Here is a 57,145-nt window from a genome sequence, read left to right on the forward strand (position 1 = left end):
TCGAACGTCATGCCGCCCAGGTGCTCGCGCGCCCCGAGCGCGAGGTTCTCGTAGTCGATGAAGACGGCCAGGCGCTCCTCGGTGTCCATGTCCGCCAGCCTAGGCGCAGACCACGGCGCCGCGCCCTCGAGCGCCGGCGTCGTGCGTCACGGGCCTGCGCACGTGACGCACGACGCCGGCCGGAAGAGCTCCTCCGTTCAGCGGACGGACCGGATGAGCAGGATGAGGACCGCACCGACGAGGGCCAGCACAGCCGCGACGGGGAACATCGCGTGGTAGCCCAGCGCCGTGATCGCGGCAGCCGCGAGGACCGGTCCGAGGATCTGCCCACCCGTGTTGGCGAGGTTGAGGATGCCCAGGTCCTTCGCGGCCGTCTCCGGATTGGGCAGCACCTCGACGTTGAGCGCCTGGTCGACGGCGTTGAAGGCGCCCATGCCGATGCCGGCGACGAGCCCGTAGACGAGCATCGTCCAGGGCTCGGCGGACACGAACGGCACGAACGCGCCGATCGCGACGAGCACGGCCGCCACGACCACAGGCAGCCGCCGTCGCCGCAGGCGGTCCGAGACCGGGCCCGCCACGGCCGACATCACGAGCGCCGTGATCATGAGGAACAGGGACACCAGCGAGACGTACCGCGAGGTCTCGTCCTCGCCGAGGCGCATGTAGTCCGTGAGGATGTAGAGCTGGTAGCCGGAGATCGCGAACGTCGCGGCGATGATGAGGAACTTCCCGAACAGCGCGAGGTAGTAGTCGCGCGCACCGCGCCGCGGGAACGAGAAGTTGTCCAGCAGCATCCGCTTGTCGAGACGGCGCCGGGCCATGCCCAGGCTCGAGCCCTCGCGCATGAGCAGGGCGGCGACCGGGCCCGAGAGCAGGGTCAGGGCGGCCAGGACCGTGAAACCGCCGGTGAGCGAGCCGAGGAACTGCGCGCCCACGATCTGCCCGCCGTAGAGGCCCGCGGAGTACCCGAGGGCGTAGACGGACGAGATCGTGCCGCGGTGACGCGGGGCGACACGGTCGGAGATCACGGCGATGAGCGGCGCGACGATCGCGTTGAGGAAGAACTGGTAGACGCACCACGCGACGACCAGCAGCCCGACGCTGCGCACCGAGCCCACGACGAGCAGCATCGCCGCGGACGCGACCGACCCGACGACGATCCACGGCGTGCGCCGCCCCCAGCGCGAGCGTGTGAGGTCGGAGAGCGCGCCGAACAGGATGTTCGCGATCGTGGCGACCACCATCGCGCTCGTGGCGAGGAGCGCGACGACCGCCTCCTTGTTCGCCGGAGCGATCTCTGCGACGCGCGCGGGGAGCAGGACGGCGTTGACGCCCAGGTAGGGGCCGAGCCACAGCACCACGCCCAGCGCGAGGGCGACGCCGACGCGCAGCGGCCGGCGCGGCTGCTGACCGTCCTCGACGGTGCCGGACCACTCGCTGACGACCTCGGGCGCGACGGCGCCGGGTCCGGTCGCGGTCACAGCTCGGCCTCCGCCCGTGCCGCGCCCGCGTCGCCCCAGCACGACGCCGCCTCGAGCACGACCGGCCCCGCCGCGACGACGACCCCTCGGGTGCGCTCGTCCCAGCGCCCGAAGGGCGTGAGGTCGAGCGCCACCGGGACCGTGACGCTCGACCCCGCCGGGACGTCCACCACGGCGAAGCCCAGCAGCTCGCGCTCGCCCGCACGGTCGCCGTCGGCCCGCGAGCCGTACACCTGGACGACGTGGCGGCCGTCGCGGTCGCCCGTGTTGCGCACGGTCGCGCGCACCTCGGCGTGGCCCGCGGCGCGGTCGACCGTGCCGACGTCGATCCGCGTCACCTCGTACGTCGTGTACGCCAGCCCGTGGCCCAGGGGGAAGAGGGCGTCGACGCCGTCGCGCTGCAGCAGCCGCTGCCCGTACCAGCGGTCGTACGTGATCGCGGTCGCGTCGATGTCGAGGGGCGGCAGGTGGTCCGCGGACGCCGGGATCGGGTAGGGCAGACGCCCGGACGGGTTGTGAGCGCCGAGCAGCACGTCGGCGAGCGCGTTGCCGCCCTCCATGCCGGCGTACCAGCCGAGCAGGACGGCCGGGACGTCGTCGACCCATTCCTCCATGAGAACCGCGCCGGCGCTGACCACGACGACGACGGTGCGCGGGTTGGCCGCCGCGACCGCACGGATGGTCTCGACGTCCTCGGGCCGCAGGTGCAGGTCGCGGCGGTCGCCGCCCGCGGTCCCGCTGCCCACGACGCTCAACCCCTGGCCCATCGCGGCCATGACGGCGTCGCGGTCGGCGCGCTGGGCGTCGTCCACCGGGTCCGGGTAGAGGCGCAGGAGGTCCTCGCGCGTCGCGACGGAGCCGTCGACGAACTCACCCTCGTCGGCCGCGGTGTACCCGACGACGACGACGGCCGCGTCGGCACCGCGGGCCGCTTCCGCAGCCGCCGGGGCACCCCGCTGCGGGTCCGCCGTGACGATCTCGGCCCCGGGGATCGCGGCGCGCAGGCCCTCGACCGCGGTGACGACGTACGGCGCCCGCACGTCGGACGACCCGTGGTCCCCGGTGTTGGCGACATCCGCGAGACGGCCGACGACGGCCAGGCGACGCAGGGAGTCCGTATCCAGCGGGAGCGCGGGCGCACCGGACGCCTCGTCGTTCTTGAGGAGCACGACGGCGCGGCGCGCCGCCTCGCGCGCCAGGTCGACGTGCTCGGCGCTCACGACGGTGCCGCGAGGCTCGTCGGCGTCGCGCCCGGCGTGGTGGCGCAGCTGCGTCGCGAGGATGCGCACGCCCGCGCGCTCGACGTCCGCCCAGGTGGCACGGCCGTCCTCGAGGGCATCACGCAGCCATGCACCACGCTGCTGGCGGAACGGCGCCTCGACGTCGAGCCCGGCGGCGAGCGCCTTCGCCCCGTCGCGCATGCCCCAGATGAAGTCCGTGACGACGGTGCCCTCGAAGCCCCAGTCCTCGCGCAGGACCGTGGTGAGGGTGTACGGGTTCTGACCGCCCCACTCGCCGTTCACCGAGTTGTAGGAGCTCATGACGGCCGCTACGCCCGCGTCCGACACCTGCTTGAAGTGCGGGAGGTAGACCTCGTGGAGGGTGGCCTCGTCGACGGTGACGTCGACCGAGAAGCGCGCGTTCTCCATCGAGTTGAGCGCGTAGTGCTTCATGCACGCCATCGCGTGGTGCTGCACGCCGCGCGTGAGCGCGGCCCCGAGCGCGCCGAGCAGCAGGGGCTGGTCGGAGTACGTCTCCTGCGAGCGGCCCCACGCCGGGTGGCGCGGCAGGTTGATGCACACGCCACCGAAGAAGTTGCCGCCCTGCTCGCGGATCTCCGCGCCGATCGCGCGCCCCACTCGCTCCTCGAGCTCGACGTCCCACGTGGCGCCGCGCGCCATGGAGACCGGAAACGCCGTCGAACGGCCGACGACGCACCCGCGTGGTCCGTCGACGAACCGGATCCCCGGGATGCCGAGCCGGTCCACGGCGCCCATCACGTAGGGGAAGACGTTGTAGCCGTCCTCCACGAACGAGCGCATCCCCTTCCAGAACTCGAGGTCGCCGTCGAGGAGCCAGAGCCGCTCGTCGTCGGTGAGCCGGTCGTACAGGCCCGTGGCCTGCGCGACGGGGTCTGCGCCTGCGCGCACCTCGTCGGTCGCGAGGCCGAAGGCCCCGGTGTCGGTCGGGACGGTCGTCGTCCCGGCGGCGTCGTCGCTCGTCATCCTGCACACCTCGTCCATGAGTCGTGAGTGGTACTGAGTACCTAGTAGGTGTTCAGTAAGATAGGTCGTCGCAGCCGCCCGAGCAAGGGGCCCTTCGTCCCGGGCCCCGCTCCTGCCCGCCGGAGCGGGGACTGGCACGCGCCTGACCAGCCGCGACGCCCCGGCGTAGAGTGGCGAACGACGACCCGACGAGGAGCGATGACCACAGCCCCCTGGAGCGCACGACCCCGCACGCGCATGGCCGCGGCAGACCGGCGCGCGCAGATCCTGGCATCCGCGAGCCGGCTCATCGCCGAGCGCGGGTTCTGGGGCCTCACCCTGCGCGACGTGGCGCTCGACTGCGGCATCACCGAGGCCGGGGTCCTGCACCACGCGGGGTCGAAGGACGGCCTGCTGGTCGCGGTGCTCGAGCACCGCGACGCGGTCGACATGGCCGCGCTCGCCGAACGCCTCGCAGTCCCCGTGACCGCCATCGACGACGACCCGCTCCCCGTCGGGCTCCGCGACCTGTGCGCCGCGCTCGTCGCCCGCAACGCCACCCAGCCGGAGATCGTGCGCCTGTACACGGTGCTCCAGGGGGAGTCCCTCGACGAGTCGCACCCGGCCTACACCTACTTCCAGCAGCGCGAAGAATGGGTCATGGACCTGTTCTCCCGGGCGGCCCGAACCGACGGCCTCCTGGGGGCGGCCGTCGTCACGACGGCCCGCGAGACGCTCGCCGCCATGGACGGCCTGCAGCTGCGCTGGCTGCGCTCCCCCGCGACCGTGGACCTGGTCACCGAATGGGACGCCTTCGCTGACAGGCTGCTGACCGGGCGCTGACCCGGGATATGTACGACCGTACGCACGATGTGTACGATCGTCCGCATGTCGTCTCCCACCCTCGCGGGCCCGGCGCCGGACGTCCGGCGTGCGCGGGTCGCCGTCGCCGCGCTGTTCCTCACCAACGGCGCGCTGTTCGCGAACCTCGTGCCGCGGTACCCCGAGATCAAGGCCGGGCTCGACCTGGGCAACGCCACGTACGGGCTCGCCGTCGCGGCGTTCCCCGCGGGGGCCATCACCGCCGGGCTCGCCGCCGCGGCGCTCGTCCGCCGGTTCGGGTCGGCGCGCGTCGCCGTCGCCGGCACCGTGCTCACGGCGGGCGGGCTGCTGCTCGCGGGCCTGGCGCCCGCCCTGCCGCTGCTCGTCGTCGCGCTGTTCGCGGCGGGGGCGATGGACGCGTTCACCGACGTCGCGCAGAACGCGCACGGCCTGCGCGTGCAGCGCCGGTACGGCCGCTCGATCATCAACGGCTTCCACGCGCTGTGGTCGGTCGGCGCCGTCGTGGGCGGCGGCATGGCGGCCGCCGCCATCGCGCTCGGCCTGCCCCTCGGCGTCCACCTCGCGATCACGGGCGCGCTCTTCGCGGTGGTCGCGCTCGTCGCGCTGCGCTGGTGCCTGCCTGGGCTCGACGGCGAGGCGCCCGACGCCGTCGCCCCGGAGACCGCCGCGACCCCCGCCGGTGCCCCGGCAGGCGCGGAACCCGCAGGGGCCGGCGCAGCACTCGCGCGCACGTCCCGCGCCCGCACGGCCGCCGTCCTCGCCGCGCTCGTGCTCGTCGCCGTCGCAGGCACCCTCGTCGAGGACGCGGGCAGCACCTGGGCCGCGGTCTACCTGTCCGGGTCCCTCGGCGCCCCCGCGACGCTCGCCGCCGCCGGCTTCGTCGCGCTCGTCGGCGCCCAGTTCGTCGGGCGCCTCGTCGGGGACCGCCTCGTGGACCGCTTCGGCCAGCGCGCCGTCGCCCGGACCGGGGGCGCGCTCGTCGCGCTCGGCACAGGCCTCGCGCTCGCGTTCCCCTCCGTGCCCGGCACGATCGCCGGGTTCGCCGCCGCCGGGTTCGGCGTCGCGACCCTCGTCCCGGCCGCGATGCAGCAGGCGGACGAGCTCCCCGGGCTGCGCGCGGGCACGGGCCTCACGCTCGTCTCGTGGCTCATGCGGCTCGGGTTCCTCCTGTCGCCGCCGATCGTCGGGCTCGTCGCCGACGCCACGAGCCTGCGGACCGGCCTGCTCGTGCTCCCGCTCGCGGGCGTCGTCGTCGTGCTGCTCGCCGGCGTCCTCGCACCGCGCCGCGCCACCACCTCGCCGCACCACCCCGCCCTGCACGGCAGCACCCTCGAGTCCCAGGAGACCAGCGCATGACCACCGACTACTTCGCCGGCGACGACCGCACCAGCTACGAGCGCATGGCCGCGGGCGACCTCTACGTCGCCGACGACCCGGAGATCGCGCGCGGCGTCCAGCGCGGCCTGCGCCTCGTCGACGCCTACCATCGGGCGGTGCTCGACGGCGACGACGACGGCGCCCGCGCGATCCTCACCGACCTGCTCGGCTCGCTCGGCGAGGGCGCGTCCGTGAAGCCCCCGCTCGCGGTGGACTTCGGCAGCAACGTGCACCTCGGCGACCGGACGTTCGTCAACTCCGGGCTCACCGCGCTCGACGTCGCGGCGATCACCGTCGGCGACGACTGCCTCCTCGGGCCGAACGTCCAGCTCCTCACCCCCACGCACCCCGTCGACCCCCAGCCGCGGCGCGACAAGCTCGAGGCCGCCGAGCCCATCACGCTCGGCGACAACGTCTGGCTCGGCGGCGGGGTCATCGTGTGCCCGGGCGTGACGATCGGCGACAACACCGTCGTGGGCGCGGGGTCCGTCGTGACGCGCGACCTGCCCGCGAACGTCGTGGCCGTCGGCAACCCGGCGCGCGTGATCCGCGAGAACATCTGACCCGTGACCGAGACCCCCACGCCTCCCGGCCCGACGGGCCGCGCGCGCCGCCACGACCCGGAGCGCCGCGACCGCATCATCGACGCGTGCCTCGACGTGATCGCGGAGCACGGGGTCGAAGGGACCTCGCACCGGCGCGTCGCGGCGGCGGCCGACGTCCCGCTCGGCTCCATGACGTACCACTTCGCCGGGATGGACGACCTGCTGCGCGAGGCGTTCGGCCGGTTCACGCGCGAGGCCGCCGCGCAGTTCGAGCGCCGCATGGGCGACGCGCGCACGCCCGAGGAGGCCGTCCAGGCTGTCACGACGCTCATCACGCACGACGTCTTCGCGACGCAGCGCGACCTCGTCCTGTCGCACGAGCTCTACACGCTCGCGGCGCGGGACCCGGCCTACCGGACGCTCACCAACGACTGGATGCGTCGCAGCCGCGCCGCGCTGGGCCGCCACTTCGACCCCGCGACGTGCCGCGTGCTCGACGCGTTCATCGAGGGCATGACGATCCATCGCGCCCTCGACACCGAGCCGCACGACGACGTCGATGTCCTCGGTGCGGTCCGCCGCCTCACGCGGGTCCGGCCGCCCGCGCCCCCTCCGCCGCGGTGACGTCGAACAGCTCGCACGTCACGCCGTAGTAGGCGTCGGTCGTGCCGCGGGGGGTCATGCCGATCCGTCGGCACACCGCCTGGGACGCCGCGTTGTCGGGGTGCGTCACGGCGACGACCCGGTCGAGGCCCCGCGCGAACGCGTGCGCGAGGACGGCCGAGGCCGCCTCCGACGCGTACCCGCGGCCCCACGCGGCGGGGTGGAAGTGCCACCCGATCTCCGTGTCGCCGGACGGCTGCAGCGGCTCGCCCGTGCCCGACGCCGGGATCGACTTGAGCAGGATGGTCCCCACGGGTGCGCCGTCCGGCAGACCGGCACCGTCGTCCTCGCGCGGGACGACCGCCCAGACGCCGTGCGTGCCGTCGTCGACCTCGGCCCACGCGGCGACGCGCGCGAGCGCCTCGTCCCGGTGCTCCAGGACGCGCGGCGTCGTCCCGACGTACCGCATCACGTCCCAGCGGGAGTAGATGTCGAGGACGGCGTCGGCGTCGTCGGGCTGCCAGGGGCGGAGGGTCAGTCGGGGCGTCGTCAGCGTCTGCACCGCCCCAGGCTACGAGCCGGCGCGGGCCCTGGCCGAGGGGTCAGACGATCTTGGGGAAGGTGAGGAGGAAACCCACGCCCACGACGAGCACCACGCACGCGAGCCCGACCATCGCCCACGAGGCGCGCTCCGAGCGGAACCGGCCGGCGAACGCCCCGAAGAACAGCACGAGCGCGAAGAGTACGGTCGTGAGGGTGTAGTTGTCGCCGCGCTGGTTGTTCACGAGCGCCTGCGCGAAGAGGGCGTCTGCCCGCTCGTCCGCCGCGGCGGCCTCGACCTCTCCCGGCGGGACGTACGCGTCGAGCGCGAACGGGCTCGGCGCCGCCGCGGGGTCCTGCAGCGGGCGGGACGCGAGCCACTCGTCGAACGCGGGCCGGAAGTGGTCGGTGAACCGCGCGCGCGTGAACTCCTCCAGCTCCGTGTCCCCGGTCGCGTACGCCTCCAGCCACAGGCTGAAGACCTGCAGGTCGATCGACCGGGCGGTGTCGGCGTGCGCGCGCTGCGTCGACGCCTCGATGCGCTGGGTCGACGCGCGCGAGAACGCGATCGACATCTCGCCGCCCCACTTGCTCGCCTCGAACCCGCTCCACGCGGTGAGCACGGCCGTCACGGCGAGCAGCACGACCGTCACGGTCTCCCGCAACGACCTGCCGCCCTTGCCCTCCGCGCCGTCGTCGGCCACGGCAGGACACTAGCCCTCCGCTCAGGGGTCCGCGCGGCGACGCCGCACGCCCGGCGGCACTTGCCCAGGACAGCGCGACGAGCGCCACCACGCGCGACGAACGCGCCGTTCGTCGCACACCGACCACCGTTCGTCGCACACCTCGACCGCCTGCCGCCGTGACGTGGATCACGGTCCGCCGCGGTTCCTAGCCTTCCGTGGTCGGACCGCAACGACGCGACCCTGGAGAGGCTCGATGACGACAGACACCCGCGCGGCGCGGAACGCCGCGGACGACGACCCGGAGATCGTGCCGGACCCGTCCCTGCCCCCCACCGCGGTGCCCGAGGAGCTTCCCGGGGCACAGGCGCGCACCCGCTGGACGCCGCAGAAGATCGCCCTGTGGGCCGCGATCTCCCTGCTCGGCGGCATCGCGTGGGTCATGCTCGCGGTCGTCCGCGGCGAGACCGTGAACGCGATCTGGTTCGTGTTCGCCGCCGTGTGCACGTACCTCATCGGGTACCGCTTCTACTCCAAGGTCATCGAGCGCTACATCACGCGCCCCGACGACCGCCGCGCCACGCCCGCCGAGGCCCGCGAGGACGGCAAGGACTACGTCCCGACCGACCGGCACGTGCTGTTCGGCCACCACTTCGCCGCGATCGCCGGCGCGGGCCCGCTCGTCGGCCCGGTGCTCGCCGCCCAGATGGGCTACCTGCCCGGCACGATCTGGATCATCGTCGGCGTCGTGCTCGCCGGCGCGGTCCAGGACTACCTCGTCCTGTTCTTCTCCATGCGCCGCGGCGGGCGGACCATCGGCCAGATGGCGCGCCAGGAGCTCGGCCGCGTGGGCGGCACCGCCGCGATCGTCGCGTCGCTGCTCATCATGATCATCATCGTCGCGATCCTCGCGCTCGTCGTCGTCAACGCGCTCGGCGAGAGCCCGTGGGGCGTGTTCTCCGTGTCGATGACGATCCCCATCGCGCTGTTCATGGGCGTGTACCTCCGGTACATCCGGCCCGGGAAGATCACCGAGGTCTCGGTCATCGGCTTCGTGCTGCTGCTCGCCGCGATCGTCGGCGGCGGCTGGATCGCGGACACCGCCTGGGGCGCCGAGCTCTTCCACCTCGACCGCACGACCATCGCGGTCGGCGTCATCGTGTACGGCTTCGTCGCCGCCGTCCTGCCCGTGTGGCTCCTGCTCGCCCCCCGCGACTACCTCTCGACGTTCATGAAGGTCGGCGTCATCGTCGTCCTCGCGGTCGCGGTGATCGTCGTGCGGCCCGAGATCACGGTGCCCGCGATCAGCGAGTTCGCGAGCGGCGAGACGGGCCCGGTCGTGTCCGGGGCGTTGTTCCCGTTCCTCTTCGTCACCATCGCGTGCGGCGCGCTGTCCGGCTTCCACGCGCTCATCGCGTCGGGCACGACGCCGAAGCTCGTCGAGAAGGAGCGCCAGACGCGCTTCATCGGCTACGGCGGCATGCTCATGGAGTCGTTCGTCGCGATCATGGCGCTCGTCGCCGCGATCTCCATCGACCGCGGCATCTACTTCGCGATGAACTCGTCCGCCGCCGCCACGGGCGGCACGGTCGAGGGCGCGGTCGCGTTCGTCAACGGGCTCGGCCTCATGGGCGTCAACCTCACGCCGGACATGCTCACGTCGACCGCGGAGGCCGTCGGGGAGCCGTCGATCGTGTCCCGCACGGGCGGCGCCCCGACGCTCGCGCTCGGCCTCGCGCACATCATGCAGCAGCTCGTGGGCGGCACCGCGATGATGGGCTTCTGGTACCACTTCGCCATCATGTTCGAGGCGCTGTTCATCCTCACCGCCGTCGACGCCGGCACGCGCGTCGCGCGGTTCATGCTCCAGGACACCCTCGGCAACGTGTCGCCGAAGTTCCGCGACGTCACGTGGCGGCCGGGCGTGTGGTTGTGCACCGCGATCATGGTCGCCGGGTGGGGCAGCATCCTCTACCTCGGCGTCACCGACCCCCTCGGCGGGATCAACACGTTCTTCCCGCTGTTCGGCATCGCGAACCAGCTCCTCGCGGCCATCGCGCTCGCCGTCGTGCTGGCGATCGTCGCCAAGCGCGGGCGCAGCTACCAGCGCTGGCTGTGGATCGTCGCGGCGCCGCTCGCGTTCACCGCGGTCATCACCATCTGGGCGTCGATCGAGAAGATCTTCTCCCCCGTCCCCGCGGTCGGGTACTGGGCCAACCACAACGCGTTCAAGGACGCGCTCGCCGCCGGCGAGACGTCGTTCGGCACCGCCGGCTCGGTCGAGGCGATGGAGGCGGTCGTCCGCAACACGTTCGTCCAGGGCACGCTCTCGATCGTGTTCGTCGTCCTCGCGATCGTCGTCATCGTCGCGTCGGTCCTCGTGACCGCGAAGGCGCTGCGCGACGGCGGCGGCGCCAACCACGAGGACCCGCCCGTCGCGTCGCGCCGGTTCGCCCCGGCCGACCTGTTCGCGACGAAGGCCGAGAAGGCGATCCAGAAGGAGTGGGCGGCGCTGCCGCCCGAGAAGCGCCCTGCCGCGACGGGGCACCGGTGACGGTGCGGCAGGGGACGCAGGGTCCCGCCACGACGGTCCGCGCGACCGTCGTGGCGGGGCTCCGCACCGCCGCGACCCGCGTGCACGACGGCGCGGCCCGCGTCCGCTGGTACGTGCGGCAGGTGATGGGCGACGACGCGTACGCGACCTACGCCGCGCACCAGCGCGCGGTGCACCCGGGCGGCGTCGTCATGACCGAGCGCGAGTTCTGGCGCATGCGGCACGCCGAGCAGGACGCCAACCCGGGGTCGCGCTGCTGCTGACGGCCTAGGCTCGGCGCCGTGCTCCGCATCCCCCTCGACCTGCTCCTGCCGCGGGTCTCCGTCGCCGACGTCCGGCAGCGCGCCGCGGAGCTGCCCCGCCGCGGGCAGGAGGTCCGGGTCCGCGTGCGCGACGACGTGCTCGTCGCCCGCCGCTGGGCCCGGGGCGCGCACGCGAGCGGGCACAGCGTGCTGCGCGCCCGGCTCACCGAGGAGCCCGACGGCGTCCGCGTGCGCGGGACGGTCGCCCCGAGCGGGCTGGACCTCGTGCTGGTGGCGATCTGGCTCGCCGCGGCCGCCGGGATCGCGACCCTGGGCGCCGTCTACCAGAACGGGGTCGCGTGGCTCGTCGCGCTCCTCCCGCTCGCGTTCGGCGTGGTCTTCGCCGCCTGGCTGCCCGGGGCCGCACGGTCCGGTCACGACGTGCTGCTGCGGGCGCTCGCCGCCCTCGGCGAGGGGCCCGACCACCACGGGCTACGGTGACGGGCGTGGCCCGCCCTCCCGTCCGCATCACCTCCGACCCGCCGCGGGGGACGTTCTCCGCGTGCACCCTCGTGCTCGCGACCGACCCCGAGACGGCGGCCGGGTGGGTCGCCGCCGCGTTCGGCGCGCTGCGCTGGAAGCGCCGGGCGTCCGACACCGCGCACCGCGAGGGCGCGTCGTTGTGGGAGGTCGGAGGCGCGGCCCGCGCGTTCTTCCTCGACGACCTCGACGTGCTCCGCCTCGTCACCCCGCGTGCGGCGGCGTTCTTCTCCCACGGGCGGGCCGTCGCGACGGTCCAGCCCGACGGCGCCGCGCACCGCACCGTCGTCACGCTCTCCCTCGTCGAGGGCCAGCTCTCGTGCCGCGAGAGCTTCGGCGCCGTCGCGCGGCACCTGCACGAGGCCGCGGTCCGCGCCCGGGCGCTCCCGCCCGAGGACATCCCGGTGTGGACGAGCGCCTACGACCTGCCCGCCGGCTCCCCCGGCGACCCGCGGTCGCGCAAGCGCCTCTTCCGCGGCCCCTGAGCACCCGCACCGACTAGATGGACGCCGGCGAAGCGCCTCATCTTCAGACTAGAATTCGAGTCTGAATAGAGACTAGAATCATGGTGTGCACACCTATCCCATGAGCGAAGCGAAGACCAACCTGTCCGCCCTGGTCGACGAGGTGGAGAGCACCCACCAACCGGTGACGATCACCCGTCACGGGAAGGCGGCGGCGGTGCTGATCGCGCCGGAAGACCTGGCGACGCTCATGGAGACGCTGGCATGGCTGTCCGACCCTGACCACGGGGCCGAGATGGCCGAGGCCGAGGAGGCGGTGGCGCAGGGCCGCACCCTGAGCCTCGCCGAGGTGCGCGAGCAGCTGGCCTCGCGACGGTGACCGACGTCGACGGTGGGTGGGAGGTGCGCCTGAGCCCACCGGCCGCACGCACGCTCTACCAGCTCCCCCCACGCCTGACCGACGCCGTGATCCGCTTCTGCGACGAACCACTCGCGTCGAACCCCTACCGGGTGACGAAGGCGCTCGGGGCCGAGCTCGCCGGCCAGCGTGCCGGGTACGTCGGGATCGGGTTCCGCGTCCTGGTCCGCATCGACGACGACCAGCGTCTGGTCACCGTGATGCGGATGGCCTACCGCGCCGACGCCTACCGGTAGCCCAGGACGGGCGCTACGAGAGTCAGCCCCGTTCCAGCCGCGCGAGCTCGACGCCGTCGTGGTCGACGAGCACGAGCACGGCACCGTCGAGCCCGGCGCGGGAGGAGCGGGCCAGGAGATCCGGCACCGGCTCGCCCTCGCAGCCGATCTCGGTGTGCCCGCCCGAGGTGACGACCAGGCGGCCCTCGGCCTCGACGAGCCAGCTCCCGGCCGCGGCGTTGCACCCGTCGGTGCCGGTCCACGAGCCGTCCTCCGCGAGGACGACGTGCGGGTCGGTCGCATAGTCGGCGCCGGGCTGCCAGCGGCCGACCAGGTCGCCCGCGGTGGCGGGCGCCGTGCCGTCGGGCAAGGGTGCGGCCGTCGTCGGCGCCGGCCCGGCCGTCTCCCCCGGGCGGAGGGGCGCGTCGGCGCCCGGCCCGACGCACGAGGCGAGGAGCGCCACGGCGAGCACCGGGAGGGCCGTCGTCCTGGGCAGGGGACGTCGTCGGGTCATGTCTCGGTCGTGTCTCCGGGTGGGCGAACCTTGCACCGCCCGGGCGGGCCGCCCGACGCGAGGGCCGGGCGCCGTGGGACGATGCCGCCCGTGACGGAGCTGACCTTGCACGACGACGCCAAGCGCCGCGTGGTGCGCGCCAACCTCACGTTCGCCGCGATCCTCGTGCCGATCCTCGGGCTCACGGCGGTCTCCCTGGGGATCAGCACGCGCAACCTCGCCCTCGCGCTCGGCTACGCGTGCGTCGTGCTCGCGATGATCCCGCTGACGTACGTGCTCGCGCGCCGGTTCACCGACCGCTCCCGCGTCACGTTCGGCGACGGGTCCGTGACGGTCCAGGGGTGGGGCCGGCCGCGGCGGTTCACGGTGGCCGAGATCGAGCGCGTCGTCACGGTCGACAGCATGGGGTTCGGGGGCATGACGCCGACGCACCACCTCATCGTCGTGGGGCCGACGAAGCGCCTCGCCCTGCTCGTCGGGCAGATGTGGGACCGCGACCAGCTCTCGGCCGTCGCGCTCGACCTCGCGCACCGCGGCGTCCCGCTCAACCCGGTCCACCAGCCGGTCACGCCCGCGCAGCTGCGGGCGATGGACCCCCGGCTCGTGCCGTGGCGTCAGGCGCACCCGGTCGCGCTGGGCCTGTTCGTCGGGCTCGGCGTGCTGCTGTTCTTCCTGGTCGCGTTCGTCGTCATGGTCGCGTTCCTCGTCTGACCGCCGCGTCCGGCCGGGCGCGGTCGTGCCAGTAGCCCTGGGCGTGCACGCGCGAGCGGGCGACGCCCGCCGCCACGAGCTCGGCCCGGACGCGCGCGACCGTGGCGCTCTCCGTCGCGCACCACGCGTAGAAGCCGTCGCCCGCGGAGGCCGCGGACCGGCCGTGCTCCGCCAACCAGTCGCGGACGGCGCCCAGCACCGCCCGCTCGGCGCCGCGGCGTCGCAGGCGAGGCACGTGCTCGACGCGCACGGTCGCGGGCACGTCCCCGAGCGGGGCGTCCGCCGGGTCGTCGGCCTCGACGAGCACGTGCGCCCGGACGTCGGGGCCGAGGCTCGCGAGGATCGCGCGCACCGCGGGCGCGGAGGTCTCGTCCGCGACGAGGAGCACATGCCCGACGGCGGGCCCCGGGTCCCACTGCGTGCCGTGGTCGGTCACGCCGAACCGCGCGTGCGGCGCGGACAGCAGGACGCGGTCCCCGACCGCCGCCCGCCGCGCCCAGGCGCTCGCCGGGCCCGCGGGCTCGTGCAGGTACAGGTCGAGGTCGACCTCGGCGACCTCCGGCCGGACGGCCACGGGCGTGTACGAGCGCATGACGGGGCGCACGTCGTCGTCGAGCGCGGACCATTCACGGCGCCACGTGCTCTCGTCCGCGAGGCGCGCCCGGCGCGCGAGGCGGTCCGCGCCCGGCCCCGGGAGCAGGATCTTCACGCGCTGGTCGAGCCCGACGTCGGCGCACCCGGCGAGGTCCGGCCCGGCGAGCGTCACGCGCACGAGGCGCGGGCCGACGTCGTGCACGCGCGCGACCGTCGTCGGGAAGAGCACGTTGGGCGACCGGTGGAACCGCACCCGGCCGGGCTCCCGGCGCTCGCCGGGGGCCCGGCCGCCGCGTCAGGAGCCGGCACGGTCCTGCAGGAAGCGCTCGACGTCGTCGAGCACGGCCTGCCCGCCGAGCGGCCCGACGCCGCTGATCCAGAAGGACTGGTCCACGACGCGCACGTCGGGGAACGACGCGGCGTTGAGCGGGATCTCCGCGGGGACCGCGGACGCGTCGTCGGGGTCGGCGGCCGAGACCAGCACGAGGTCGGCGGCGGCCTCGGTCACGCGCTCCGGGGACAGGTCCACGGAGATGTCCTCGCCCCACTCCTGCTCCGGCGTCGTGAACCCGACGCACTCGAGCGTGCTGCCCGCGAACGACCGCGGCCCGTACGCGGACACGATGCCGTCGCGCGGGCGCAGGAGCTGCGCCGTCCCGGAGACGTCGTAGTCCTCCTGGAGCTGGGCGCACCGCGCGTCGTAGGCGTCGAGCAGCGCCTGGGCGTCCGCCTCCCGGCCGAGCGCGCGCCCGACGAGCAGCACGTTCTCCTGCCACGGGTCGGTCTGGGTCGCCATGAAGACGGTCGGCGCGACGCTCGCGAGCTGGTCGTACAGGTCGGAGTGGCGCGACTCCGTGCCGAGGATGAGGTCCGGCTCGAGCGCCGCGATGGCCTCCAGGTTCGGCTCGGGCACGGTCCCGACGACCTCGATCGCCTGCGCCCCCTCGCCGAGGTACGCGGGCACGCCCGCCTCGACGCTCAGCACGGCGGCGCCCACGGGGACGACCCCGAGCGCGACGGCGGTGTCCGTCTCGACGGGCTCGAGCGTCACGACGCGCTGCGGCGCCGCGTCGAGCTCGGCGGTCCCCCGCGCGTGCTCGACGGCGTACCCCGCCGCGGTGTCGTCCGGCGCCGGCGCGCCGGTCGCCGCGGGCTCGGGGTCGGACGAGCACGCCGCGAGGAGGGTCGCGGCGAGCACGAGGGCGGTGGTGGTGACGCTGCGGCGCACGCGCGGGCTCGACGTGGTCCGGGAGATCGGCACTGGAGGTTCCTTCGTCATGGGATAGGACTGCCTAACCTTATCTGCCCCACCGGAGTGGGTGACGCCGCGCTGGATACGATCACTGCATGTCCGGGCCCGTGTTCGCCGGCGCCGCCGCCGGTCTCGTCGTGGGCGTCCTGCTCACCCTCGGGCTCGTGCTCGCCTGGCGGCTCGCGCGCGGGTCGCGCGAGCTCGGGAGCGACTCCGACCGGGCGACGTTCCGCACCCTCCACCTCGCGTCGCGCGCCGCGACGCACCTGCGCGACGGGCTCGACGGCGACGACGTCGGCCGCGCGGCCCGCTCCCTGCGCCAGCTCCTCGGCGCCGACGCGCTCGCCGTCGTCACGGCGGACGGGGCGGTCGCCCTCGACGGGAGCTCGACCCTCGAGCCCGACGCGCGGCGCGTCGCCGAGCGCGTCCTCGCGACGGGACGGCGCCACGTCGAGAGCGGCGACGTCGAGGACGCCGTCGGGGCGCCCGTCGTCGCGGGCGGCCGCGTCGCCGGCGTAGTCGTCGCGTTCGCCGACACCGTGCGGCCGCCGCTCGTGCGCGCGACGGGCGAGGTGGCGCAGTGGTGCGCGGCGCAGCTCGAGCTCGCCGAGCTGGAGGCGTCGCGCACCGCGCTCGCCCAGGCCGAGCTCCGCGCGCTGCGCGCCCAGATCAGCCCGCACTTCGTCTACAACGCGCTCGGCGCCATCGCGTCGTTCATCAGCACCGACCCCGAGCGGGCGCGCGACCTCGTGCTCGACTTCGCCGACTTCACGCGCTACTCGTTCCGCGGGCGCGGCGACTTCACGACCCTCGCCGACGAGCTGCGCTCGATCCACTCCTACGTCGAGCTCGAGCGCGCCCGGTTTGGCGAGCGCCTCGCCGTCACCCTGCAGATCGCGCCGGAGTCGCTGACGGCCGTCATCCCCTTCCTCTCCGTGCAGCCCCTCGTCGAGAACGCGGTGCGCCACGGCCTGGAGCCGCGCGAGCACGGCGGGACGATCGTCATCACCGCGCGCGACGAGGGCACCCAGACGGAGATCACGGTCGAGGACGACGGCGTCGGCATGGACCCGGCCGTCGTGCGCGAGCTCCTCACGTCGCGCGACACGACGCACGTGGGCCTGCGCAACGTCGACACCCGCGTGCGCCAGCTCTACGGCGACGACCACGCGCTCGACATCGAGACCGCGCCCGGCTCGGGCACGCTCGTGCGGCTGCGCGTCCCGCGGTCGCAGCCGCTGCACGAGACGGAGGTGAGCGTGCCGTGACCACCCCGGACCCGGCTCCGGCCGGCGGTCTCCCCGGCGGGGCGGGGGACGCCGTCGGGCTGGACGTGCTCGTCGCCGACGACGAGCGGCCCGTGCTCGACGAGCTCGTGGCCCTGCTCCGCCGCGACCCGCGCGTGCGCACCGTGCGCGGGGTCGCGAGCGGCTCCGAGGCGCTGCGCGAGCTCTCGTCGCGCACGGTGGACGCGGCGTTCCTCGACATCCACATGCCGGGGCTGACCGGCCTCGATCTCGCCCGCGCGCTCTCGCGGTTCGCCGACCGCCCGGCGGTCGTGTTCGTCACCGCCGACGAGGCGCGCGCGCTGGAGGCGTTCGACGTCGAGGCCGTCGACTACGTGCTCAAGCCCGTGCGGCGCGAGCGGCTCACGCGCGCGGTCGACCGCGTCGTCGAACGGGTCGCGGAGCGCACCGCGGCGGGGCGCGCCCCCGCGACCGACGCGGCAGCACCGTCCGCGAGCGCCGCCGCTCCCCCACCGGCGGCCGGCAGCCCGGCGGGAGGTGCGGCCCCGGCCGAGGAGACGCTCGTCGTGACGGTCGGCACGACCACGCGGCTCGTCCGGCGCAGCGCGGTGCGGTGGGTGCAGGCGCAGGGCGACTACTCCCGGCTCGTGACGGACACCGAACAGTTCCTCGTGCGCGAGCCGCTCTCCGACCTCGAGGAGCGGTGGGCGCCCGCGGGGTTCCTGCGCGTGCACCGGTCGTACCTCGTGGACCGCGCGGCCGTGACCGCGGCACGGTTCGGCGGGGCGCAGCCCGCGCTCGTCGTCGCCGGGCACGAGGTCCCGGTGAGCCGGCGCATGGTGCCCGCCGTGCGCGAGGCGCTCCTCGGGCCGCACCGGGGCGCGCCGTGACGGGCACCGACCCGCGTCGTGACGCGCGCGTGCGCGTCCGGTCCACCGACCTCCCCGCGACGCGCCCCGGCCCTCGCCCCGGCCCCGGTGAGGGCGCCGTCCCGGAGGGCGGGGCGCCGTCGGGCACGGCGCGGACCGGCGAGCCGGACGACGCCGCGACCGCCTACACGCGCGGGCTCGTGCGGGCCCAGCTCCGGCTCGGGCTGGCGTGCGTGGCGTCGTTCCTCGCGGTCGTCACGCTGCTCACGGTGACGATGAGCGGCGTGCCCGCGCTGGACGGCGTCGTGCTGCTCGGCGTGCCGCTGCCGTGGCTCGTGCACGCGTACGGCTTCTACCCCGTGATCGTCGCGTTCGCGGTCGTCTTCGCGGTCGCGGCGGCGCGCAACGAGCGCCGGTACCGCGCGCTCGCCGAGGGCACGGGCGCGCCCGACGAGCCCGGCCCCGACGACGGCGGTGCGCCGTGACCAGCGCGCTGCCCCTCGTCGCAATCGCGCTGCTCCTCCTCGCGACCGGCCTCATCGGGTTCTACGGCCTGCGGATCTCGCGCACCACGAGCGACTTCTTCGTCGCGTCGCGCACCGTGCGGCCGGTCTGGAACGCGTCGGCGATCAGCGGCGAGTACCTGTCCGCGGGCACGTTCCTCGGGCTCTCGGGTCTCGTGCTGCTGTCCGGCGCGGAGGCGTTCTGGTTCCCCGTGGGGTACGCGGCGGGCTACCTGCTCGTCCTGCTGTTCGTCGCGGGCCCCCTGCGGCGCAGCGGCGCGTACACGATCCCCGACTTCGTGCACGCCCGGCTCGACTCCGTGGTCGCGCGCCGCGTGACGAGCGTGCTCGTGCTCGTCATCGGGTGGCTCTACGTGGTGCCGCAGCTCCACGGGGCGGCGCTCGTCATCACGAGCGTGGCCGCGGTGCCGCCGTGGGTCGGCTCGGTGGGGATCGCGGTCGTGGTGAGCGCCGTCGTCGCCGCGGGCGGGATGCGCTCCATCACGTTCGTCCAGGCGTTCCAGTTCTGGGTCAAGCTCACCGCGCTCGCGGTGCCGCTCGTCTTCGTGCTCATGGCGCTCGGCGGGGCGTTCGAGCCCGGCGGCGCCGTCGTCACGTTCGACCCCGCCGCCGTGTTCCCCCACGAGGCCGGGCCGGGCGGCCTCGACGCGTACGCCACGGTCTCGCTCCTGCTCGCCCTCCTGCTCGGCACGACCGGGCTGCCGCACGTCCTCGTGCGCTTCTACACCTCGCCCGACGGCGGCTCGGCCCGCCGCACGACCGTGGTCGTGCTCGTCATGATCAGCGTGTTCTACATGGTGTCGAGCACGCTCGGGCTCGTGGCGCGGGTCGTCGCGCCCGACCTCGCGGCGCCCGGGGTGGCGGACACGGTCGTCCTCACGCTACCGACCCGCCTCGTGCCCGGGCTCGGCGGCGAGCTCCTCGCCGCGCTCGTCGTCGCCGGGGCGTTCGCCGCGTTCCTCGGGACGTCGTCGGGGCTCGTGGTCGCGCTGGCGGGCGTCGTGAGCCAGGACCTGTTCGGCGGCACCGTGCGGTCCTTCCGCTGGTCGGCGGTCGCGTGCACGCTCATCCCCCTCGCCTTCGCGCTCGTCACCATCCCGCAGGGCCTCGTGACGAGCGTCGGGACGGTGTTCGTCTTCGCCGCGTCGGCCCTGTCCCCCGTGATCCTGCTCGGCGTGTGGTGGCGCGGCCTCACCGCGCGCGGCGCGGTGGCGGGCATGGTCGTGGGCGCCGTCCTGTGCGCGACGGCGCTGCTCGCGTCGTCCGCGCTCGTCGCCGCGGGGTACGGGAGCCCGTCCGGCAGCACGGCCGACGGCGTCCCCGGCGTCGTGCGCGCCCTGCTCGCCCAGCCCGCCGCCTGGACCATCCCGCTCGCGACGGCGACCGTCGTCGTCGTGTCGCTCCTCGACCGGCGCGGCCCGCCGCTGCGCACCGACCGGTTCCTCCGCCGTCTGCACGTGCCCGAGCGCCGTCGAGCCTGAGACTCGTCGCACCGGGAGCTCCGACGACCCTCCGCATCTCACCTGGCGGGCGCTCTCGACCGCATGTCGGATGGGTCGTAGGATCGTGGCAACCATCCAGAGCGGTCGAGAGTCCTGGCTCGACGACACCGCAGCAACCCGCCGACGGAAGCCTCCCGAGGACAAAGGTGCTAACGCCAGGGTCGATGGAGTGACGCATGACCTCAGAGGCATCCTTCGCGCACCGTCCGGGCCGTCCGCGGCCGACGGTGTCGTTCGAGCTCATGCCCCCGCGCCGACCGGACGCGGCCCCGAAGTTCTGGGAGACGGCACGCCGTCTCGTCGCGACGCACCCCGACTTCGTGTCCGTGACGTACGGCGCCGCGGGCACCGACCGCGCGACCGCGCGCCAGGTCGTCGGACGCCTGCTCCAGGGCACGCCCGTGCTGCCGATCGCGCACCTCACCTGCGTCGGGGCGTCGCGCGAGGACGTGGAGTCGGTCATCACCGACTTCCTCGACGAGGGCGTGCGGAGCTTCCTCGCACTGCGGGGCGACCCGCCGCGCGACCAGCCGGACTGGCAGCCCGCGCCGGACGGCGTCCGGTCGTCGACCGAGCTCGTCGCCCTGCTGCGCGAGGTCGAGGCGTCGCGCTGCGCGTCCGACCCGGCCGTCGCGCTGCGCGGCGCGGCCCGGCCGCTGACGATCGCCGTCGCGACGTTCTGCGACGGCAACCCCGCCGCCGGCACGACGCGCACCCAGGAGGTGCGACGCCTCTGGCAGAAGCAGCAGGCCGGCGCGAGCTTCGCGATCACGCAGCTCTTCTACGACGCGTCGTCGTACACCGACTTCGTCGCCGAGGCCCGCGCGGCCGGCGTGACGATCCCCATCCTCGCCGGGCTGCTGCCCACGACGGAGCCCGCGCGGCTCCGTCGCGTCGAGGAGCTCACGGGCGTGCGCGCGCCCCAGCACCTGCTGGACGCGCTCGACGCCCTGCCCGACCCGGAGGCGCAGCACGCCTACGGGATCGCGTACTCGGTCGACCTCGCGCAGCGCGTCCTCGACGCGGGCACGCCCGGTCTGCACGTGTACACGTTCAACAAGCACCGCGCCGCTCTTGACCTGCTCGAGGGTGTCCACCTCGGCGGCGGGTCGGTCGGGACCGGGGGCGGCGCCAGCGCCGCCGCCGCCCCGCTCGTCCCGGACCTGGCCAGCGGGCCGTGGGTCACCGGCACCTCCCTGCCCACGACGAGCGCCGCCACGCACGGCGCGCCCGTCTGACCGGTCCTCCGGACCAGCAAGAGGTTTCGATCATGGCCACTTCCGTACCCTCCCCTACCCAGAACCTGGTCGGCTTCCCCGCCGGCACCGTGCTCGGCTACCCGCGCATCGGCCGCCGCCGCGAGCTGAAGAAGGCCGTCGAGGAGTTCTGGGCCGGCAAGACCTCGGCCGAGGAGCTCGAGGCCACGGCCCGCGAGCTGCGCCTCGCGACCGTCCGCCGGCTCGTCGACCTCGGCCTCGGCGCCGACGACGCGTCCGTCCCCGGCTCGTTCTCCTTCTACGACCAGGTGCTCGACGCCGCCGCCTCCCTCGGGGCGGTCCCGTCGCGGTTCGCGTCGCTGACCGACGACGCGGGCCGCCTCGACCTCGCGGGCTACTTCACCGTGGCGCGCGGCCAGGGGGACGACGCCCCGCTCGAGATGACCAAGTGGTTCGACACCAACTACCACTACCTGGTCCCCGAGATCGGCCCGGACACCCCGATCCGGTTCGTCGACGACCGCGTCGTGCGCGAGTTCGTCGAGGCGAAGGAGGCCAGCGTCGTGACGCGGCCCGTCGTCGTCGGGCCGGTCACGTTCCTCGCGCTGTCCAAGGCCGCCGACGACGCGCCCGCCGGGTACTCGCCGCTCGTCCGCCTCGACGACGTCGTGGCCGCCTACGCCGACCTGCTCCGCGCGCTCGCCGCCGCGGGGGCGCCGTGGGTCCAGCTCGACGAGCCGATCCTCGTCACCGACTCGGTCGACGTGCCGTTCGCCGACCTCGCCGCCGCCGTGGAGTCCGCGTACCGCAAGCTCGCGACGGAGCTCTCCGTCGGTGCCGAGGACGCCGCGCAGGCGCGTCCCGCGATCCTCGTCGCCGCGCCGTTCGGCGGCCTCCAGGCCGCCGCCGAGCACGACGGCGCCGCGGCCCGCGACGGTCTCGCGCTGCTCGCCGGCACGGACGTGGACGCCATCGCGATCGACCTCGTCAAGGGCGCCGTCCCGGCGGCGGCCGACGGCGCCGTCCCCGGCCTCGCGGGCAAGACGCTCGTCGCGGGCGTGATCGACGGGCACAACGTGTGGCGCGCCGACCTCGCGGCGAAGCTCGACGTCGTCGACACCGTCCGGGACCTGGGCGCGGGCGCGGTCACCGTCGGCACGTCGACGTCGCTGCTGCACGTGCCGCACGACGTCGAGGACGAGGCGTTCGCCGAGCCCGGCACGGCGTCGGGCACGACGCTCGACCCGCGCCTGCGCGACTGGCTCGCGTTCGCGGACCAGAAGGTCGGCGAGGTCGCGACGCTCGCCCGCGCGCTCACGGAGGGTCGCGACGCCGTCGCGCCGGAGATCGAGGCGTCCCACGCGGCGGTGGCCTCGCGCGCCGCGGCGAGCGGCGTCGTCGTGCCGGCGGTGCGCGAGCGCGCAGCCGCGCTGACCGACGCGGACTTCGCACGCGGCGACTACGCCGAGCGTGCGGCCGCGCAGCAGGAGCGTCTGAACCTGCCGCCGCTGCCCACGACGACGATCGGCTCGTTCCCGCAGACGCCGGAGATCCGCCGCGCCCGCGCGCTGTGGACGAAGGGCGAGCTGTCGGACGCGGACTACACGACCGCGATGCGCGAGGAGATCGCGCGCGTCGTCGCGCTCCAGGAGGAGCTGGGCCTCGACGTGCTCGTGCACGGCGAGCCCGAGCGCAACGACATGGTGCAGTACTTCGCGGAGCACCTCGACGGGTTCGCGGTCACCGCGAACGGCTGGGTCCAGTCGTACGGGTCGCGCTGCGTGCGCCCGCCGATCCTGTGGGGCGACGTCACGCGCCCGGCGCCGATCACCGTCGAGTGGTCCACGTACACGGCGTCGCTCACCGAGAAGCCCGTCAAGGGCATGCTCACCGGGCCCGTGACGATCCTCGCGTGGTCGTTCGTGCGCGACGACCAGCCGCTCGGCGACACGGCGAACCAGGTGGGCCTCGCGCTGCGCGACGAGATCGCGGACCTCGAGGCCGCCGGCATCGGGATCGTCCAGGTCGACGAGCCCGCGCTGCGCGAGCTCCTGCCGCTGCGCCGCGCGGACCAGCCGGCGTACCTCGACTGGTCCGTCGGGTCGTTCCGGCTCGCGACCTCGGGCGTGGCGGCGGCGACGCAGATCCACACGCACCTGTGCTACTCGGAGTTCGGCGAGGTCATCGGCGCGATCGACGGCCTCGACGCCGACGTGACGTCGGTCGAGGCGGCGCGCTCGCGCATGGAGATCGTGCCGGAGCTGCGCGACGCCGGGTACTCGCGCGGCATCGGGCCGGGCGTCTACGACATCCACAGCCCGCGCGTGCCCTCGACGGAGGAGGTCACCGAGCTGCTGGAGCTCGCCGTGAAGTCGATCGACCCGCGCGTCGTCTGGGTCAACCCCGACTGCGGCCTGAAGACCCGCCGCTACGAGGAGACCGTGCCGTCGCTCGAGCACCTCGTCACCGCGGCGAAGGCCGTCCGGGCGACGCTCGGTTGACCCCGGAGACGCCGGAGGCCGGGTCCCGTCGGGACCCGGCCTCCGTGTCGAGGGTGTCAGCGCTCGGTCGTTCCCGTGCCCGCCATCGGGAGGGCGAAGGCGAGCGTCGCCGCGGCGAGGCCGCCCACGAAGAGCCACACACCGCCGTCGACGCCGGACATGCCCGACCCCATGAGCACGAGCCCGCCGACGAACAGCGCGAACGCCACGACGAACCGTGCGACCGCGCCCGCGTGACCGGGGATGTCGCGCCCTTCGGTCCCGGTGGGGAGGGGGCTGTGCGCCGCCTGCTCGCTGGACGTGGTCATGGGGTTCTCCTTCTGAGGTCGGAACGGGAGCCGGACGTCGCCGTCGGCGATCAGTCCAGGTAGTTCTCCACCGTACCGGGGTCTCGCGCCGTCGCCGCATCCGGGTCGCCGCCGAACTCGCGCGCAGCGCCGCGCTGGCGCAGCAGGTCCCAGCACTGGTCGAGCTCGACCTCGATCGCGCGGAGCCGCTCCTGCTCCTGCGGGCCCGAGATCTCGCCCCGGGCGAGCTGCTCCCGGAGCCGGTGCTCCTGCGCCACGAGCTCGCTGATCGTGCTGCGGATGCCGCCGTCGGTCGTCATGCCGTCCACGGTATGCCCGACGGCGCGGGCGCGCCCCGGGAGGCCGGGCCCCACGCGGGCGCGGCGTCGGCGGTGCGCCCTAGGCTCGTCGCATGACGACGACGATCGGGCGCACGGTCCTGCTCTGCCGCGACCTCGACGCGAGCGCCGCGTTCTGGGCCGACGGGTTCGGCTTCCGCACGTTGTTCCAGGGGGAGACGGAGGGGTTCCCGCTGCTCCACGTCGGCCCCGGACGCGTCGACGAGCCCGGCCTGTGGCTCGTGCCGCTCCCCGAGGGCGGCGCCCCGCTCGTGCGGCACGGCCTGCCCAACCTCGTGCTCTACGTCGACGACCTCGACGCGACCCTCGCACGCCTCGCCGCGGCCGGGGTCGAGCCGTTCGTCGGGCCCGACGCCGACACCGAGACCGGCGACCGGTTCGCGCACGTCCACGACCCCGACGGGCACCGGGTCGTCGTCGTGCAGCTCGGGACGACGACCGACCCCGCGTAGCGGGCTAGCGAGCCCGCACCCACGTCGCGTCGTCGGCGAGGATCGTCACCTCGTCCTGGTCGACGACGACGAACCCGCCCCCGATCCGCAGCTCGGCCGTCGGGCGGTCCGGGGTGCGCAGACGCACCCGGCCCGCCGTGAGCGACGCCGCGACCGGCTGGTGCCGCGGCAGGATGCCCAGCGTGCCCGACGCCGCGGGGACCGTCACGCTCCGCGCCTCCCCCGCCCAGAACACCCCGGACGGCACCACCACCTCCACGGACACCAGCCGCTCCCCGGCGGGTGCGGCGGTCTCGGACGGGGACGGCAGGGCGACGGGCACGGAGTTCCTCCCGGACGGTGGACGGCGGAACCTCCGAGTCTGGCCGGGCGACCCGCTCGCCGGGCCCGGCACTTCGTCACCCGGGTGGGGCCGAAGGTCACCGGGGAAGCGCCCGCCGCGGTGGTTCCGGTGGGTGCCCGCGCGTCGACCGTGGGTGGCCCACGTCACGATGGGCACATGAGCACCCACGCGCACGGCATCCACCACTCGATCGACTACGTCGAGCTCCCCGTGACCGACCTCGCCGCCGCGCAGGCGTTCTACGGCGCGGCCTTCGGCTGGGAGTTCGTCCCCTACGGCCCCGGGTACGCCGGGATCCGCACGGCGGCAGAGTCCGGCGCGGACGAGGCCGGCGGTCTGCGTCTGGCCGAGTCCGGCGACGTGACCCGCGGCGGTCCGTTCGTCCTGCTGTTCTCCGAAGACCTCGACGCGACGCTCGCCGCCGTCCGGGGCGCGGGCGGCGAGGTGGTCGAGGGTCCGTACGAGTTCCCCGGCGGCCGCCGGTTCCACTTCCTCGACCCGAGCGGCAACGAGCTGGGCGTCTGGGCCACGTCCTGAGGGACGGCGTCGGCCGTCGAGCGGGGGTGCGCGGCGACCCGGTCGGCAATCACGTTGACGACGGCGGGTGCCGAGGCCCACCATCGAGGGTGACGGTTGCCGTGGGCAGCCGTCCGTCGTGCCGGACGGGCACGACCACGGTTCAGGATCGCGCCGACGGCGCGCCGCACGGGACGAGGAGACGCGGATGCACGGCACCGCAGGCTGCGAGGTGGCCATGGCGGCCTGCTCGGGCGCCCCCTCTCCCCGCACCGTCACCCGCTGAGACCACCGGGCCGCGAGCCGTCGTCCCCGACGCCCGCCGCGCTCCGGGGCGCGCCGCCGTCCGACGACCCCGTCGTCGCGCGGCCGCGCCGGTCATGACGCGACGGCTGCGGGCACGCCGTCCTCCCCGCCCCCGGCGGCGCCGTCGTGCGCCCGGGCGAGCACGCGTCGTCGTGCACGCCCGCCGGGCCGCGGACCGTCCTGACACGGAAGCAGCGAACCCATGAACCCCCTGACCGAGAAGCAGATCCGCGCGTCGTTCGTCAACGCGTCCAAGCGTGAGGCCGCGCAGGCGACCCTCCCCGACCTCGACACGCTCGACTGGGACCGCCTCGACTACCTCGGGTGGCGCGACCGCAAGGCCCCGCTCCTCGCCTACGCCGTCGTGGAGGTCGACGACGAGCCGCGCGGCGTCCTGCTGCGCTCGACCGACGCCAAGACGGGCGGACGGCGCAAGCGCGCGGTGTGCGCGTGGTGCGAGGACGTCGTCGTGACGGACGACGTCAGCCTCTACGTGGCGCGCCGCGCCGGAGCCGCCGGGCGGCGCGGCAACACCGTCGGCACCCTCATCTGCACGCAGTTCCTCTGCTCGCAGAACGTCCGCCGGGCGCCCACCCGCACCGAGATGGGCGACGACGAGTCGATGCGCGAGCTGTTCGTCGAGCTCCGCGTCGACGGCCTCCGCGAGCGCTCCGCGCGCTTCGTCACCGAGGTCATGCGCGACGTGTGACCGACCGCGGCTCTACCTCGGCGGACCCAGGCTCTCCCTCGGCCGAACCGGGCTCTCCCTCGGTGGGCCCGGGCTCTCCCCCGCGCCAGGAGGGCCACCAGTTCCACCGGCCCAGGAGCGTCATCGTCGCGGGCAGCAGCAGCCCGCGCACGACGGTGACGTCGAGGAGCACGGCGACGGCCATGCCGACGCCGACCTCCTTCATCGCGACGAGCTTGCCCGCCGCGAAGCCGAGGAACACGATGCCGATGGCGACGGCCGCCGTCGTGACGACCGGGCCGGACGCGGTGATGCCGCGGAGCACGGCCCGGTCGTTCGCGACGCGCGGATCCTCGCCGGGCGTGCGGGCCCGCCACTCCTCCGCGGTACGGGAAAGCAGGAAGACCTCGTAGTCGGTCGACAGGCCGAACACGAGCATGCCGACGAGCAGGGGCGTGGTGACGTCGAGCGCGCCCCACGGCTCGAACCCGAGGAGCGAGGCGCCGACGCCGTGCTGGAACACGGAGACGAGGAGGCCGAGCGTCGCCGCGAGCGTGAGGAGGTTGAGCACGAGGGCCTTGAGCGGCACGACGAGCGAGCCGGTGAGCAGGAAGAGCAGCACGAAGGTCGCGAGGACCACGACCCCGGCGGCGAGCGGGAGCCGCTGCGCGAGGTGCTCCTGGGTGTCGACGACCTCGGCGGCCGGTCCGGCGACCCGCACCTCGAGGTCGGTGTCGAGGGCGCGCACGGCGTGCACGAGGTCCTGCGCCTCCTGGGCCGTCGCGTCACCGCCCGGGCCGACGTCGGGCGTGAGGTCGACGACGGTGACCTCGGGCGGGTAGCCGGTGTCCTGCATGGCGTCCTCGACGCCGGGCAGGGCGGCGGCCCGGTCGAGGAGGTCGGGCACCGCCGGGTCGTCGACCGGGCCCTCCACGAGGACGGTGACGGGCGCGACGCCGAGGTCCGCGAAGCGGGAGGTGGTGGCATCGGCGGCGAGGCGCGCCTCGGCGTCGGCGGGCAGCGAGCGGACCTCCGAGCTGCCGAGCGTGAGCGAGCCGAGGGGCACGGCGAGCGCGAGCAGGAGCGACGTCGCGCCGAGCGTGACGAGCACGGCGTGGCGCTGCGCGGCGCGCGCGAGCCGGCCCAGCGTGCCGGCGCCGCCGCGGCCCGTCCACGGGTGGGACCACGTGCGCGCGCCCGGCGCGGGGATCGCGCGGTGCCACGTCGCGACGAGCGCGGGGACGAGCGTGAGCCCGGCGGCGGTCGCGACGAGCACGACGATCGCGCCGCCCACCGCCATGCCGGAGAGCAGGGAGTCGCCGAGCAGGAGGAGCCCGGCGAGCGAGATGGCGACGGCGAGGCCGGAGGCGAGCACGGCCCGGCCTGCGGTCGCGAGGGTGCGCCCGACGAGCTCGTCGAGCGGGAGGCCCGGGGACGCGGCGCGCTCCTCGCGGAAGCGCGCGAGCACGAGCAGGGAGTAGTCGACCGTGAGGCCGAGGCCGAGCAGCGTCACGACGTTCACGGCGAACTCGTTGACGGGCACCACGCCGAGCAGCCCGCTGAGCACGAGCAGCGCGACCGCGATCGCGGCGAGCGCGGAGAGCAGCGGGACCAGACCGGCCCGCAGGCCGCCGAGGACGACGACGAGCACGACGAGGAGCACCGCGATCGCGATCCCCTCGCCGACCGCGGCGTCGGTGATCGCCTGCTCGACGAACGCCTCCTCCGCGAGCAGCGCGCCGCCCACGAGCACCTCGGGGGTGTCGACGGTGTGCAGCGCGTCGGCGACGCGGTGCGCGAGGGCGAGGGCCTCGTCGTCGGACAGCGCGGGGTCGAGCTCGACGACGACGAGCGAGCCCTGCGCGTCGTCGGCGATGAGCCCACCGCCGGTGAAGGCGTCGGAGAGCTCCACGACGCCGGGCATCGCGCGGATGCCGTGCATGACCTCGCTCGCCTGAGCGATGAGGTCGGCGGAGAAGTGGTCGCGCCCGGACAGCACCGCGACGACGGTCTCCCCCTCGGGGGCGAGCTCCTCGAGGCGTTCCGCCGCGAGGGCGGACGCGCTGCCCGGCGGGGCGGGGTCGACGTCGGAGGTCTTGTCGAAGACCGCCCCGCCGAGCACGGCGCCCGCGACGAGGAGGACGGCCCAGACGACGAGGACCACGCCCCGGCGGCGGGCGGCGAACCGTCCGGTCCGGTGCAGGAGGCGTCCGAGCGTCATGGGGGCTCCCCTCGTCGGGAACTCGTCGGGGAGTCGTGGGGTCGGCCTCGGCCGGCTCGCCCACGACGTTCGTGCGGTGCGTCCGTGCGGCAGCGCGCGGACGTGAGCACCCTACGCGAGGGTGGGAGCGCCGTCGGACCGCGCTCCGCCCTGCGGGGACGCCCTGCCGGGCGCCGGACGAGACGGGTCGGGCGGGGGCGGCTCGTGCCGCCGCCCCCGCCCGGTGCGACCCGGGGCGGACGGCTCACGCCGCCCGCCCCGGGTCATCGGCTCAGCCGCAGCTGACGGCCTCGTAGGCGGCGTCCGCCTCGAACGTCCGGCCGTCACCGGTCGCGGAGACCTGCGCGACGCCGGCCTCGACCGACGTGGCACGCGTCGCGAACGACTGGTACGCGGAGGCACCCGGCTGGACGCCGGTCACCGTCTTCGTCCCGAACGGCGTCGTGAGCGTGACGTCCGCCGGCACCGTGTCGTCGTTCGTGGCACGGACCGCGACGTAGACCTTGCCCGCGAGGCAGCGGGTCTGGACCGTCGTCGAGATCGCGAGCTCCTCGACGGGCTCGTCGGTCAGCTCCTTGAACCGGATGTTCCGGTAGTTGACCATCTCGCCGTTGCCGTGGTTCTGGATCCCCACGAAGCTGTTGACCAGGCGGGCCGGGTCGGTGCTCGTGAAGTCGTTGACCAGCACGTCGTTGAGGTAGACCCGGATGCGGTCACCCTCCACCCGGATGTCGTACGCGTTCCACTGGCCGACCGGCTTGAGCGAGGCCTCGACGGCCGCGGCGTCGGCACCCTGGAACGTGTAGATGGCACCCGTGGTGCGGTCGGCGGCGTCCGTCGCGTCGATCTGGATCTCGTAGCCCTTGTTGACGGCCACCCACGGGTCGTCGCCCGGGTTCGGGAACCCGACGAACACGCCGCCGTTGTCGTCCTTGAGGAGCTTCCAGTCGAGCTTCAGGCTGTAGCTGTCCCCGAGCTCCTGGTTGAACCAGAGCAGGCCCATGCCGCCCGCGCCCTGGATCGAGCAGTCCTCCTGGCGGCCGAAGCCACCCGGACCGGCCATGCGCCAGCCCGCCTGGAGGCTCGCGAGGGTGCCGTCGAAGAGGGCGGTGTAGCCGTCCTCGACCTCGCCCGGGGTGCAGATGTCCGGGTTCTCGCCGATCGAGAGCACGTCGATGTTGATGTTGCCCTGGTCGCCCGTCTCGTACGCGAGCGTGATGGTGTTCGTGCCCGCCTGGAGCTCGAGGTCGCGCGTCTGCACGCCCCAGTCCTTCCAGCTCCCCGTGGTCGGGAAGTTCCACTGGCCGAGGTCCTGGCCGTTCACGTGGAGCGAGACGTTCTTGGACCGCAGCTCGGTGTACGGGTGGATGCCGTTGGCGTAGCGCACGTTCACCGGGTAGGTGCCCGCCTCGGGGACGGTCACGGAGAACGTGCGGCCGGAGCCGACGCTCGTCATGCCCGCGGCGAAGCCGGAGCCGGAGTAGTTGCTGTGGTCCGAGCCGATGCTCGAGCCGCCGAGGGGCTGGGCCAGCTCCGCCTCGTACCAGCCGCGGTCGGCCGGGGCGACGTAGCCGGGCAGCGAGTTGAGCGTGTACCAGGCCTCGGTGCTGAGGAGCTCCGCGCCGTCGGCCGAGGCGAACGGGCGCGGGGACCGGACGTAGACGACGTGGCCGGGCTTGAGACCGTCGATCTTCAGCGTGACGGTCGTGCGGTCCTCAGACACCTGGGCGTCCGTGACGAAGAGCGGCTGCTCGTCGACCTTCGGGCCGCCGTACTGCTGCGTCGGCACGTAGCGCCACTGCTTGATCTGGTACGCGTCGGCGAGGTTCTCGACGACCTCGTCGGAGACCGGGTCGGTGTACTCGATCTCGAAGCCGCCCTCGACCACGCGCATCTCCTTCATGTCGAAGGAGTCCTCGTTGACGGGGACGAGCTTCTGGAGGCCGAACCGGAGCTTGCCGGACTCGCCCCAGTTGCCGCCCTCACCGGTGCCGCCGGCGTAGAGCGCGCCGTCGGGGCCGTAGATGACGCGGTTCACGCCGACCTCGAGACCCGCGGTGTGGCGGAAGACCGCACCCTGGAACTCGCCGTCGACCTTCTCGAGGAACGCGCGCTGGATGCCGCCGTACGTGACGTCGCCGAGCAGCATCTGGCCCGCGAACTCGCCGTCCTCGACGAGGATCGGGTTGCCCGGGGAGTTGGCGATCTCGTTCTGCGGCAGCCACACGGCCGGCGGGGCGACGGGGTTCGAGTCGAACGGCCCGGCCGGGTTCGTGTAGTGGTTGTAGAACTTGTCCTGCTGGATGTGGATGAGCTTGTTCGACGGCAGCCAGGCACCCTGGTTGTCCGTCGCGAAGATCTCGCCCTCGGGGCCGAAGCCGATGCCGTTCGGCGTGCGGAGGCCGCCCGCGACGTAGCTCACCTCGCCCGTCTCGCGGTCGATCTTGATCGACGTGCCGCGGTTGGCCGCGGGCTGCGGGTTCGTCGTCGCGCCGCCGTTGTTGATGGCCACGGAGAGGTTGACGTAGAAGTAGTCCTCGTCGTGGATCAGGCCGAACGCGAACTCGTGGAAGTTGCCGCCGTCGGGCCACTCCGCGATCTTCGTGTGGGTGTCGTAGAAGCCGTCGCCGTCGGGGTCGGTGAGCTGCGTGAGCTGGTACCGCTCCGAGACGAAGATCGAGTCCTCGACGACCTCGATGCCCATGGGGTTGAGCAGCTCGTCCGCGACGAGCGTCGCGGTGACGTCCTCGGGGCCGTCGGCCGTGGTGACGCCGTCGAGGAAGTACACCTCGCCGGACACCGGGTCGGGGCGCCAGCCGCCGGAGCTGACCTCGCCCGTCGTCACGACGGCGAGCTGCTCGTCCGGCGTGAACGCCAGGCCGGAGACCTTGGGCTCGAAGCCCGCGGGGCGCAGGTCGACGAGCTCGTAGTTGGGGTTGACGGAGTCGAGCCGCAGGCCGTCGCCGGCCGTGTCGGTCGCGCCCTCGCAGTACTTGTAGCCGGGCGCGGTCACGCGCACGACGCCGGCCTCGGTGCTGAGCGCCGAGGTCGGGATCACCTGGAAGGAGGAGCTGCCCGGCGTCTTCCACGCGAGCGTGAGGCGCTGCTTGTCGCTGCCCTCGTAGTAGTCGACCCGCAGGTCGTGCACGCCTGCGGTGAGCGTCGCGCTGCCCTCGACGGAGGTCGAGTCGTTGGGGCCGTCGTTCTCGAGGACGAGCTGGCCGTCGATGTAGACGAGCGCGCCGTCGTCGTTGGTCACGCGGAACTGGTACTGGCCGTCCGCCGGGACGTGCAGGTTTGCGCTCACCTGCGAGATGAAGTTGTCCTCGGCGCCGAACTGCTCGGCCGTGGACCAGTCGATGGTCGGCATGAGCTTGTCGACGTTGGGCGTCTGCCCGGACTTCAGGGTGCAGACCCCGCCGGGGTTCTGCGCGAGCTGGAAGGTCCGCAGCGTGACGCCGGGCTCCTGCTCGGGGAGATCGGCCGCGGCGGGGACGGCCCAGCCCGCGACGACCAGCGCGCCGAGGGAGAGGGCGGCCGCGCCGCGTCGGTACCTGATCCGGCGGGACACCGGCAGGCTGGTGCGTTCGAGCATCGTTGCTCCTTACTCGGTCGGACTACGAGTCCACGGAGCGTAACCCCTGCCTGGCCCCGTCGATGACAACGCTGGACAGGCTAGCCCCCGTTCTATCGATGTGTCTACAACTTCCGTCGCACCGTCGACAAAAGTGCTCCCATCAGCGGGGACGTACGCTCACGGCATGACCGCACGCCACGGAGACATCGCCGACCGGACCGCGTCCCGCCCGTTCGCCCAGGTCGACGTCTTCACCCGCACGCCGACCCTCGGGAACCCCGTCGCGGTCGTGCTCGACGCCGTCGGCCTCACGGACGAGCAGATGGCCGCCTTCGCGCGCTGGACCAACCTCTCCGAGACGACGTTCCTCCTGCCGCCCACGCCCGACGGCGCCGCAGGCGGCGCCGACTACCGCCTGCGGATCTTCACCCCGGCGGGCGAGCTGCCGTTCGCGGGCCACCCGACGCTCGGGTCGTGCCACGCGTGGCTCGAGGCGGGCGGCAGCCCGCGCGCGGGGGACGTCGTCGTGCAGGAGTGCGGCGTCGGGCTCGTGACGATCCGGCGCGAGGAGGGCACGGAGCGGCTCGCGTTCGCCGCGCCCGCGCTGCTCGCCGACGAGCCGGTCCCGGCCGACGACCTCGCGGCGATCGTCGCCGCGCTCGGCGTCCCCGACGAGGCCGTGCTCGACCACCGCGTGCTCGACAACGGGCCGGGCTGGCGCGTCGTCCTGCTCGACTCCGCCGCGCGCGTCGCGGGGCTGACGCCCGACTGGACCCGGCTGCGCGCGGAGCACCCCGACCTCTCGGTGGGCGTCGCCGGCCTGCACGGGGACGACGGCGGCCCCGACGGCACCGCCGTCGAGGTGCGCGGGTTCGCGCTCGCCATGGGCATCCCCGAGGACCCGGTCACCGGGAGCCTCAACGCCGTCGTCGGGCAGTGGCTCACGCGCGACGGCCGCCTCCCCGGGCGCTACGTCGCCGCCCAGGGCGCCGCGCTCGGCCGGGCGGGGCGCGTGCACGTCGAGCGCGACGGCGCCGGGACCGTCTGGGTCGGCGGGTCGAGCGTCACGTGCGTCGCGGGGACCGTCCGCCTCTGACGGGTCGCCGCCGCGGAAAACGGAGGCCCGGAGGCCCGCCCGCTCCGTAGACTCGGGCAAGTGTCAACAAACCCTCCGGTTTCCGGACCGGCGCGCGCCCTGACGGACCGCGCCGTGGTCTCGCGCGCGCGGTGGGCGCTCATGGTGCAGTTCGCGCTGTTCGGCGTCATCGGCACGTCGTGGATGAGCCGCCTGCCGTCGGTGCGCGAGGCGCTCGGGCTGAGCTCGGGCCAGCTCGGCGCGCTGCTCGTCGTGGGCGGGGTCGGCACCCTCACGGCCGTCGTCGTGACGGGCGCGGTCGTCGCGCGCTTCGGCAGCCGCACGACGCTCGTCGTCGCGACGTCCGCGAACGTGGTCGGGTTCGGCCTCGTCGCGCTCGGCACGGCGACCGGCAGCGTCGGCGTGTTCGCGGCGGGCGCGTTCCTCAACGGCATGTGCGGCGCGCTGACCAACGTCCCCATCAACATCTGCGCGGCGTCGGTGGAGCAGCACGTCGGGCGCGCGATCCTCCCCCACTTCCACGCGGCCTTCTCCATCGGGGCGGCGTGCGGGGCGCTCGTCGCCGCCGCGTTCTCGTGGGCGCACGTGGGCATCGCCACGCAGGTCGTCGTCGTTACACTCGTCGTCACGGCGGCCCGCGCGCTCCTCATCGCGCCCGCGACGGCGATCGCGCCCGAGCGTGCCGCGGCGCGCACGGCGGCGGCCCACGGCGCCCCCGCACCCCGGCGCGGCGCGGGCGTCCGCGCGGCGCTCGCCGCGTGGCGCGAGCCGCGCACCCTCCTCATCGGGCTCGTGCTGCTCGCGTCGTCGCTCTCCGAGGGCTCGGCGGGCAACTGGCTGTCCATCGCCGTGGTCGACGGGTTCGACGTGCGCGAGGCGCTCGGCGCGGTGGCGTACGGGACGTTCGTCGGCGCGATGACGGTGTTCCGGTTCGCCGGCACCGGGCTCATCGACCGGTTCGGTCGCGTCGCGGTGCTCCGGGCGTCGGGCGCCTCCGCGCTCGTCGGGCTCCTCGTGTTCGGCCTCGCGCCCACGCTCCCGCTCGCCTGGGTCGGCATCGTCCTGTGGGGCTGCGGTGCGGCGCTCGCGAACCCCGTCGCGATCGCCGCGGCGTCCGACGATCCCGCGCACGCCGCACCCCGCGTCGCGGTCGCGACGTCGTTCTCCACGGTCGCGATGCTGAGCGCTCCCCCACTGCTCGGCCTGCTGGTCGACGGCGTCGGGGCCCGCCACGCGCTCCTCGTGATCTGCGCCGCCACGGTGCTGTCCCTCGCGGTCGCGGGCCAGGTCCGGCCCCTGCCGCGTCCGGCGGCGCCCGCCCCGGCCGACGACCTGCCGGAGCCCGGCCGGGAGCGCCCGGTCGGGTCCCGCTAGGGGGACGCGTCGCGCGCCCGCCGCGGCCCCGGCGCACACTGGCGGGTGTGAGCCTGGCAGCCCGTGCCCCGCGCCGAGCGCCCGCTGCCGCGCGGTGGGGGTGGGTCGTGGCCGCCGTCGTGGCGGGCCTGGCGTTCCTCGTGCGGTGGCACCTCGTCGGTGGCTCGGCCGGGATCGGCGGGTACCGCGGGTACGACGACGGCGTGTACTTCTCGGCCGCGGTGGCGCTCGTGCACGGCCGCGTGCCCTACCGCGACTTCCTGCTCCTGCACCCGCCCGGCTCGACGCTCGCCCTGACGCCCTTCGCCACGCTCACCACGTGGACGAGCGACGACCACGCCCTGGTCGCCGCGCGCGTCGGCATCATGCTCGTGGGCGCGGCCAACGCCGTGCTCGTGACGCGCGTGGCGCGCCGGTGGGGCACGACGGCGGCCGTCGTGGGCGGCGTCCTCTACGCGCTGTCGTACGCCGCGGCGTGGGCCGAGCGGCTCACGCTCCTCGAACCGCTCGGCTCCCTGTGCCTGCTCGGCGGGGTCGTGCTGCTGCTCCGCGGCCTCGACCGGCGCCAGGAGGGCACCGGCCGCGAGCGCCCGTGGCTCTGGGCGGGCGGGGCCGTCCTCGGGCTCGGTGCGACGGTCAAGATCTGGGGCGTGGTGCCGCTGCTCGTCGTGCTCCTCTGGCTGCTGCTCGCCGCCGGGTGGCGCACCGCGGCCCGTGCGGCCACGGGCGCTGTCGTCGCGCTGGTGGCGGTCCTCGGCCCGTTCCTCCTCGCCGCGGGGTCGGACATGGTCCGCATGGTCGTGCTCGACCAGCTCACCCGGCCCCCGGCGACGACGGACCTCGAGCAGCGGCTCGTGTGGCTCACGGGGACCGGCGGCCTGCGCGACCTCGTGCCGGAGCAGGAGCAGCTCGTGGTGGCGTGGACCGTGCTGGCGCTCGGGACGGTCGCCGCGGTCGCGGCGTGGGTCGGGCGGCGCGGGCGGCTGTGGGTCGTGCTGCTCGCGGTGCAGGTCGGCGTCCTGCTGCTCTCGCCGTCCGCGTACCCGCAGTACGCGGCGTTCTCGGCACCGGCGCTGGTCCTCGTCCTGGCCGCCGCGTGCTCGCTCCTGCCCCGCCCGAGCCGGGTCGCGGCGGGGACGCTCCTGAGCATCGGCGCCACAGCCCTCCTCGTGGCCGCGGTGCAGACCGCACCGCGCCTCGCCCCGTTCCCGACGGCCGAGGTGGCGGCGGCGCTCCCCGACGACGGCTGCGTCCGCGCCGACTCCCCCGGGGTCCTCGCCGTCCTCGACGTGCTGAGCCGCGACCTCGAGCGCGGCTGCGAGCTCCCCGTGGACCTGTCGGGGTACTCGTACGACCACGGCGCGCGGGACGCCGCCGGCGAGCCGGTGCCGCGCCGTCGGAACCTCGCGTGGCAGGAGGAGGCGCTGCGCTACCTGACGTCGGGGTCGTCCGCCGTGCTCGTGCGGTCGACCGGCAACGGGTTCAGCGACGAGACCTGGCGCGCGCTCGACGCCGCGACGACGACCGTCGTCGACCGGCCGGGGGTGCGGGTGCTCGTCCCGCACGACGACGTCACGCGGCCGGGAGGCTGAGCCTGCGCCCCGCGACGGGGACGCTCAGGCGCGGGCCCGGTACCGCTCCACGGACTCGTGCCGAGGTTCCCCGGCGTCAGTCCGGCTCCCGGGCGGCGGCGATGCGCATCGTCACGTGGCTCGCGTACTCCGCGGGCTCTCGGTCGACCTGCACACGCAGCGACCCTGGGGGGACGTCGACGATGCGCTCGTTCTCGGCGTCCCCGATCGCGAGTCGCCCGGACGGGCAGCTGAGCTGTCCGTCGAACTCCGCAACTCCCGTGGGCAAGGGCTCACCGACGACGACGGTCACGGTGACCGTCGCGGACGGAGGATCCACGCCCTCGGGCCAGTCGTCCGAGACGTCGATGTCGGCGGCATGGAGCACCGGCACGGCCAGGCAGGACGGTGACGACGTGATCGCCTCGTCGCCGAGGTCCGGGGGAAGGTCGAAGGACTCCTGCTCGTCGAAAGCAAGGAGGAGGCCCCACCGGAACGGTTGTGTCCACTCGAGCTGCACCCCCGCACCGTATCGAAGGCGCCGCGCCGCTCAGGTGCGCCAGGTGACGGCGTCTCCACCACCGTCGCTCCGGCCCGGACACCTCACGGCGCAGGTCTCGCCCAGGGGTCCCGGTCCGCTGCCGGGCTGCCGACGGGCACGCTCGGGGACTCCTCGGTCGTCGGCTCGTCCGCACCGCCCGCGGCACGCTCGGCGAGCGCGGCGGCGACGGCGGCGTCGACCGCGCGCTGCTGGGCGGTCCGCGCCCGGCGCCGCGCGCGGACGCGCCAGACGACGACCAGCGCCACGAGGGCGAGGAGGCCGAGCGCGACCCACGGCACGGCCCAGGTGGTGGCGGTCGCGACGACGCCCGGCACGACGACCTCCGGGTCGGGCACCGTCCCGGGCAGCGGCACGACCTCGCCGCCGACCGTCAGCGTCGCGACCTCGCGCCCGAGCGGCCAGACGCCGTCGACCTCGACGGTCCGCTCGACGGACGAGCCGGGGAGCAGCTCGGGCACGTCGACGTCGGTCGCGGACGTCGCGCCGAGCCCGAACGGCCCGGAGATGCGGACGGCGGTCGCCGGGGCGACGCGCGCGTTGCCCTCGTTCGTCACGGTGAACGTGACGGTCGCGCTGCCGGGCGCGAACGGGTTGAGCGTGCCGTCGTAGGCGAGCCGCACGTCGTCGACCGCGAGCGCCGGGGCGAGCTCGCCCTGGACCCGCAGGTGCACGCGCGAGCCGAGCCGCCGGTCGGTCGTGACGCCGTCCTCGGCGACCACGACGAGGGACGACACGACTCCGGCGGCGTAGTCTCCCGGCGTCGCGTCGTCGGGCACGGTGACGGTGAAGGGGACCTCGACGCGCTCCTGCGGAGGGATCTCGACCTCGGCCTGGTCGAGGGCGATCCACGACCCGAGCGCGGTCGACTCCTCGCCCGCGGGCAGGAGGTCGAGCGTGCCGTCGTCGGTGAGGAAGCCGTCGGCGGCGTACACGGCGAGCGCGAGCGGGGTGTCGCCGTGGTTCGAGACGACGAGGCTGTCGCGCAGGGAGCCGCCGGGCGCGAGCGAGTACGCGAAGTTGGGCCGGTCCACGCCCTGGGCGGTGTCTCCCGGACGCACGCCCCACTGCACGGTCTGCTCCGGGTCGGGCGCGGGGGCGTCGTCGGTCGCGACGGCAGTCCGCGCGGCGGGCGCGACGTGGCCGGGGGCCGCGGCGTCCCCGGGGAGCGCGGCGGCGGCGGGCGCGGCGGTCAGCGCGAGCGCGAGCAGGGGCCCGGCGAGCGCGCGCAGGGCGCGGGACGCCGGGGCGGGAGAGGTGCGGCGGTGGGTCATGCGCTCGGTCCTTCGTCGGTGCAGGTGGGGCGGCTCGGACGAGAGCCGCCGGACCGGCCGGCCACCACGGCGTGCGTGGCGGCCGACCGGTCGCCCGACCCGTGCCGGGCCGGGCTGCGGTGTCCCGCGGGATCAGCCCAGTGCGGTGAGCGTGATCGTCGCGGTGTAGGTGCCGCGCGGGGTGTCGAGCGGCATCTTGAGGTCGAGCTCGGCGCCGACCACGGACGCGCCGCGCGCGTGGCCCTCGTCGGCCCGCGCGAGGGTGCGTGCCTGCTTGAGGCCCTCGCCCTCGTCGAACCCGGACGCGACCGGGGCACCGGCGACCGCGTCGCCGCCGTTCTCGATGACGCCCGGCGTCCAGCCGAGGTGCTTGCCGTCGACCGTCTGGCCGCCCGCCGTGAAGTCGGACACCTGGCCGGTGACCGACCACGCCGGGTCGCCCGCGCGCGTGTCCTGCACGCGCACGGGGACGAGCTGGCCCTGGGCCTGGTAGTAGCTGAGCTCCTCGTCGGCGACGCCGAGGTCGACGAGGCGCGACGAGCCCTCGAGCGACCACGTGAGCTCGCCCCCGGACTGCTGCGGCACGGTGACGGCCACGGCCTGGTCGCCCTCGGGCGCGGCCCCCGGCTCCTCGCCGGTGTGGTCGCCCTCGACGCCGCCCGCGGTGTTCCCGGGCCCGAAGACGGCGGCCGGGTCGTTGCCCGTCGCGCGGATCGTGCCCTGGACCGTCGTGCCCGCGACCCGCAGGTTGCCGGCGTTGCCGCTGAGCACGAGGTCGCCCGCGACCGCGTTGCCCCACTCGTCGGCCTCTCCGGACGCCGTCGCGCCGACGAGCAGGTCGCGCGCACCGTTGCTCACGGTGAGCGTGCCCCCGACCACGGCGCCCGCGACCGTCACGCCGAACGCGGAGCCGTCGAGCGTCGCGTCGCCGCGCACGGACGTGCGCAGCAGGTCGACGTAGCTCGCCTCCTGCGTGAGCAGCCCGCCGGAGACGGTCGAGTCGCTGATCTCGACGTCCACGCCCCCGGCCGCGACGTCGCCCCCGACGGTGAGGTCGTTGAGGTACAGGAACCCGTTCCGGGTGCCCGCCGAGTAGACGCTGACGTCCCCGGCGACGCTCGTGCCGTCGAGCAGCACGCCGTACGCGTCGGTCGCGACGACGTCGCCCCCCACGGTCACGGACGTCGCGTCGAGCCAGCCGCCCGGCTGGACCACGACGTCGCCCTCGACGGTCGCGCCGCCGAGGACGCAGTCCGCGCCCCCGGGGACGACGAGGTCGCCGCTGACGGTCCGGTCGCCGAGGTCGGTCGTGCACTCGACGTCGGCGGCCTGCGCCGCGGGCGCGACCGCCGTGGCCGTGGCCACCGCGAGCAGCGCGGCGGCCGGGACCTTCCACTTCCACTTCATGTGATGCTCCTTGTCAGGTGTGGTCGGTCCGCGTCAGCCGCGGAGCGAGGAGATCTCGCCGTAGCTGCGGCGGGCGTTGCCCAGGGAGTTGAGGGCGTTGCCGGGCTCGGCCACGGTCGCCGCGTTGTCCTGCTCGTACAGCCCGAACCGCTGCCCTCGGTCGCGGAGCTGGGAGAGGAACGCCTGGTAGGGGATGTCGCCGGCGCCGAACTCGATGATGTCGTAGCCGTTGCCGCTGGACTCGTTCGTCTTGCCGTCCTTGAGGTGCAGGATCGGGAAGCGGCGCGGGTCGCGCGTGACGTAGTCGATCGGCTCGAACCCGGGGTACAGGTGGCGGCCCACGTACGCCCAGTAGACGTCCATCTCGAAGAACACGAGCTCGGGGTCGAGGTTGTCCCACAGCAGGTCGTAGACGCGCTGGTTCGTGTCGTCGCTGGTGAACGCCCACTCCTGGGCGTGGTTGTGCGAGTAGAGCTTGAGCCCCGCCGCGCGGGCCTTCTCGCCCATCTGGTTCCAGGTCTCGCAGGCCTGGAGCCACTGCGCCTTGGGGATGGGTCCGCCGTAGCCGCCCGCGATGGGTCCGCCCTGGCCGAGGTGCGGCATGCCGAGCGCGAGCGCCTTCTCGATCTCGGTGTCGATGTTCGCCGGGGTGAGGTTGACGTGCGCACCGACGGCCCGCAGGCCGTTGTCGTCGAGCAGCTGCCGGATCTCCGGCACGGTGATCGCGCCGACGCTCCCCTGCGTGTAGCCCGCGAACTCGATCTCGGAGTAGCCGATGTCGGCGAGCTCCTCGAACACGGCCCGGAACCCGAGCGAGCTGACCTTGTCCCGCACGGTGTAGAGCTGGATGCCGATGCGGTTCACCGGCACGAGCCGGTTGCGCCCGCCGGACGGCGCGACCGCCGTCGGGAGGGCGCCGCCGAGCGCGTTCGCCGCCGACGGACCGAGGGCGGCCCCCACGCCCACGGCGACCGACGACGCCGCGAGCGCCTTGAGCAGGTTGCGACGGGTCATCGGCTTGGCCGAGACCGTCGGGTGGTGATGTGAACTCATGTCTCTCCTTCGAGGTGAGCCGCCCCGGGACCGCACCCGGGGACGCCTGGGGGCCGGTGGCCCGGGCGGGTCGCCCGGGCCACCGGTGGGACGGTCAGCTGCGGACCGTGAGGGTGAGGTTCACCGTGCTGGGCGCGACCCCGGCGGACCCCTGGTAGCGGGCCTGCACCTGGTAGGTGCCGGTCGCCGCGAGCTTGGGGAGCGTCACGACGACGTCCCCCGCCTCGTCGAGCGTCCCGGTGAGCGACGCGACGGTGCCGTTGTTCTTGCGCACCGTCACCTGCACGTCGCCCGTGGGCACGACGCCGGTCGACGACTCCACGTGGAGCGTCGCCTTCGCCGCGACGGCGGGCTTCACCGGGTTCGGCGCCACGCTGCCCGTCGTGGTCGACCGGGCCTGGGCCACCGTGAGGCGCACCGTCCCCGCCGACGCCGTGTAGACGCCGTCGGCGCCGTACGTCGCGGTGAGGGTGTGCGTCCCGACGGCGAGCGACGGGTCGATCGCGATCGTCGCCGTGCCGTCCGCGAGCGTCCCGCGCCCGACCTCGGTCTCGCCCGTGGTGAGCACGACCTCGCCCGTGGGCGTGCCGCCCTCGCCCGTGACCGTGACGACGGCCTCGCCCGGCGCGCCGTAGGAGACGCGCGCGGCGCCGACGGAGACCGTCGTGGCCGAGGCGACCGTCGGCTCGTCCGGGGCGTCGAGGTCGATCGTGAACGACACCGCGCCGGCCTCGGAGACGTTGCCGCCCGTGTCGGTCGCGCGGTAGAGCAGGTCGTACGCGCCGTCCTGCGAGAACGTCACGCCGTACTGCTGGTTCGCCGTGAGGTTCGTCCACGTCGCGCCCGCGTCGCGCGAGTACTGCACGCTCGCGACCGCGCCGTCGTCGGTGGCCTGCACGGAGAACCGCACCGGCTCGTTGAACACGCCGCCGACGCCCGTGGGCGTCTCCGGCGCGAGCGTGTGCGCGACGGTCGGGGCGGTGACGTCCGCCGCGCCCGCGCCCACCATGGTGATCGCGTCCACCGCGAGCTCGTCGGACGACGTCACGAACAGCGTGCCCGAGCCCTCGGGGGCGTCGAACGTGATCTCGACGTCCTGCCAGCCCTCGCCCGCGGGGACGACGGCGGTCGCGAACGGCTCGGCGTCGGCCGCGCCCCAGCGGAGCTCGAGCTCGCCGCCGCCGCTCGCGCGGACCACGGCGCCGTCGATCCCGGCGAAGCTCACCGGGTCGTACCGCAGGAAGTCGCCCGCGCCGAGCCCGCGGACGGCGTTGCCGCCCCGCGCGGTCGCGTCGGTGAACACCTCGACGCCCTCGCGGCCGATCGCGTGCTCGCCCTGCTGCTCCTTCGGGTTGAGGCGCAGCGTCGCCTCGCCCGTGGCCGGCGGGAGGCCGTTGTGGCCCGCGTCGGTGTACGTGACGACGACCGCCCCGTACAGGAGCGCGCCCGGGCCGTGCTCGGGCGAGTTGGGGTCGGTGCGCCACGCGCCCGTGCAGCCCGTGCCCGTGGACTCGGGGTGCGCGTGCTCGTCGTGCCCGAGGCCGTACGTCCACGCGACGCGCGAGCACACGGTGCCCGAGCCCGCCTGCGGGTCCTCGAAAGCGGCGGCGTACGCCTCGAGCACGTCCGCCACCATCTGCGCGGTGACGGCGCCGCCGGAGATCGCGACGAGCTCGTCGAGGGTGAAGCCGGAGGCCTCGCCCAGCGTCTCGGCGTCGACCCCTAACGTCTCGACGAGGACGTCGTGCCCGATGGCGTCCGCGAGCCACTCGCCGATCTGGTCGCCCGACGTGAGGTGCGGCGTCGGCGCCTCGCCGCCGCCGAGGTCGTCCTCGGCGTCGGTCGTGGTCACCTTGTACGGGACGGCCTGGCCCCAGTCGAAGAACGCGCCGTCGGCCGGGTACTCGATCGTGACCTCGGGCGCCTGGTTCCCGACGGAGATGACGCGCGACGTGAGGGAGAACTTGCCCGACGCGTCGGTGACGCGCAGGCGCGCGGTGTACGCGCCGATCTCCGTGTACGTGTGCGTCGCCCGGACGCCCTCGGCGTCGAACGTGCCGTCCCCGTCCACGTCCCACGCGTAGGTGAGGTCGTCGCCCTCGGGGTCGGACGACGTCGACGCGTCGAACGTCACCTCGAGCGGCGCCTGCGACGACGACGTGGGCGTCGCGGTGAAGCGCGCCTGGGGCGCCTTGTTGCCCTCGGCGTAGTCGATCCGGTACAGGCCCGCGTCGGGGTTGGCGCGGAAGAAGCCGTCGCCGTAGTCGAGCACGTAGAGCGAGCCGTCGGGACCGAACTCGAGGTCCATCGGGTTGTCGTGCGGCGGCTGGCCCGCCGCGGCGAGCGCGGCGTTCGGCAGGAAGTCCTCGATGTGCGTGACGTCGAAGGTCTCCCAGTCGACCGTGAACGCGGCGAGGTAGTCCTGCGAGAACTCGCCGAAGAACGCCTTGCGGTCCCAGTACGCGGGGAGCTTCGTGGTCGACGGGTTGTCGGCGTCGTAGTGGTAGACGGGACCACCCATCGGCGCCTGGCCGGAGCCGGAGCCGAAGTTCACGAGCTCGTCCCACGGCTGGTCGCCCGGGTTGTCGCCGTACCAGAGCGTCGCGGCGCGGGCCGGCGGCAGCTCGCGCAGGCCCGTGTTCCAGCGGGAGTCGTTGACGAGGTTCTCGGGGTCGAAGAACTCCCCCGGCGTGCCCGTCGCGAAGTCCCAGTCGTTGTAGGCGAAGTTGTCGCCCTGGACGTAGGGCCAGCCGGCGTTGTGCGGGTCGTCGAGCGAGACGACGTTCCACTCCACGAGGCCCATGGGCCCGCGGCCCGCGGTCTCCGCGACCGCCTTCGTCGCGTCGGGGCCGTAGTCGCCCCAGGAGAGCGAGTTCGTCTCCGGGTCGACCTCGAACCGGAACGGGTTGCGCACGCCCATGACGAAGATCTCGGGGCGCGTGCCCTCGGTGCCCGGCGCGAACAGGTTGCCCTCGGGGATCGAGTACGAGCCGTCGTCCTCGACGTGGATCCGCAGGATCTTGCCGCGCAGGTCGTTCGTGCTCCCCGCGCCACGGCGCGAGTCGAAGCCGGGGTTCATGCCGGGGGCGTCGTTGTTCGGCGCGAAGCCGTTCGCGCCCGGGGTGCTCGCGGGCGTGTTGTCGCCCGTCGTGAGGTAGAGGTTGCCGTCGCCGTCGAAGTCGATGTCCGCCCCGACGTGGCAGCACTGGCCGCGCTGCACCTCGACGTCGAGGATCACCTGCTCGCTCGCGAGGTCGATCGTGTCGCCCGTCCACTGGAACCGCGCGAGGCGGTTCACGCCCACCCAGCGGTCCCAGTAGCTCTCGTCCTCGCCCGCCGGGAGCGAGTTGGGCGCGTTGCCCGTCGGGGTGTCCGCGACACCGTCGCCGTCCGCGTCGCGCGGCGCGTAGACGAGGTAGACCCACCCGTTGTCCTCGAACTCCGGGTCGAGCGCGACGCCCTGGAGGCCGTCCTCGGAGTTCGCGTAGACGTCGAGCGTCGTGACCACGCGCGTGACGCCCGTCGCCGGGTCGGTGAGCCGCACGTCGCCGTTGCGGGCCGTGTGCAGGACGCGCGAGTCCGGGAGGATCGCGAGGTCGATGGGCTCGCCCACGTCCTTCGTCAGCAGCACGCGCTCGTAGTTGGACCAGTCGAGCGCCGCCTCGGCACCCGGTTCCGCGCCGTGGTCGACGCCGTCGTGCGCGACGGCAGGTGCCGTCGCCGCGCCCAGGCCCGTGAGCGCGAGGGCGCCGGCGGCCAGAGCCGCGGTCACCCGCCGGTTCCGGCGCGTACGCCGGTCGATATCCTTCATCTGATGCCGCTCCTGTGAGGTTCAGTCGCCTGTGAGGGGTCATCCGGACCGGGTCGCCCCCGTCGCGCCAACGACGGAATCAGGGCGGCTCGGTCTGTCTGTGCTGGTGGGAGGGCTGCGCGCCCCCTGCCCGGTGGTCCTCCTCGTCTCGTCGTCGAGCGCGATCCCCCCGCACGTCGTCGTGCGGACGGAGAGTGCCACCACGTGCACCGGGGCACGCGCGGAGGCGGTCGGGCCGTAGCGGTCGGGTGAAATTCACCTACCACTCGGTCGTCATCCTACGAGGCTTCTGTCGGGTGTCAATCAAAAGTCGAAAGTCCGCCGATGCACGGACTAGAGGCAGGAACGCAGCCGAATCCTGACTGCGCTGTCGGGTTCGGGAGCTGACCTCGAGCGCGCAGAGATCCCGCCAACGATCCGCCGTCGAGCACGTCGAGGCCGACGGCCTGCACGCCCGCTGCGCGGGCCTCCCGGCGTCCCGTGGGCCGAGAAGGCCGCGAGCACGGGAAGAAGGGGGTGCCTCTTTGGCAAGAATGAGGCTATTCACAGGCTCGTAGTCCGGACAGTATGAGCGCATGAAGTCGGTAGCTCTGAGCGAGGCGAGGGACAGGCTGTCGGCCCTGGTGGACGAGGCCGAGCGAGAGCTCCAGATCATGCGGATCACCCGGCAGGGGCGCGGTGCCGCGGTGCTGATGGCCGGGGACTACCTCGAGTCGCTGCGCGAGACGCTGTTCTGGCTGTCCGAGCCCTGCGTGCTCGACGACGTCGACGGGGCCCGTCGCGCCGCCGCCGAGGGCGCGACGACGTCCGGTGACGACCTGCGAGCACGGTCGGGGCTGCCGGCCCGGTGACCGCCGACCAGACCCCCAGCGTGGCGGCTCGAGGTCGCGACCGCGGCCGAGCGGTTGTTGCGACGCCTACCGCACAAGGTCGCGACCGCGGTGGTCAGGACCGGTACACCCAGTGCCACGGTTCGCGCGGGGTGTCCTCGACGAAGCCGAAGCGGCCGCCGTTGGTGCGCATCCACGCCTGGGCCCGGTCGTCCAGGTCGAGGTCGACCGCGATGCCCCAGCCGTGCGGGCTGGTCCCCGGCTCGGCGGCGAGCCCGCCCTGGGAGTACAGGCCCTTGCGCGCGGCGACGTCGACCTGCGCGTCGTAGGACCGGTAGGAGTCCGTGATGCCGATGCGGACGCCGTCCCGCGCCGCCTCGGCGAGCAGGCCCTCGAGCGCCTGGCCCGCGGGCGCCCAGAGGCGGTGGCCGGTCGTCCCGACCTCTTGCAAGGCGGTCCGGGGGATCTTCCCGTTGCCGTAGGCCGCGAGGTCGCCGGGGACACCGTCGACCGTGCGCGTCCGGTCGGGACCGGTCGCTCCCGCCACCGGGGTGCTGCCGGTGCCGGTCGAGCCCGCCAGCACCGTGCTGAGGAGCTCGTCGAAGCGCGCGCCGGAGCCGGTCGCGACCGCCTGCGCCGCACCGGGATCGACAGCACGGACGTCGACGGCGCGGGCGGGACTGAGGGTCGCCTCGATGGCAGCCACGCGCTGCGCGATCGCGGTGATGCCGTCCATCCGGTCGTCCTCCTGGGGGGCGCGCCGGCGGTGGCGTCCACCGGTCGGCACTCCCTATGCACCGCGACGAGCGGTCTGCCGCCTCCCCGCGTCGCAGCGACCGCGCCGAGCGCCCGCTCCCGGCTCGACCGCGCGCGACTCAGACGGTAGCGCCGGGGCGCGTGGCCGCCTCGAGGAGCTCGAGCACGTGGACGTAGTCCTCGCCCGTGGCGCGCGACATGCCCATCTCGCACGTCCGGTTGCTCGACACGTACGCGTCGAAGCGCCCCTCGGGGAGCGTGCCGGCGCGGTGCGCGACCTCGTCCGCCTCGGCGCGCGTCGCGCCCGCGGTGAGCTCGGGGTGCAGCATCCCCCGGTCGCCCGCGAACCCGCAGCAGCCCCAGGCCGTCGGCACGGTGGCGCGCTCGGCGACGGCCTCCGCCACGGCCCGCAGGTCGTCCACGGCGCCCAGGTGCACGGTCGCGCACGTCGGGTGCACGACGACGTCCCCCGCCCGCGCGACGTCGACCCCGCGCGCCGCGAGGCCGGGCAGCACGTCGGTGCGCACGAACGTCACGGCGTCGACGACCCGCAGCCGGGCGAACCGGTCGCGCGCCCGCTCGTCACGCGGGTCCGTCCCGGTGAGGTGGCGCGCCGTCTCGGCGAGGCCGTGGGTGCAGCTCGACGCGTCGCACACGACCGGCAGCTCGCCCTCGCGCGTGGCGACCCACAGCGCGTCCACGACCTTGCGGGCCATGGCGGCCGCGCCGTCGGGCAGGCCCTTGGACGACCACGGGGTGCCGCAGCACAGCCCGCCGATCCCGTCGGGGACCACGAGCCCGACGCCCGCCCTCTCGCACAGCGCCCGGAACGCGGCCTCGGCCCCGACAGGGCGGCTCGCGCCGTCCCCGCCGCACGCGCCCGCGGGCAGGCCGGCACCGGCGGGCGCGAAGAGCTCGCCCATGCACGACGCGAACAGCACCGCGCGCGCGGAGGTGGCGCCGCCGTCGGGCACGACGGCCGTGGTCCCGCGGCGCGGCCCCGGGCCGGGCAGGTCGGCGTCGACGCGCGGCACGACGTCCGTCCCGACCACCCCGCGGGCGACGTCGGACGCGACGCGCACGAGCGGTGTCGGGAGGCCCTGGACGACGCCGAGCGCGGCGCGCAGGCCCGTGACCACCGGCCCCCAGTGCTCGGCGGCGGCCGCTCCCCCGCGCTGCACGAGCCGCGGCTGCGACCGCGCGCGGTGGCCCTTCATGACGACGCCCGTGTCGATGCCCACGGGGCACGCCTCGACGCACAGCGAGTCCGCGGCGCACGTCGCGACGCCCTGGTAGGCGTACTGCCGCTCGAGCTCGCGCCGCTCGGCGGGCGGCGCGGCGGCCATCTCCTTGAGCAGCGCGATCCGCTGGCGCGGCGTGGTCGTCACGGTGCGCGACGGGCAGCCCGGCTCGCAGTACCCGCACTCGACGCAGCGGTCGACGAGCGCCGCGTCGTCCCCGCCCGCCGACGACTCGACCTTGAGGTTGCGCAGGTGCTCGTGGTCGTCGTCGGTGAGCACGACGCCCGGGTTGAGCAGGCCGTGCGGGTCGAGCAGCCGCTTGACCTCGCGCATGACGGCGTAGAGCTCGTCGCCGTACTGGCGCCGCACGAACGGCGCCATGATGCGGCCGGTGCCGTGCTCGGCCTTGAGCGTGCCGCCGTGGCCGAGCACGAGGTCGACGAGGTCGTCGCTGAACGCTGCGTACCGGTCGAGCTCGGCGCGGTCGCCGAGGCGCGGCGTGATCATGAAGTGCAGGTTGCCGTCCTTGGCGTGCCCGAACGTCACCGCGTCGCCGTAGCCCCGGCGCTCGAAGAGCGCGCCGAGGTCGCGCACCGTCGCGGTGAGGTCGGCGACGGGGACGGCCACGTCCTCGAGCAGCGCGGTGCTGCCCGCGGGCCGCGCGCCCGCGACGGCGGTGTACAGGCCCTTGCGCACGCGCCACAGGCGCTCGCGCGTCGCGGCGTCGGTCGTCACCGCGGCGGGGACGGCGAGGGATCCGGCGAGCGAGCCGACGACGTCGCGCGCCGCTTCCTGGAAGGGCGCGAGACCCTCGGGGGTCGCGGCCCGGTACTCGACGAGGAGCGCGGTCTGCCGGCGGATCCCCGCCCCGGAGGCGAGCGAGCGCATCGAGGGGTCGGCGGCCGGGTCCGCCGCGGCCACGCGGAGCGACGCCGCGTCGAGCAGCTCGATCGCCTCCGCGCCCGACGCGACGAGCGGCACGAGCGCGTCCGTGGCGTGCTCCAGCGAGTCGAGCACGAGGAGGGTCGTCGCCGCGTGCGCGAGGAGCGGCACCGTCCGGAACGTCACGTCGGCGACCCACCCGAGCGTGCCCTCGCTCCCGACGAGCAGGTGCTCGAGGATCTTCACGGGCTCGTCGTGGTCGAGGAACGCGTTGACGGAGTAGCCCATCGTGTTCTTCATCGAGAACTGGCGCTCGATCTCCGCGCGCGCCGCCGCGCTGCCCCGCACGCGGTCGCGCAGCTCCGCGAGACCGCGGTGGATCGCGGGCTCGGCGGCGCGCAGGCGCGCGTCGGCGTCGGGCGCGCCCGTGTCGACGACCGTCCCGCTCGCGAGCACGACCGTCATCGCCTCGACCGTCCGGTACGCGGTCCGCGCCGTCCCCGACGACATGCCCGACGAGTTGTTCGCCACGACCCCGCCGATCGTGCACCCGATCTCGCTCGCCGGGTCCGGGCCGAGCCGGCGCCCGTGCCGCAGCAGGTGCGCGTTGACGAGCCGCAGCGTCGCGCCGGGCTCGCAGCGCACGCGCTCGCCGCCGTCGAGCACCTCGACCCGGGTGAAGCGCGTGCGCGTGTCGACGAGCACGCCCGCGCCCGACGCCTGGCCGGACAGGCTCGTGCCGCCGGAGCGGAACGTCACCGGCAGCCCGCGGCGGGTCGCCTCGCGCATCGCGGCGACGACCCCGTCGCGGTCGTGCGCGCGGACGACGACCTCGGGCCGCAGGAGGTAGTGCGACGCGTCGTGCGCTTGCGCGACCCGCGTGAGGAGGTCCGTGCGCAGCTCGAGGCCGGGCGTCTCGACGGTGGTCACGGGCGCGTCCGGCGGTCGTAGCCGAGGCGGTGGGGCTGCACGGCCTCGTACGTCGCGCGCAGGTTCGCGGTCGTGCGGTCGTACAGGCGCTGCGCGACGCGCACGAACAGGAAGTCGACGAGCGCGAGCTGCGCGATGCGGCTCGACAGGGCGCCGGACCGGAACTGCGTCTCGCGCGCCGTCGTCGTGAGCACGAGGTCCGCGTGCTCGACGAGCGGCGACTCGGGGAAGTTCGTCACGGCGACGGTCGTCGCGCCGCGGTCGCGCGCGATGCGCAGGGCGTCGTTCGTCTCGACCGTGAGCCCGCTGTGCGAGACGCCGACGGCGACGGCGCCCTCGGCCAGGAGCGCCGCGGACTGGAGCTGGACGTGCGGGTCCGGCGACGCGAAGCACAGCAGCCCGATGCGCTGGAGCTTCTGCGCGAGGTCCTGCGCCGTGAGCCCGCTCGACCCGACGCCGAACAGGTCGATCCGCGTCGCCTGCGCGACCGCGGCGGTGACCTGCTCCAGCGCGTCGAGGTCGAGCATGCGCGCCGTCTCCTCGATGGTGCGCGCCTCGTGGAACGCGATCTTCGTGACGACGTCGTGCAGCGTGTCGTCGGGGTCGATCTCGCCGTGCGCGACGTTCGCGCGCTCCTGCTCGACGGCGCGGCGGCTCGTCGCCTGCGCGAGGTCGATGCGGAACTCCGGGTACCCGGCGTACCCGACGGCGCGGCAGAACCGCACGACCGTCGCCTGCGACGTCCCGACGAGCGCGGCGAGCTCCGTGATCGTCTTGCCCACGACGGCCGCCGGGTCGGCGAGCACGGCCTCGGCGATGCGCGCCTCGGCGGGCCGCAGGCTCGGCAGGGCCTGGCGGATGCGGACGAGGCCGTCGGCGGTCATGGGGTCTCCTCGGCGGTGGTCGGGTGCTGCGGGGCGGTGCCGGGCGGCGGGGTCGGTGGCGCGACGGTCGATGGCGCGGCGGGGTCGCCGAGCGTGAGCCAGGGCACGTGCCCGACGACGGAGCCCGGCGCGGTCGCGAGGCGCGCGGCGAGGTGCAGCGCGCCGTCGAGCGGCGTGCCCGCGGGGTCGACGAGCACGACGTCGGGCCGCAGCACGGCGAGCCGCGCCCGGAACGCGTCGGTGAGGAGCGGGCCGATCCCCAGCACCCCGCCGGTCGCGGCGGCGAGCGGCGGGACGCCGTCGACGAGCGCGGCGGCGAGCGTCGTCGCGAGGTGGGTCCCGGCGCCCGCGAGGACCTGCCGCGCGACGGGGTCGTCGGCGCGGGCCGCGGCCGCGACGTCGGGCGTGAACGACGCGAGCACCTGGGCGCGGTCGGGGCGCGTGTAGAGCTGCCCGGGCCACGACGGCACCGGGCCGAACCGCGCGACGGCGGCGGCGAGCAGCGCCGGCGAGCCGCCGGAGTCGCGGCCGTCGTGCGCGGCGACCGCGGCCCGCAGCCCCTGCGCGCCGATCCACGACCCGGAGCCCAGGTCGCCGAGCAGGTGGCCCCACCCGTCGACGCGGTGCCACACGGTCCCTAGGTCGGTGCCGAGCGCGATCGCCCCGGTCCCGACCGCCACGACGGCGCCGGGACGGCCGCCCAGCGCACCGACGTGCGCGGTGAGCGCGTCGGCAGCGACGGCGGTGCGCGGGCCGGGCCGGCCGGCCGGGTCGCCGGTGACCGCGAGGCCCGCGGCGGGAGGGAGGCCCGTGCGCAGCGCGGCGTGCAGCTCGGCGGGGTCGCGCACGAGGGACGCGAGGCCGGTCGCACCGACCGCTGCCGCGGCGACGCCGTCCGCGGCGAGGGCGGGGACCGCGGCACGGAAGGCGTCGAGGAGGTCGCGCACGACGTCCGCGGCGTCGCTCCCCGCAGGCCCGATCGCGACCGGTCGGCCAGCGAGGGCGACGTCGTCCGTACCCGCCCCGCTCCGCGCCGCAGCGGGCAGGCGACGGGCGAGGAGGCGGCTCCCCGACCCCCCGACGTCGAGCCCGACGACCCACCGGCCCCCGGACGTGCTGCTGCTCACGGGCCCAGTGTGGCACAAAGTTTCACAGCAGAGAGGCAAAAGGGAGATTCTTGCCAGGGCTCTGGGGCTGCGTGCGCTCACCGTACGCCGCCCGGTCCGCCGCGGGAACCCCCGCCGCGGTCATTCGTGCGCCGGGTCGTTGCGCAGCACGAGGGCGGCGACCTGGGTGCGCGACTCCACGCCGAGCTTGGCGATCACCCGGCTGACGTGCGTCTTCACGGTGGCGAGCGAGATGAACAGCGCCGCGCAGATCTCCGCGTTCGACATCCCCCGGGCGAGGGCGCGCGCGATCTCGCGCTCGCGCGGGGAGAGCGTCGCGAGGGCGTCGACCGCGGCGCTGTCCGGCGGGCGGGTGTTCTCGGCCGCGAGCGTCATCACCCGCCGCAGCACCGCGGGCGCGAGGACGGGCCGCCCCTGGGCCGCCGCCCGGACGGCGTGGGCGAGCTCGTCCGGCGGCGCGTCCTTGAGGAGGAACCCGCACGCCCCGGCACGCAGGGCACGCACGACGTGGTGGTCCGTGTCGAAGGTCGTCAGGACGATGATCGCCGTCTCCGGCCGGAGCGCGGTCTCGCGCGCCGTCGCGACCAGCCCGTCGCAGCGCGGCATGCGCAGGTCCATGAGCACGACGTCGGGCCGGCAGGCCTCGATGACGTCGCGCGCGTGGTCCCCGTCGACCGCCTCGCCCACCACGGCGATGTCGGGCTCGCCGCCGAGCATCAGGCGCAGCGCCGAGCGGACCTCGGGCTGGTCGTCGACGGTGACCACCCGGACGACGTCGGACGACGGGCGGCTCACGCGGCCGGCCAGGGGATCGTCACCGACACCACGTGCTCGTCGGCGCCCGGACGGACGCTGACGGACCCGCCCACGGCGCGCGCCCGTTCCTGCATCCCGATGACGCCGAGGCCCGGTCGCGGCGCGCCCTCCCGCGGCCCCGCAAGAGGGTTGCGCACGACGATGGCCAGCTCACGGCCGGGAGCGCCGCTGATGGCGACGTCGACGCGCTGCCCGGGGGCGTGCCGCCGGGCGTTGGTCAGGCACTCCTGGACGATCCGGAACGAGTGCCGGCTGACGGTCGGGGGCAGGCGCTCGAGGTCGACGGCGCAGTCCGTCCGGGCGAGCGGCGTCTCGGCCACGAGCTCGTCGAGCCGGTCCAGGGTCGGCTGGGGCCGGTCGTCGTCCGACCGGCTCGGGCCCCGCGCGTAGGTGAGGAGCTCGCGCAGGTCGGCGAGCGCCTGACGGCTGCTGTCGTGCAGGGCGGCGACGGCCTCGTCCCGGTCCGCGGCGTCGAGGTCCGTCCGGTGCCGCAGGACGCTCGCGTGCATCGCGGTCACCGAGAGGCGGTGGGCGAGGGCGTCGTGCATCTCCCGGGCGATCTGCGTGCGCTCCTGGTGGCGAGCGCGCTCCTCGCCGAGGCGCTGCTCCTCCGCGGTCAGCCGGACCCGCTCGTGCAGGGTGGCGACGAGGTCCCGCCGCGCGCCGACAGCGAGGCCCGTGGCGAGCGCGACGGCGAGGACGACCGCGGTCGCGCCCACCGCGACCACCACCTCCCACCACGGCAGCGCCACCCCGACCAGGTCGATCCCCAGGGCGGCCACCGTCAGGACGCCGACGAGCCAGACCGCCGCGACCGGCGCCAGCTCGCGCACCCGGCGCCGGGTGGCGAGCGACCCGAACGCGAAGAGGGCCGCCGGCACCGCCGCGGTCGAGACGACGGCGAGCACGGCGAGCAGCAGGGCGACGAGGAAGGGCGCGCTGCGGCGCCAGAGCACGACGACCCACGCGGCGACCCCGAACGCGAGGTCGAGGAACAGGAGCGCGGCGAACCGCACGGGGTCGTCCTGCGCTCCCGGCGTGTCGACGCTGAGGGCGAAGTTGCCGAGGAACAGCAGGGCACCCGACAGGGCGACCGCGGCCAGGAGGCCCGTCTCGCGGAGGACCCGACGCCACGCCGGGCGCTGCGCGAACTTGCTCACCGGAGCACTGTAGGCACCGACGAGCCCGGCGCCCTGGCTGAGGACGGGAAATCAGACCGATGACCGATACCGCGGCACGAGCCGCCCGACCAGGCTCGACGCATGCACCCCTCGCTCGACGAGAGCCCCGTCCCGACGGCACCCGTGCCCGGCCCGCCGCTCTTCGGTCCCGTGCCCCAGCCCACGCTCGACAGCACGACCGCGACCACGTTCCCCTACCACCGGGCGGCCCGCGTCGACCTCCGCCCCGCACGGTGGTGGACCCCGCTCACCACGTTCGGCGCGACGGCGCTCCTCTACCTCGCCTTCCTCGCCCCGGTCGCCGTCGTCGCGGTCGCCTACGCCGTGCTGGTGCCCTACCGGCCCGGGCTGCCGATGCCGTCCGACGACTTCTCCGACCCGCTCAACCCGCTGGACTGGGTGATCGGCCTCGGGCTCATCGCGCTCCTGCTGCCCGCCGTCGTGCTCGGCGTGCGCTGGGGCGGTCGACGCCGCGGCACGATCCACTCGGTCACCGGACGGTTCCGGTGGGGGCTCGTCGGCAGCGCGGTGCCGCTCGTCGTGCCCCTCTACGGCGTCGTCACCGTGGGCGGCTTCCTGCTCCGGCCGCCGTCCGACCTGGCGACCCCGGCCGTGACCCCGGCCCTGCTGCTGAGCCTCGGGTGCGTCCTGATCCTCGGGCCGCTGCAGTGCGCCGCCGAGGAGTACGCGTTCCGCGGCCTGCCCCAGCAGATGCTCGGCACCTGGCTGCGCTCGCCGGTGTGGGGGATCGTCCTTCCGGTCCCGTTCTTCGTCGTCGGCCACGGGTACGACGGGGTGGGGCAGATCGGCATCGCGGCGTTCGCACTCTGCACCGGGTTCCTCGTCTGGAAGACGGGCGGGCTCGAGCTGGCCGTGCTCGTGCACGTCGCCAACAACCTCTTCCTGTTCCTCCTCGCGCCCTTCAGCGCCTCGTCGATGGAGCAGGGCGCGATCGAGCCGCTCGTGCTGCTCGTCGACCTCGGGCTCCTCGGCAGCGCCACCGTCGTGCTCGCGGTCTGGTTCTCCCGCCGCGAAGGGCTGCGGTTGCGCGAGCCCTTCTGCGGCCGGGTGCCCGCAGCGGGCGCGGGGTCGTCGCCCGGCCACTCCTCGGGGACCCCTTGAGGCGGCTCCCCTAGGATGCGGGCGTGCCCCGACGACGCCGTCCCGACCATGCGCGGATCACGTTCGCGCTCGACGACGTCGCGGGCGACGCGGGACCGGACCGGCACCCGGAGCCGGACCCGAGCCCGGGCCCGGCTCCCGAGGAGGCCACCCCGCCTCGCGCGGGCGGCGCCCGGCGTCGGCGCCTGCGTCTGGCGCTCGCGGGCGCGACCGCCGTCGGGGTCGTCGTCGCCGGCATGGCGGTCGTGGACGCCGCGTCGTCGCGCGGGTCGCTGGAGACGCTGCGCCGCTCCGTCGGGGGTGTCGAGCCCGTCGAGAGCACGCCGCGGGAGCTCTGGTCCACGGACGCGCAGACGAGCGGCGCCCTCGCCGCGCTGCCCGGCCTCCTCGTCGTCGTGCGCGACGACGAGGCGGTCGCCCACGACCTCGACTCCGGCGCGGTCCGCTGGACCGTGCCCCTCCCGCGCACGTCCCGCTGTGGCGGCGAGCTCGAGCTCGCGCTGACGTCCCCGGTGCCGGACGAGACGCTCGTGTGCGTCACCGACGACGTCCCCTCGCCGCTCGCGAGCCGGATGCTCCTCACGACGACCACCGGCGAGGCGGTCGACGGGACGGCGCCCTTCCCCGCCCCGCAGGTGACCGTGATCGACGCCGACGGCACCGCCACGACCCGGCCCCTGGACGCGTCGCGCGGCTGGTCGGCGCCGGGACCGGACGGCACGGTCGCCCGCTTCCGTCGCGTCGGCGACACGCCCGCCGCCCCGGTGCCGACCGACCCCTCGACGGGCCTGCCCACCGACCTGTCCGGGGGGCGCGCGGCCGTCGTCACGCTGGAGGACGCCCGGACCGGCGCCGTCCGCTGGGAGCACGAGCTGCCCTTCGTCGCCGAGGAGGGCGGGTGCGACCAGTACTCCGTCGCCGAGGACGCCACCTACGCCGACCTCGACGGCGGGACCGTCGTCCGCTCCGCCGGGCTCGTGGCCGTGCGGGGCTGCGGTGTCGACGCCCGGTTCACGCCCGAGGGCACCCGCGTCGACGACCCGGAGAAGCCCGCGGACGTGGTCGCGCAGCTCCCCGACGGCGCGCTCCTGCGCGCGGTCGGCCGCGGCTGGGCCGCGCCGGACGGTACCGGCGCGGCAGCCGTGCTCGAGCCGGACGGTGCCCTCCGGTGGGAGCCGACGGGCGAGGTGATCGTCCCGACCGCGACGGACGGGACCGCGGGCGACCTCGTGCTCACGCGCCAGGTCACGGACCTCGTCGCGCACGACGCGACCGGGCGCCCGCGCTGGGAGAACGCGGAGGTGAACTCCCCCGAGATCGCGTACGTCGTCGCGGACGGCGTCGCCGTCGTCCTCCAGGGCATGGGTTCGGTCCTCGTCGGGGTCGACGTGGAGACCGGGCGCACCCTGTGGACCCGCACGACCGACGAGCTGGTCGACGACGGCGCGGGGCCCACCGTGCCCTCCAGCATGCTGCACGTCGGGCAGGCGTTCACCGACGGCGCCCGCGCGCTCCTCGCCGTCTCGGCATGGGAGGACGACGAGCACAGCACGACACGGCTCGTCGCGCTCGACCTCCGCGACGGCGAGATCGGCTGGAGCAGCGCCTCGGCGTCCAGCACCCGGTACGCCGCGGTCCAGGGCCGGCTGCTGCGGCTCGACCTGGGTGACGACCCGACGGTGACCCGCCTGGGCTGAGGCGCCGGACCGACGCTCAGCGCGCGAGCCACTCCTTGCGCTCCGCGGGTGGCAGCTTCTCGACGGCGGCGCGCAGCACGTCGCGCGACATCGTGGCCGCCCGCTCCTCGAGGAACGCCCGCAGCCGCTCGGGCTCGACGTCGCCCGCGTGCCGGAGCATCCAGCCGACGCCCTTCTGGACGTACGGCTCCGGGTCGTCGAGCAGCATCGCGGACAGCCGGAACGTGTCGTCGACCTGGCCGCGCCGGAGGAACGCCGCCGTCGCGACGACGGCGGAGCGACGGCGCGGCCAGTCGGGCGCGCGCGCCAGGTCGTCGAGCACGTCGCGCGGGCGGTCGAGCAGCCACGTCCCCAGCACCTGGGACGCGGTGAGGTCCACGAGGTCCCACGTGTCGATGCGGTCGTGCCGACGCAGGAAGAGCTCGACGAGCTCCGCGTGCCGATCGACCGTCACGCGCCGGGCGGTCGCCGACTTGCCCATGATCGAGCACCCGCCGGCCCGCACCTCGTGGATCCGGTCCTCGAGCAGCAGCTCGATCTGGTCGACCGGCAGGTCGAGGGCGTTCTTCGCGAGCACGAACACGTCGCCCATTCGCACCCCGGCGACGTTGCCGTCGCCCGAGAAGCTCCGGGCGGACGCGCGGCGCTGGGCCGCCGTCGCGCGGGCGAGCAGGTCGGCCCGGAAGTCGGTCGCCGTCGTGTACGGCGGCATCGTCCCTCTCCTCTCCTCCGGGCGCGTGCCCGGGGTCCTGTCGTCGTCGGGCGGCCCGTGCCCCCGGCGGTCCTGCGGCTCAGCGCGGCGCCATGCGGATGGCGCCGTCGAGGCGGACCACCTCGCCGTTGAGCATCGGGTTCTCCACGATCGCGCGCACGAGGTGCGCGTACTCCTCCGGGCGCCCGAGCCGGCTCGGGTGCGGCACCTGCGCCCCGAGCGACTCCTGCGCCGCCTCGGGGAGCGACGCCATCATCGGCGTGCGGAAGATCCCGGGCGCGATCGTCATGACACGGATCCGGTGCTGCGCGAGGTCGCGCGCGAGCGGCAGCGTGAGGCCGGCGACCCCGGCCTTGGACGCGGCGTAGGCCGCCTGCCCGACCTGGCCGTCGAACGCCGCGACCGACGCCGTCTGCACGACGACGCCGCG

The 57,145-nt window shown here is 74.9% G+C and carries 52 protein-coding genes and 1 riboswitch (2 of these 53 running past the window's edge); of the genes, 26 read left to right on the forward strand and 26 right to left on the reverse strand.

Going from position 1 to position 57,145, the window contains the following annotated elements:
- The 3 genes from MT994_RS01725 to MT994_RS01735 all read right to left on the reverse strand — a co-directional run.
- Window positions 1-89, reverse strand: the beginning of a protein-coding gene (locus MT994_RS01725) for an NYN domain-containing protein (RefSeq protein ID WP_354804843.1). It extends 1,183 nt beyond the left edge of the window; the window shows 89 of its 1,272 coding nt (coding positions 1-89); its start codon is at window positions 87-89; the stop codon falls past the left edge of the window.
- Between the two features lie 108 nt (window positions 90-197).
- On the reverse strand, window positions 198-1,484 hold the full coding sequence (locus tag MT994_RS01730) for an MFS transporter (RefSeq protein ID WP_043654445.1): 1,287 nt from the start codon (window positions 1,482-1,484) through the stop codon (window positions 198-200).
- Complete coding sequence (locus MT994_RS01735) at window positions 1,481-3,709, reverse strand: glycoside hydrolase family 3 C-terminal domain-containing protein (RefSeq protein WP_354804845.1); 2,229 nt, start codon at window positions 3,707-3,709, stop codon at window positions 1,481-1,483. Before MT994_RS01735 ends, MT994_RS01730 begins: the two co-directional genes overlap by 4 nt.
- 198 nt (window positions 3,710-3,907) lie before the next feature.
- Between MT994_RS01735 and MT994_RS01740 the strand changes: the two genes are divergently transcribed.
- Genes MT994_RS01740 through MT994_RS01755 form a run of 4 tightly spaced genes read left to right on the forward strand, consistent with a single transcriptional unit; the run spans window position 3,908 to window position 7,077 of the window.
- Window positions 3,908-4,531, forward strand: a complete 624-nt coding sequence (locus MT994_RS01740; protein WP_021482984.1) for a TetR/AcrR family transcriptional regulator — start codon at window positions 3,908-3,910, stop codon at window positions 4,529-4,531.
- A 45-nt stretch (window positions 4,532-4,576) separates the two neighbouring features.
- The gene (locus MT994_RS01745) at window positions 4,577-5,887 is read left to right on the forward strand and encodes an MFS transporter (protein WP_354804846.1); all 1,311 of its coding nucleotides are present in this window, start codon (window positions 4,577-4,579) and stop codon (window positions 5,885-5,887) included.
- Entirely contained in the window at window positions 5,884-6,471 is a 588-nt protein-coding gene (locus MT994_RS01750) for a sugar O-acetyltransferase (RefSeq protein ID WP_021481591.1), read from the forward strand. The genes MT994_RS01745 and MT994_RS01750 overlap by 4 nt, the downstream gene beginning before the upstream one ends.
- 3 nt (window positions 6,472-6,474) lie before the next feature.
- Window positions 6,475-7,077: a TetR family transcriptional regulator gene (locus MT994_RS01755; RefSeq protein WP_354804847.1), complete on the forward strand. Its 603-nt coding sequence runs from the start codon at window positions 6,475-6,477 to the stop codon at window positions 7,075-7,077.
- Here the strand turns inward: MT994_RS01755 and MT994_RS01760 are convergent.
- Window positions 7,037-7,618: a GNAT family N-acetyltransferase gene (locus MT994_RS01760; RefSeq protein WP_354804849.1), complete on the reverse strand. Its 582-nt coding sequence runs from the start codon at window positions 7,616-7,618 to the stop codon at window positions 7,037-7,039. The two genes, MT994_RS01755 and MT994_RS01760, sit on opposite strands and share 41 nt — an antisense overlap.
- 40 nt (window positions 7,619-7,658) lie before the next feature.
- On the reverse strand, window positions 7,659-8,300 hold the full coding sequence (locus MT994_RS01765) for a hypothetical protein (protein ID WP_354804850.1): 642 nt from the start codon (window positions 8,298-8,300) through the stop codon (window positions 7,659-7,661).
- Window positions 8,301-8,535: 235 nt separating this feature from the next.
- Between MT994_RS01765 and MT994_RS01770 the strand changes: the two genes are divergently transcribed.
- The 6 genes from MT994_RS01770 (at window position 8,536) to MT994_RS01795 (ending at window position 12,733) form a co-directional block, all read left to right on the forward strand.
- Entirely contained in the window at window positions 8,536-10,833 is a 2,298-nt protein-coding gene (locus tag MT994_RS01770; protein ID WP_021481587.1) for a carbon starvation CstA family protein, read from the forward strand.
- Window positions 10,830-11,096: a YbdD/YjiX family protein gene (locus MT994_RS01775; RefSeq protein WP_354804852.1), complete on the forward strand. Its 267-nt coding sequence runs from the start codon at window positions 10,830-10,832 to the stop codon at window positions 11,094-11,096. Before MT994_RS01770 ends, MT994_RS01775 begins: the two co-directional genes overlap by 4 nt.
- 18 nt (window positions 11,097-11,114) lie before the next feature.
- Window positions 11,115-11,576, forward strand: a complete 462-nt coding sequence (locus tag MT994_RS01780; RefSeq protein ID WP_354804854.1) for a hypothetical protein — start codon at window positions 11,115-11,117, stop codon at window positions 11,574-11,576.
- Between the two features lie 5 nt (window positions 11,577-11,581).
- Entirely contained in the window at window positions 11,582-12,100 is a 519-nt protein-coding gene (locus MT994_RS01785) for a hypothetical protein (protein ID WP_354804856.1), read from the forward strand.
- Window positions 12,101-12,185: 85 nt separating this feature from the next.
- On the forward strand, window positions 12,186-12,458 hold the full coding sequence (locus tag MT994_RS01790) for a type II toxin-antitoxin system Phd/YefM family antitoxin (protein ID WP_021483656.1): 273 nt from the start codon (window positions 12,186-12,188) through the stop codon (window positions 12,456-12,458).
- The gene (locus MT994_RS01795; protein WP_354804858.1) at window positions 12,455-12,733 is read left to right on the forward strand and encodes a type II toxin-antitoxin system RelE/ParE family toxin; all 279 of its coding nucleotides are present in this window, start codon (window positions 12,455-12,457) and stop codon (window positions 12,731-12,733) included. The genes MT994_RS01790 and MT994_RS01795 overlap by 4 nt, the downstream gene beginning before the upstream one ends.
- A 22-nt stretch (window positions 12,734-12,755) precedes the next feature.
- On the opposite strand, the gene MT994_RS01800 is transcribed toward MT994_RS01795, so the two are convergent.
- Complete coding sequence (locus tag MT994_RS01800; RefSeq protein ID WP_354804859.1) at window positions 12,756-13,226, reverse strand: META domain-containing protein; 471 nt, start codon at window positions 13,224-13,226, stop codon at window positions 12,756-12,758.
- A gap of 90 nt (window positions 13,227-13,316) precedes the next feature.
- Between MT994_RS01800 and MT994_RS01805 the strand changes: the two genes are divergently transcribed.
- Window positions 13,317-13,937: a hypothetical protein gene (locus tag MT994_RS01805; protein WP_021482172.1), complete on the forward strand. Its 621-nt coding sequence runs from the start codon at window positions 13,317-13,319 to the stop codon at window positions 13,935-13,937.
- Here MT994_RS01805 and MT994_RS01810 read toward each other — a convergent pair.
- Window positions 13,915-14,784, reverse strand: coding sequence for a siderophore-interacting protein (locus tag MT994_RS01810; RefSeq protein WP_354804861.1), 870 nt, complete (start codon window positions 14,782-14,784; stop codon window positions 13,915-13,917). The two genes, MT994_RS01805 and MT994_RS01810, sit on opposite strands and share 23 nt — an antisense overlap.
- Window positions 14,785-14,826: 42 nt before the next feature.
- Window positions 14,827-15,792 carry an iron-siderophore ABC transporter substrate-binding protein gene (locus tag MT994_RS01815; protein WP_354804862.1) on the reverse strand — a complete coding sequence of 322 codons (966 nt, stop codon included), beginning with the start codon at window positions 15,790-15,792 and terminating at the stop codon, window positions 14,827-14,829.
- Between the two features lie 86 nt (window positions 15,793-15,878).
- Between MT994_RS01815 and MT994_RS01820 the strand changes: the two genes are divergently transcribed.
- From MT994_RS01820 to metE, 6 genes are all read left to right on the forward strand, one after another.
- Window positions 15,879-17,051, forward strand: a complete 1,173-nt coding sequence (locus MT994_RS01820) for a histidine kinase (protein ID WP_034653820.1) — start codon at window positions 15,879-15,881, stop codon at window positions 17,049-17,051.
- A complete protein-coding gene (locus tag MT994_RS01825) occupies window positions 17,048-17,920 on the forward strand; it encodes a LytTR family DNA-binding domain-containing protein (RefSeq protein ID WP_354804864.1) in 873 nt (290 codons plus the stop codon). The genes MT994_RS01820 and MT994_RS01825 overlap by 4 nt, the downstream gene beginning before the upstream one ends.
- A complete protein-coding gene (locus MT994_RS01830) occupies window positions 17,917-18,384 on the forward strand; it encodes a heavy metal transporter (RefSeq protein ID WP_354804866.1) in 468 nt (155 codons plus the stop codon). Before MT994_RS01825 ends, MT994_RS01830 begins: the two co-directional genes overlap by 4 nt.
- Window positions 18,381-19,904 carry a cation acetate symporter gene (locus MT994_RS01835; RefSeq protein WP_085387031.1) on the forward strand — a complete coding sequence of 508 codons (1,524 nt, stop codon included), beginning with the start codon at window positions 18,381-18,383 and terminating at the stop codon, window positions 19,902-19,904. The genes MT994_RS01830 and MT994_RS01835 overlap by 4 nt, the downstream gene beginning before the upstream one ends.
- Before the next feature lie 89 nt (window positions 19,905-19,993).
- A riboswitch (SAM riboswitch) is annotated at window positions 19,994-20,096 on the forward strand.
- A 5-nt stretch (window positions 20,097-20,101) separates the two neighbouring features.
- On the forward strand, window positions 20,102-21,163 hold the full coding sequence (locus MT994_RS01840; RefSeq protein WP_043655337.1) for a methylenetetrahydrofolate reductase: 1,062 nt from the start codon (window positions 20,102-20,104) through the stop codon (window positions 21,161-21,163).
- A 32-nt stretch (window positions 21,164-21,195) separates the two neighbouring features.
- Window positions 21,196-23,643 carry a 5-methyltetrahydropteroyltriglutamate--homocysteine S-methyltransferase gene (gene metE / locus MT994_RS01845; RefSeq protein ID WP_354804867.1) on the forward strand — a complete coding sequence of 816 codons (2,448 nt, stop codon included), beginning with the start codon at window positions 21,196-21,198 and terminating at the stop codon, window positions 23,641-23,643.
- A 56-nt stretch (window positions 23,644-23,699) separates the two neighbouring features.
- On the opposite strand, the gene MT994_RS01850 is transcribed toward metE, so the two are convergent.
- Together MT994_RS01850 and MT994_RS01855 are read right to left on the reverse strand one after the other, a co-directional pair.
- Window positions 23,700-23,951: a hypothetical protein gene (locus MT994_RS01850; protein WP_021483231.1), complete on the reverse strand. Its 252-nt coding sequence runs from the start codon at window positions 23,949-23,951 to the stop codon at window positions 23,700-23,702.
- Between the two features lie 50 nt (window positions 23,952-24,001).
- Complete coding sequence (locus MT994_RS01855) at window positions 24,002-24,250, reverse strand: DUF2630 family protein (protein ID WP_354804869.1); 249 nt, start codon at window positions 24,248-24,250, stop codon at window positions 24,002-24,004.
- A gap of 92 nt (window positions 24,251-24,342) precedes the next feature.
- Here MT994_RS01855 and MT994_RS01860 point away from each other — a divergent pair, with 92 nt between their 5' ends.
- On the forward strand, window positions 24,343-24,741 hold the full coding sequence (locus tag MT994_RS01860) for a VOC family protein (RefSeq protein WP_354804871.1): 399 nt from the start codon (window positions 24,343-24,345) through the stop codon (window positions 24,739-24,741).
- A gap of 4 nt (window positions 24,742-24,745) precedes the next feature.
- Here the strand turns inward: MT994_RS01860 and atpC are convergent, their stop codons facing one another.
- Window positions 24,746-25,063, reverse strand: coding sequence for an ATP synthase F1 subunit epsilon (atpC, locus tag MT994_RS01865; protein ID WP_249355997.1), 318 nt, complete (start codon window positions 25,061-25,063; stop codon window positions 24,746-24,748).
- 177 nt (window positions 25,064-25,240) lie between these two features.
- On the opposite strand from atpC, the gene MT994_RS01870 reads away from it, so the two are divergent.
- Both MT994_RS01870 and MT994_RS01875 read left to right on the forward strand, forming a co-directional pair.
- Window positions 25,241-25,621, forward strand: coding sequence for a VOC family protein (locus MT994_RS01870; RefSeq protein ID WP_211932580.1), 381 nt, complete (start codon window positions 25,241-25,243; stop codon window positions 25,619-25,621).
- A gap of 487 nt (window positions 25,622-26,108) precedes the next feature.
- Window positions 26,109-26,615, forward strand: a complete 507-nt coding sequence (locus MT994_RS01875; protein WP_021483431.1) for an FBP domain-containing protein — start codon at window positions 26,109-26,111, stop codon at window positions 26,613-26,615.
- On the opposite strand, the gene MT994_RS01880 is transcribed toward MT994_RS01875, so the two are convergent.
- Together MT994_RS01880 and MT994_RS01885 are read right to left on the reverse strand one after the other, a co-directional pair.
- Complete coding sequence (locus MT994_RS01880) at window positions 26,599-28,815, reverse strand: efflux RND transporter permease subunit (protein WP_354804873.1); 2,217 nt, start codon at window positions 28,813-28,815, stop codon at window positions 26,599-26,601. The two genes, MT994_RS01875 and MT994_RS01880, sit on opposite strands and share 17 nt — an antisense overlap.
- Before the next feature lie 271 nt (window positions 28,816-29,086).
- Window positions 29,087-32,410 (reverse strand): family 16 glycoside hydrolase, encoded by a 3,324-nt coding sequence (locus MT994_RS01885; RefSeq protein ID WP_354804874.1) that lies wholly within the window; start codon window positions 32,408-32,410, stop codon window positions 29,087-29,089.
- Window positions 32,411-32,576: 166 nt separating this feature from the next.
- On the opposite strand from MT994_RS01885, the gene MT994_RS01890 reads away from it, so the two are divergent.
- Genes MT994_RS01890 through MT994_RS01900 form a run of 3 tightly spaced genes read left to right on the forward strand, consistent with a single transcriptional unit; the run spans window position 32,577 to window position 36,454 of the window.
- Window positions 32,577-33,488 (forward strand): PhzF family phenazine biosynthesis protein, encoded by a 912-nt coding sequence (locus MT994_RS01890; protein ID WP_251177260.1) that lies wholly within the window; start codon window positions 32,577-32,579, stop codon window positions 33,486-33,488.
- Between the two features lie 60 nt (window positions 33,489-33,548).
- Complete coding sequence (locus tag MT994_RS01895) at window positions 33,549-34,862, forward strand: MFS transporter (RefSeq protein ID WP_163185239.1); 1,314 nt, start codon at window positions 33,549-33,551, stop codon at window positions 34,860-34,862.
- A 47-nt stretch (window positions 34,863-34,909) separates the two neighbouring features.
- A complete protein-coding gene (locus tag MT994_RS01900; RefSeq protein WP_354804876.1) occupies window positions 34,910-36,454 on the forward strand; it encodes a glycosyltransferase 87 family protein in 1,545 nt (514 codons plus the stop codon).
- A gap of 76 nt (window positions 36,455-36,530) precedes the next feature.
- Here the strand turns inward: MT994_RS01900 and MT994_RS01905 are convergent, their stop codons facing one another.
- From MT994_RS01905 to MT994_RS01925, 5 genes are all read right to left on the reverse strand, one after another.
- Entirely contained in the window at window positions 36,531-36,953 is a 423-nt protein-coding gene (locus MT994_RS01905; RefSeq protein ID WP_354804877.1) for a hypothetical protein, read from the reverse strand.
- 83 nt (window positions 36,954-37,036) lie between these two features.
- Window positions 37,037-38,266 (reverse strand): DUF916 domain-containing protein, encoded by a 1,230-nt coding sequence (locus MT994_RS01910; protein ID WP_354804878.1) that lies wholly within the window; start codon window positions 38,264-38,266, stop codon window positions 37,037-37,039.
- A 132-nt stretch (window positions 38,267-38,398) separates the two neighbouring features.
- Window positions 38,399-39,673, reverse strand: a complete 1,275-nt coding sequence (locus tag MT994_RS01915) for a hypothetical protein (protein ID WP_354804879.1) — start codon at window positions 39,671-39,673, stop codon at window positions 38,399-38,401.
- Window positions 39,674-39,706: 33 nt separating this feature from the next.
- Window positions 39,707-40,726: a sugar phosphate isomerase/epimerase gene (locus tag MT994_RS01920; protein WP_354804881.1), complete on the reverse strand. Its 1,020-nt coding sequence runs from the start codon at window positions 40,724-40,726 to the stop codon at window positions 39,707-39,709.
- Window positions 40,727-40,820: 94 nt separating this feature from the next.
- Window positions 40,821-44,498 (reverse strand): PQQ-dependent sugar dehydrogenase, encoded by a 3,678-nt coding sequence (locus MT994_RS01925; RefSeq protein WP_354804883.1) that lies wholly within the window; start codon window positions 44,496-44,498, stop codon window positions 40,821-40,823.
- 614 nt (window positions 44,499-45,112) lie between these two features.
- Here MT994_RS01925 and MT994_RS01930 point away from each other — a divergent pair.
- A complete protein-coding gene (locus tag MT994_RS01930) occupies window positions 45,113-45,388 on the forward strand; it encodes a type II toxin-antitoxin system Phd/YefM family antitoxin (RefSeq protein ID WP_021483283.1) in 276 nt (91 codons plus the stop codon).
- A gap of 94 nt (window positions 45,389-45,482) precedes the next feature.
- On the opposite strand, the gene MT994_RS01935 is transcribed toward MT994_RS01930, so the two are convergent.
- The 6 genes from MT994_RS01935 to MT994_RS01960 all read right to left on the reverse strand — a co-directional run bounded on the left by MT994_RS01935 (window position 45,483) and on the right by MT994_RS01960 (window position 53,163).
- Window positions 45,483-46,103, reverse strand: a complete 621-nt coding sequence (locus tag MT994_RS01935) for a M15 family metallopeptidase (RefSeq protein ID WP_354804884.1) — start codon at window positions 46,101-46,103, stop codon at window positions 45,483-45,485.
- 139 nt (window positions 46,104-46,242) lie between these two features.
- The gene (locus MT994_RS01940; protein WP_354804885.1) at window positions 46,243-49,176 is read right to left on the reverse strand and encodes an FAD-binding and (Fe-S)-binding domain-containing protein; all 2,934 of its coding nucleotides are present in this window, start codon (window positions 49,174-49,176) and stop codon (window positions 46,243-46,245) included.
- On the reverse strand, window positions 49,173-50,060 hold the full coding sequence (locus tag MT994_RS01945; RefSeq protein ID WP_021482220.1) for a MurR/RpiR family transcriptional regulator: 888 nt from the start codon (window positions 50,058-50,060) through the stop codon (window positions 49,173-49,175). Before MT994_RS01945 ends, MT994_RS01940 begins: the two co-directional genes overlap by 4 nt.
- The gene (locus MT994_RS01950; RefSeq protein WP_354804886.1) at window positions 50,057-51,187 is read right to left on the reverse strand and encodes a BadF/BadG/BcrA/BcrD ATPase family protein; all 1,131 of its coding nucleotides are present in this window, start codon (window positions 51,185-51,187) and stop codon (window positions 50,057-50,059) included. Before MT994_RS01950 ends, MT994_RS01945 begins: the two co-directional genes overlap by 4 nt.
- 120 nt (window positions 51,188-51,307) lie before the next feature.
- A complete protein-coding gene (locus MT994_RS01955; RefSeq protein ID WP_354804887.1) occupies window positions 51,308-51,982 on the reverse strand; it encodes a response regulator transcription factor in 675 nt (224 codons plus the stop codon).
- Window positions 51,979-53,163, reverse strand: coding sequence for a histidine kinase (locus tag MT994_RS01960; protein WP_354804889.1), 1,185 nt, complete (start codon window positions 53,161-53,163; stop codon window positions 51,979-51,981). Before MT994_RS01960 ends, MT994_RS01955 begins: the two co-directional genes overlap by 4 nt.
- A gap of 102 nt (window positions 53,164-53,265) precedes the next feature.
- On the opposite strand from MT994_RS01960, the gene MT994_RS01965 reads away from it, so the two are divergent.
- Together MT994_RS01965 and MT994_RS01970 are read left to right on the forward strand one after the other, a co-directional pair.
- Window positions 53,266-54,306 carry a CPBP family intramembrane glutamic endopeptidase gene (locus MT994_RS01965; protein ID WP_354804890.1) on the forward strand — a complete coding sequence of 347 codons (1,041 nt, stop codon included), beginning with the start codon at window positions 53,266-53,268 and terminating at the stop codon, window positions 54,304-54,306.
- A 23-nt stretch (window positions 54,307-54,329) separates the two neighbouring features.
- On the forward strand, window positions 54,330-56,003 hold the full coding sequence (locus tag MT994_RS01970; protein WP_354804891.1) for a PQQ-binding-like beta-propeller repeat protein: 1,674 nt from the start codon (window positions 54,330-54,332) through the stop codon (window positions 56,001-56,003).
- Window positions 56,004-56,019: 16 nt separating this feature from the next.
- Here the strand turns inward: MT994_RS01970 and MT994_RS01975 are convergent, their stop codons facing one another.
- Both MT994_RS01975 and MT994_RS01980 read right to left on the reverse strand, forming a co-directional pair.
- Window positions 56,020-56,715, reverse strand: a complete 696-nt coding sequence (locus tag MT994_RS01975; protein ID WP_354804892.1) for a DNA alkylation repair protein — start codon at window positions 56,713-56,715, stop codon at window positions 56,020-56,022.
- A gap of 79 nt (window positions 56,716-56,794) precedes the next feature.
- On the reverse strand, window positions 56,795-57,145 hold the 3' end of the coding sequence (locus MT994_RS01980) for an SDR family NAD(P)-dependent oxidoreductase (protein ID WP_085387013.1). 435 nt of this gene lie beyond the right edge of the window; only the last 351 of its 786 coding nucleotides appear in the window; the start codon falls outside the window, past its right edge — the gene reads right to left on this strand; the stop codon is at window positions 56,795-56,797.

Origin of the sequence: Cellulosimicrobium sp. MI9406, assembly GCF_040595865.1 — a bacterium.
Taxonomy (GTDB): Bacteria; Actinomycetota; Actinomycetes; order Actinomycetales; family Cellulomonadaceae; genus Cellulosimicrobium; species Cellulosimicrobium funkei.

Coding starts and splice junctions, on each gene's coding strand:
- MT994_RS01735 (WP_354804845.1), bottom strand. CDS start 3,709: ATGACGAGCGACGACGCCGCCGGGACGACGACCGTCCCGACCGACACC.
- MT994_RS01740 (WP_021482984.1), top strand. CDS start 3,908: ATGACCACAGCCCCCTGGAGCGCACGACCCCGCACGCGCATGGCCGCG.
- MT994_RS01745 (WP_354804846.1), top strand. CDS start 4,577: ATGTCGTCTCCCACCCTCGCGGGCCCGGCGCCGGACGTCCGGCGTGCG.
- MT994_RS01750 (WP_021481591.1), top strand. CDS start 5,884: ATGACCACCGACTACTTCGCCGGCGACGACCGCACCAGCTACGAGCGC.
- MT994_RS01770 (WP_021481587.1), top strand. CDS start 8,536: ATGACGACAGACACCCGCGCGGCGCGGAACGCCGCGGACGACGACCCG.
- MT994_RS01800 (WP_354804859.1), bottom strand. CDS start 13,226: ATGACCCGACGACGTCCCCTGCCCAGGACGACGGCCCTCCCGGTGCTC.
- MT994_RS01820 (WP_034653820.1), top strand. CDS start 15,879: ATGTCCGGGCCCGTGTTCGCCGGCGCCGCCGCCGGTCTCGTCGTGGGC.
- MT994_RS01840 (WP_043655337.1), top strand. CDS start 20,102: ATGACCTCAGAGGCATCCTTCGCGCACCGTCCGGGCCGTCCGCGGCCG.
- metE (WP_354804867.1), top strand. CDS start 21,196: ATGGCCACTTCCGTACCCTCCCCTACCCAGAACCTGGTCGGCTTCCCC.
- MT994_RS01850 (WP_021483231.1), bottom strand. CDS start 23,951: ATGACCACGTCCAGCGAGCAGGCGGCGCACAGCCCCCTCCCCACCGGG.
- MT994_RS01855 (WP_354804869.1), bottom strand. CDS start 24,250: ATGACGACCGACGGCGGCATCCGCAGCACGATCAGCGAGCTCGTGGCG.
- MT994_RS01860 (WP_354804871.1), top strand. CDS start 24,343: ATGACGACGACGATCGGGCGCACGGTCCTGCTCTGCCGCGACCTCGAC.
- MT994_RS01870 (WP_211932580.1), top strand. CDS start 25,241: ATGAGCACCCACGCGCACGGCATCCACCACTCGATCGACTACGTCGAG.
- MT994_RS01875 (WP_021483431.1), top strand. CDS start 26,109: ATGAACCCCCTGACCGAGAAGCAGATCCGCGCGTCGTTCGTCAACGCG.
- MT994_RS01880 (WP_354804873.1), bottom strand. CDS start 28,815: ATGACGCTCGGACGCCTCCTGCACCGGACCGGACGGTTCGCCGCCCGC.
- MT994_RS01885 (WP_354804874.1), bottom strand. CDS start 32,410: ATGCTCGAACGCACCAGCCTGCCGGTGTCCCGCCGGATCAGGTACCGA.
- MT994_RS01890 (WP_251177260.1), top strand. CDS start 32,577: ATGACCGCACGCCACGGAGACATCGCCGACCGGACCGCGTCCCGCCCG.
- MT994_RS01910 (WP_354804878.1), bottom strand. CDS start 38,266: ATGACCCACCGCCGCACCTCTCCCGCCCCGGCGTCCCGCGCCCTGCGC.
- MT994_RS01915 (WP_354804879.1), bottom strand. CDS start 39,673: ATGAAGTGGAAGTGGAAGGTCCCGGCCGCCGCGCTGCTCGCGGTGGCC.
- MT994_RS01920 (WP_354804881.1), bottom strand. CDS start 40,726: ATGAGTTCACATCACCACCCGACGGTCTCGGCCAAGCCGATGACCCGT.
- MT994_RS01930 (WP_021483283.1), top strand. CDS start 45,113: ATGAAGTCGGTAGCTCTGAGCGAGGCGAGGGACAGGCTGTCGGCCCTG.
- MT994_RS01935 (WP_354804884.1), bottom strand. CDS start 46,103: ATGGACGGCATCACCGCGATCGCGCAGCGCGTGGCTGCCATCGAGGCG.
- MT994_RS01945 (WP_021482220.1), bottom strand. CDS start 50,060: ATGACCGCCGACGGCCTCGTCCGCATCCGCCAGGCCCTGCCGAGCCTG.
- MT994_RS01965 (WP_354804890.1), top strand. CDS start 53,266: ATGCACCCCTCGCTCGACGAGAGCCCCGTCCCGACGGCACCCGTGCCC.
- MT994_RS01975 (WP_354804892.1), bottom strand. CDS start 56,715: ATGCCGCCGTACACGACGGCGACCGACTTCCGGGCCGACCTGCTCGCC.